This is a genomic window from Pseudomonas canadensis, assembly GCF_000503215.1.
Lineage (GTDB): Bacteria > Pseudomonadota > Gammaproteobacteria > Pseudomonadales > Pseudomonadaceae > Aquipseudomonas > Aquipseudomonas canadensis.
Genome location: NZ_AYTD01000005.1, coordinates 114,305 through 169,456 on the forward strand (window position 1 = coordinate 114,305; position 55,152 = coordinate 169,456).

55 protein-coding genes (2 of these 55 only partly in view) are annotated in these 55,152 nt (G+C 61.3%); 18 read left to right on the forward strand and 37 right to left on the reverse strand.

Annotated elements, in window-relative coordinates; genetic code table 11:
• Both U367_RS0103985 and U367_RS01000000129840 read left to right on the forward strand, forming a co-directional pair.
• Positions 1 to 540, forward strand: partial view of a CocE/NonD family hydrolase gene (locus U367_RS0103985; protein WP_028615772.1) — the 3' end only. It extends 1,470 nt beyond the left edge of the window; only the last 540 of its 2,010 coding nucleotides appear in the window; its start codon lies beyond the left edge, outside the window; its stop codon occupies positions 538 to 540.
• Positions 541 to 623: 83 nt separating this feature from the next.
• Positions 624 to 1,592 carry a LysR substrate-binding domain-containing protein gene (locus tag U367_RS01000000129840; protein ID WP_050587831.1) on the forward strand — a complete coding sequence of 323 codons (969 nt, stop codon included), beginning with the start codon at positions 624 to 626 and terminating at the stop codon, positions 1,590 to 1,592.
• Here the strand turns inward: U367_RS01000000129840 and U367_RS0103995 are convergent.
• The 8 genes from U367_RS0103995 to U367_RS0104040 all read right to left on the reverse strand — a co-directional run bounded on the left by U367_RS0103995 (position 1,552) and on the right by U367_RS0104040 (position 12,989).
• Positions 1,552 to 2,244, reverse strand: a complete 693-nt coding sequence (locus U367_RS0103995; RefSeq protein WP_028615773.1) for a response regulator — start codon at positions 2,242 to 2,244, stop codon at positions 1,552 to 1,554. The two genes, U367_RS01000000129840 and U367_RS0103995, sit on opposite strands and share 41 nt — an antisense overlap.
• The gene (locus U367_RS0104000; protein WP_028615774.1) at positions 2,241 to 4,892 is read right to left on the reverse strand and encodes a sensor histidine kinase; all 2,652 of its coding nucleotides are present in this window, start codon (positions 4,890 to 4,892) and stop codon (positions 2,241 to 2,243) included. The genes U367_RS0103995 and U367_RS0104000 overlap by 4 nt, the downstream gene beginning before the upstream one ends.
• A gap of 61 nt (positions 4,893 to 4,953) precedes the next feature.
• A complete protein-coding gene (kdpB, locus tag U367_RS0104005; protein WP_434801799.1) occupies positions 4,954 to 7,023 on the reverse strand; it encodes a potassium-transporting ATPase subunit KdpB in 2,070 nt (689 codons plus the stop codon).
• Positions 7,024 to 7,029: 6 nt separating this feature from the next.
• Complete coding sequence (gene kdpC, locus U367_RS0104010) at positions 7,030 to 7,677, reverse strand: K(+)-transporting ATPase subunit C (protein ID WP_028615776.1); 648 nt, start codon at positions 7,675 to 7,677, stop codon at positions 7,030 to 7,032.
• 10 nt (positions 7,678 to 7,687) lie between these two features.
• On the reverse strand, positions 7,688 to 9,394 hold the full coding sequence (gene kdpA / locus U367_RS0104015) for a potassium-transporting ATPase subunit KdpA (protein WP_028615777.1): 1,707 nt from the start codon (positions 9,392 to 9,394) through the stop codon (positions 7,688 to 7,690).
• A gap of 107 nt (positions 9,395 to 9,501) precedes the next feature.
• Positions 9,502 to 9,600 (reverse strand): K(+)-transporting ATPase subunit F, encoded by a 99-nt coding sequence (gene kdpF / locus U367_RS0104025; protein ID WP_028615778.1) that lies wholly within the window; start codon positions 9,598 to 9,600, stop codon positions 9,502 to 9,504.
• A gap of 417 nt (positions 9,601 to 10,017) precedes the next feature.
• Positions 10,018 to 11,184 carry a catalase family protein gene (locus U367_RS0104035; RefSeq protein ID WP_028615779.1) on the reverse strand — a complete coding sequence of 389 codons (1,167 nt, stop codon included), beginning with the start codon at positions 11,182 to 11,184 and terminating at the stop codon, positions 10,018 to 10,020.
• Complete coding sequence (locus U367_RS0104040) at positions 11,181 to 12,989, reverse strand: di-heme-cytochrome C peroxidase (RefSeq protein WP_028615780.1); 1,809 nt, start codon at positions 12,987 to 12,989, stop codon at positions 11,181 to 11,183. Before U367_RS0104040 ends, U367_RS0104035 begins: the two co-directional genes overlap by 4 nt.
• Positions 12,990 to 13,236: 247 nt before the next feature.
• On the opposite strand from U367_RS0104040, the gene U367_RS0104045 reads away from it, so the two are divergent.
• The 4 genes from U367_RS0104045 to U367_RS0104060 all read left to right on the forward strand — a co-directional run bounded on the left by U367_RS0104045 (position 13,237) and on the right by U367_RS0104060 (position 15,543).
• The gene (locus U367_RS0104045; RefSeq protein ID WP_028615781.1) at positions 13,237 to 13,968 is read left to right on the forward strand and encodes an FKBP-type peptidyl-prolyl cis-trans isomerase; all 732 of its coding nucleotides are present in this window, start codon (positions 13,237 to 13,239) and stop codon (positions 13,966 to 13,968) included.
• Between the two features lie 313 nt (positions 13,969 to 14,281).
• Positions 14,282 to 14,740 (forward strand): YkvA family protein, encoded by a 459-nt coding sequence (locus U367_RS0104050; protein WP_028615782.1) that lies wholly within the window; start codon positions 14,282 to 14,284, stop codon positions 14,738 to 14,740.
• 93 nt (positions 14,741 to 14,833) lie between these two features.
• The gene (locus U367_RS0104055; protein ID WP_028615783.1) at positions 14,834 to 15,175 is read left to right on the forward strand and encodes a helix-turn-helix domain-containing protein; all 342 of its coding nucleotides are present in this window, start codon (positions 14,834 to 14,836) and stop codon (positions 15,173 to 15,175) included.
• Positions 15,172 to 15,543, forward strand: coding sequence for a hypothetical protein (locus U367_RS0104060; RefSeq protein WP_005786715.1), 372 nt, complete (start codon positions 15,172 to 15,174; stop codon positions 15,541 to 15,543). Before U367_RS0104055 ends, U367_RS0104060 begins: the two co-directional genes overlap by 4 nt.
• On the opposite strand, the gene U367_RS0104065 is transcribed toward U367_RS0104060, so the two are convergent.
• Together U367_RS0104065 and U367_RS0104070 are read right to left on the reverse strand one after the other, a co-directional pair.
• Positions 15,540 to 17,309, reverse strand: a complete 1,770-nt coding sequence (locus U367_RS0104065) for a bifunctional diguanylate cyclase/phosphodiesterase (RefSeq protein WP_028615784.1) — start codon at positions 17,307 to 17,309, stop codon at positions 15,540 to 15,542. The two genes, U367_RS0104060 and U367_RS0104065, sit on opposite strands and share 4 nt — an antisense overlap.
• A gap of 118 nt (positions 17,310 to 17,427) precedes the next feature.
• Entirely contained in the window at positions 17,428 to 19,509 is a 2,082-nt protein-coding gene (locus U367_RS0104070) for a carboxy terminal-processing peptidase (protein WP_174890955.1), read from the reverse strand.
• Positions 19,510 to 19,647: 138 nt separating this feature from the next.
• Between U367_RS0104070 and U367_RS0104075 the strand changes: the two genes are divergently transcribed.
• A complete protein-coding gene (locus U367_RS0104075; RefSeq protein WP_028615786.1) occupies positions 19,648 to 20,610 on the forward strand; it encodes a zinc-binding dehydrogenase in 963 nt (320 codons plus the stop codon).
• Positions 20,611 to 20,669: 59 nt separating this feature from the next.
• Here the strand turns inward: U367_RS0104075 and U367_RS0104080 are convergent, their stop codons facing one another.
• The 6 genes from U367_RS0104080 to U367_RS0104105 form a co-directional block, all read right to left on the reverse strand.
• Entirely contained in the window at positions 20,670 to 21,323 is a 654-nt protein-coding gene (locus U367_RS0104080) for an HAD family hydrolase (RefSeq protein WP_028615787.1), read from the reverse strand.
• A gap of 30 nt (positions 21,324 to 21,353) precedes the next feature.
• Positions 21,354 to 22,343: an ABC transporter ATP-binding protein gene (locus U367_RS0104085; RefSeq protein ID WP_028615788.1), complete on the reverse strand. Its 990-nt coding sequence runs from the start codon at positions 22,341 to 22,343 to the stop codon at positions 21,354 to 21,356.
• Entirely contained in the window at positions 22,340 to 23,140 is an 801-nt protein-coding gene (locus U367_RS0104090) for an ABC transporter permease (protein ID WP_028615789.1), read from the reverse strand. The genes U367_RS0104085 and U367_RS0104090 overlap by 4 nt, the downstream gene beginning before the upstream one ends.
• Positions 23,127 to 23,963, reverse strand: coding sequence for an ABC transporter permease (locus U367_RS0104095; protein ID WP_028615790.1), 837 nt, complete (start codon positions 23,961 to 23,963; stop codon positions 23,127 to 23,129). The genes U367_RS0104090 and U367_RS0104095 overlap by 14 nt, the downstream gene beginning before the upstream one ends.
• On the reverse strand, positions 23,960 to 24,766 hold the full coding sequence (locus U367_RS0104100) for an alkaline phosphatase family protein (protein ID WP_028615791.1): 807 nt from the start codon (positions 24,764 to 24,766) through the stop codon (positions 23,960 to 23,962). Before U367_RS0104100 ends, U367_RS0104095 begins: the two co-directional genes overlap by 4 nt.
• A 154-nt stretch (positions 24,767 to 24,920) precedes the next feature.
• Entirely contained in the window at positions 24,921 to 25,997 is a 1,077-nt protein-coding gene (locus tag U367_RS0104105; protein ID WP_028615792.1) for an ABC transporter substrate-binding protein, read from the reverse strand.
• Positions 25,998 to 26,344: 347 nt separating this feature from the next.
• On the opposite strand from U367_RS0104105, the gene U367_RS0104110 reads away from it, so the two are divergent.
• The gene (locus U367_RS0104110) at positions 26,345 to 27,070 is read left to right on the forward strand and encodes a UTRA domain-containing protein (RefSeq protein WP_028615793.1); all 726 of its coding nucleotides are present in this window, start codon (positions 26,345 to 26,347) and stop codon (positions 27,068 to 27,070) included.
• Here U367_RS0104110 and U367_RS0104115 read toward each other — a convergent pair.
• The 8 genes from U367_RS0104115 to U367_RS0104150 are packed head-to-tail and all read right to left on the reverse strand — an operon-like array spanning position 27,051 to position 33,162.
• Positions 27,051 to 27,965: a metal ABC transporter solute-binding protein, Zn/Mn family gene (locus U367_RS0104115; protein ID WP_028615794.1), complete on the reverse strand. Its 915-nt coding sequence runs from the start codon at positions 27,963 to 27,965 to the stop codon at positions 27,051 to 27,053. The genes U367_RS0104110 and U367_RS0104115 overlap by 20 nt on opposite strands.
• On the reverse strand, positions 27,965 to 28,864 hold the full coding sequence (locus U367_RS0104120) for a metal ABC transporter permease (protein WP_028615795.1): 900 nt from the start codon (positions 28,862 to 28,864) through the stop codon (positions 27,965 to 27,967). The genes U367_RS0104115 and U367_RS0104120 overlap by 1 nt, the downstream gene beginning before the upstream one ends.
• On the reverse strand, positions 28,861 to 29,607 hold the full coding sequence (locus tag U367_RS0104125) for a metal ABC transporter ATP-binding protein (protein WP_028615796.1): 747 nt from the start codon (positions 29,605 to 29,607) through the stop codon (positions 28,861 to 28,863). The genes U367_RS0104120 and U367_RS0104125 overlap by 4 nt, the downstream gene beginning before the upstream one ends.
• On the reverse strand, positions 29,604 to 30,524 hold the full coding sequence (locus U367_RS0104130; protein WP_028615797.1) for a metal ABC transporter substrate-binding protein: 921 nt from the start codon (positions 30,522 to 30,524) through the stop codon (positions 29,604 to 29,606). The genes U367_RS0104125 and U367_RS0104130 overlap by 4 nt, the downstream gene beginning before the upstream one ends.
• A gap of 19 nt (positions 30,525 to 30,543) precedes the next feature.
• On the reverse strand, positions 30,544 to 31,104 hold the full coding sequence (locus tag U367_RS0104135) for a DUF6162 family protein (protein WP_028615798.1): 561 nt from the start codon (positions 31,102 to 31,104) through the stop codon (positions 30,544 to 30,546).
• Positions 31,101 to 31,430 (reverse strand): hypothetical protein, encoded by a 330-nt coding sequence (locus U367_RS0104140; protein WP_016980241.1) that lies wholly within the window; start codon positions 31,428 to 31,430, stop codon positions 31,101 to 31,103. The genes U367_RS0104135 and U367_RS0104140 overlap by 4 nt, the downstream gene beginning before the upstream one ends.
• Entirely contained in the window at positions 31,427 to 31,963 is a 537-nt protein-coding gene (locus tag U367_RS0104145; protein ID WP_025859107.1) for a hypothetical protein, read from the reverse strand. The genes U367_RS0104140 and U367_RS0104145 overlap by 4 nt, the downstream gene beginning before the upstream one ends.
• A complete protein-coding gene (locus U367_RS0104150) occupies positions 31,960 to 33,162 on the reverse strand; it encodes a PepSY-associated TM helix domain-containing protein (protein ID WP_016980239.1) in 1,203 nt (400 codons plus the stop codon). Before U367_RS0104150 ends, U367_RS0104145 begins: the two co-directional genes overlap by 4 nt.
• 270 nt (positions 33,163 to 33,432) lie before the next feature.
• On the opposite strand from U367_RS0104150, the gene leuC reads away from it, so the two are divergent.
• Complete coding sequence (gene leuC, locus U367_RS0104155; RefSeq protein ID WP_028615799.1) at positions 33,433 to 34,851, forward strand: 3-isopropylmalate dehydratase large subunit; 1,419 nt, start codon at positions 33,433 to 33,435, stop codon at positions 34,849 to 34,851.
• A complete protein-coding gene (gene leuD, locus U367_RS0104160; RefSeq protein WP_028615800.1) occupies positions 34,848 to 35,462 on the forward strand; it encodes a 3-isopropylmalate dehydratase small subunit in 615 nt (204 codons plus the stop codon). The genes leuC and leuD overlap by 4 nt, the downstream gene beginning before the upstream one ends.
• On the opposite strand, the gene U367_RS0104165 is transcribed toward leuD, so the two are convergent.
• The 4 genes from U367_RS0104165 to U367_RS0104180 form a co-directional block, all read right to left on the reverse strand.
• Entirely contained in the window at positions 35,459 to 36,373 is a 915-nt protein-coding gene (locus U367_RS0104165) for a LysR substrate-binding domain-containing protein (RefSeq protein ID WP_201769840.1), read from the reverse strand. The two genes, leuD and U367_RS0104165, sit on opposite strands and share 4 nt — an antisense overlap.
• Before the next feature lie 78 nt (positions 36,374 to 36,451).
• Positions 36,452 to 37,756, reverse strand: coding sequence for a dicarboxylate/amino acid:cation symporter (locus U367_RS0104170; RefSeq protein WP_028615802.1), 1,305 nt, complete (start codon positions 37,754 to 37,756; stop codon positions 36,452 to 36,454).
• 83 nt (positions 37,757 to 37,839) lie between these two features.
• Positions 37,840 to 38,715, reverse strand: coding sequence for an alpha/beta fold hydrolase (locus tag U367_RS0104175; protein ID WP_028615803.1), 876 nt, complete (start codon positions 38,713 to 38,715; stop codon positions 37,840 to 37,842).
• A gap of 198 nt (positions 38,716 to 38,913) precedes the next feature.
• A complete protein-coding gene (locus tag U367_RS0104180; RefSeq protein ID WP_016980233.1) occupies positions 38,914 to 39,375 on the reverse strand; it encodes a VOC family protein in 462 nt (153 codons plus the stop codon).
• A gap of 227 nt (positions 39,376 to 39,602) precedes the next feature.
• Between U367_RS0104180 and U367_RS0104185 the strand changes: the two genes are divergently transcribed.
• The 3 genes from U367_RS0104185 to U367_RS0104195 are packed head-to-tail and all read left to right on the forward strand — an operon-like array spanning position 39,603 to position 42,295.
• Positions 39,603 to 40,826 (forward strand): SfnB family sulfur acquisition oxidoreductase, encoded by a 1,224-nt coding sequence (locus U367_RS0104185; protein ID WP_028615804.1) that lies wholly within the window; start codon positions 39,603 to 39,605, stop codon positions 40,824 to 40,826.
• Positions 40,827 to 40,829: 3 nt separating this feature from the next.
• The gene (locus tag U367_RS0104190) at positions 40,830 to 41,495 is read left to right on the forward strand and encodes a methionine ABC transporter permease (protein ID WP_016980232.1); all 666 of its coding nucleotides are present in this window, start codon (positions 40,830 to 40,832) and stop codon (positions 41,493 to 41,495) included.
• A gap of 29 nt (positions 41,496 to 41,524) precedes the next feature.
• Complete coding sequence (locus U367_RS0104195; RefSeq protein ID WP_028615805.1) at positions 41,525 to 42,295, forward strand: MetQ/NlpA family ABC transporter substrate-binding protein; 771 nt, start codon at positions 41,525 to 41,527, stop codon at positions 42,293 to 42,295.
• Between the two features lie 123 nt (positions 42,296 to 42,418).
• Here the strand turns inward: U367_RS0104195 and soxR are convergent, their stop codons facing one another.
• Positions 42,419 to 42,868, reverse strand: a complete 450-nt coding sequence (gene soxR, locus U367_RS0104200) for a redox-sensitive transcriptional activator SoxR (protein WP_028615806.1) — start codon at positions 42,866 to 42,868, stop codon at positions 42,419 to 42,421.
• Positions 42,869 to 42,969: 101 nt separating this feature from the next.
• Here soxR and U367_RS0104205 point away from each other — a divergent pair, with 101 nt between their 5' ends.
• Positions 42,970 to 43,335, forward strand: coding sequence for an antibiotic biosynthesis monooxygenase (locus U367_RS0104205; RefSeq protein ID WP_026000062.1), 366 nt, complete (start codon positions 42,970 to 42,972; stop codon positions 43,333 to 43,335).
• Here the strand turns inward: U367_RS0104205 and U367_RS0104210 are convergent.
• The 4 genes from U367_RS0104210 to msuE all read right to left on the reverse strand — a co-directional run bounded on the left by U367_RS0104210 (position 43,324) and on the right by msuE (position 47,500).
• A complete protein-coding gene (locus U367_RS0104210; RefSeq protein ID WP_028615807.1) occupies positions 43,324 to 44,427 on the reverse strand; it encodes a sigma-54 interaction domain-containing protein in 1,104 nt (367 codons plus the stop codon). The two genes, U367_RS0104205 and U367_RS0104210, sit on opposite strands and share 12 nt — an antisense overlap.
• A gap of 11 nt (positions 44,428 to 44,438) precedes the next feature.
• A complete protein-coding gene (locus U367_RS0104215; protein WP_028615808.1) occupies positions 44,439 to 45,626 on the reverse strand; it encodes an acyl-CoA dehydrogenase family protein in 1,188 nt (395 codons plus the stop codon).
• Between the two features lie 158 nt (positions 45,627 to 45,784).
• Positions 45,785 to 46,927, reverse strand: a complete 1,143-nt coding sequence (gene ssuD / locus U367_RS0104220; RefSeq protein WP_028615809.1) for an FMNH2-dependent alkanesulfonate monooxygenase — start codon at positions 46,925 to 46,927, stop codon at positions 45,785 to 45,787.
• 9 nt (positions 46,928 to 46,936) lie between these two features.
• Positions 46,937 to 47,500, reverse strand: a complete 564-nt coding sequence (gene msuE / locus U367_RS0104225) for an FMN reductase (RefSeq protein ID WP_028615810.1) — start codon at positions 47,498 to 47,500, stop codon at positions 46,937 to 46,939.
• Positions 47,501 to 47,898: 398 nt separating this feature from the next.
• On the opposite strand from msuE, the gene U367_RS0104235 reads away from it, so the two are divergent.
• From U367_RS0104235 to U367_RS0104245, 3 genes are all read left to right on the forward strand, one after another.
• A complete protein-coding gene (locus tag U367_RS0104235; protein ID WP_028615811.1) occupies positions 47,899 to 48,168 on the forward strand; it encodes a hypothetical protein in 270 nt (89 codons plus the stop codon).
• A gap of 233 nt (positions 48,169 to 48,401) precedes the next feature.
• Positions 48,402 to 49,562: a cysteine desulfurase family protein gene (locus U367_RS0104240; RefSeq protein ID WP_028615812.1), complete on the forward strand. Its 1,161-nt coding sequence runs from the start codon at positions 48,402 to 48,404 to the stop codon at positions 49,560 to 49,562.
• 49 nt (positions 49,563 to 49,611) lie between these two features.
• Complete coding sequence (locus U367_RS0104245; RefSeq protein ID WP_028615813.1) at positions 49,612 to 51,420, forward strand: aminopeptidase P family protein; 1,809 nt, start codon at positions 49,612 to 49,614, stop codon at positions 51,418 to 51,420.
• Here U367_RS0104245 and U367_RS0104250 read toward each other — a convergent pair.
• Complete coding sequence (locus tag U367_RS0104250) at positions 51,413 to 52,321, reverse strand: LysR family transcriptional regulator (RefSeq protein ID WP_028615814.1); 909 nt, start codon at positions 52,319 to 52,321, stop codon at positions 51,413 to 51,415. The two genes, U367_RS0104245 and U367_RS0104250, sit on opposite strands and share 8 nt — an antisense overlap.
• Positions 52,322 to 52,437: 116 nt before the next feature.
• Between U367_RS0104250 and U367_RS0104255 the strand changes: the two genes are divergently transcribed.
• Positions 52,438 to 53,424, forward strand: a complete 987-nt coding sequence (locus tag U367_RS0104255) for a zinc-dependent alcohol dehydrogenase family protein (RefSeq protein ID WP_028615815.1) — start codon at positions 52,438 to 52,440, stop codon at positions 53,422 to 53,424.
• Here U367_RS0104255 and U367_RS0104260 read toward each other — a convergent pair.
• The 3 genes from U367_RS0104260 to U367_RS0104270 form a co-directional block, all read right to left on the reverse strand.
• On the reverse strand, positions 53,421 to 54,011 hold the full coding sequence (locus tag U367_RS0104260) for a 2-hydroxychromene-2-carboxylate isomerase (RefSeq protein ID WP_028615816.1): 591 nt from the start codon (positions 54,009 to 54,011) through the stop codon (positions 53,421 to 53,423). The genes U367_RS0104255 and U367_RS0104260 overlap by 4 nt on opposite strands.
• Positions 54,012 to 54,047: 36 nt before the next feature.
• On the reverse strand, positions 54,048 to 54,779 hold the full coding sequence (locus U367_RS0104265; RefSeq protein WP_028615817.1) for an SDR family oxidoreductase: 732 nt from the start codon (positions 54,777 to 54,779) through the stop codon (positions 54,048 to 54,050).
• 111 nt (positions 54,780 to 54,890) lie between these two features.
• A protein-coding gene (locus tag U367_RS0104270) for a hypothetical protein (protein ID WP_028615818.1) crosses the window boundary here: on the reverse strand, positions 54,891 to 55,152 show its 3' portion. Its footprint extends 20 nt past the window's final position; only the last 262 of its 282 coding nucleotides appear in the window; the start codon falls outside the window, past its right edge — the gene reads right to left on this strand; it ends in the stop codon at positions 54,891 to 54,893.

A 55,152-nucleotide genomic window follows, 5' to 3' on the forward strand; every position in this document is an offset into this window, starting at 1 on the left:
GGCTACCGTTTGCGTCTGGCGCTCAGCACGGCGAGTTTCCCGCTGCTGTGGCCGAGCCGTGAATTGACCACCCTGACGTTGCTACCCACCCTGCAAAGCCTGCAACTGCCGATATTCAAAGGCGAGGCGGTGGACTGCCCGTTCGAAGCACCGCAGTCGGCTACGCCGGTAGCGATGGAGGTCCTACGCGCCGCTGCGCCGAAACGCACCTTGATCGAAGACGTCGGCAGTGGTGAAGTCTGCGTGAAAATCGAAGATGACTTGGGTTCGGTGCGTTTTACCGACCATGGCCTGTCGGTGGACCAACGTTGTACCGAGCAATACCGCACCTTGCCCTGGGATCCGCTGTCGACGCAGGCTGACATTGAATGGCACTACCGAGTCGGTCGCGACCAGTGGGCCGTGGAGGTGGAAAGCCATTTGAGCGTGCACGCCGACGCCGAGTGGTTCTACATCGAAGCGGAGCAGACCGCCTGGGAAAATGGCCAGCTTGAGCACCGTAGGCAATGGAGTAAGCGCGTGGCCAGGGTCGCACTCTGAGCAGGCAACTGGCAGGATGCTCGCCAACGTGATCTCTGCGGGCCTGGGGTAACCTGGGCCCGTTATTGCCAATGGACTTGCTCATGTCGCGCCGAAACGTCGATCTTCCTCCCCTCAATTGCTTGCAGACCTTCGAAGCGGCCGCCCGCCATTTGAGCTTTACCCAGGCGGCCCACGAACTGAATCTGACCCAAAGTGCGGTCAGCCGGCAGGTCAAACGTCTCGAAGAAGACCTGGCCCGTCCACTGTTCTATCGGCTGGCCCAGGGCTTGAGCCTGACACCCGCTGGGGTGCGTTATTTCCGTACCGTCCAACGCCTGTTGCGCGAGCTTGATCGCGAGTCCGCCGAGTTGCGCAGGCGCGGTGCCGATCGCCAGTTGACCCTGGCCAGCACGCCCACCATCAGTTCCATCTGGCTGGCCGGTCTGTTGCCGCAGTTCCAGCACGACCACCCGGACTTGGATATCCGCATCCTGTGCAGCGAAAGCCCCAGCCACTTGGATGTCAGCGAATATGACCTGGGCCTGTTCTATCACCTGGATGAATTGGCCGCGCCCCACGGCCTTGAACTGTCGCCGGTGTTCGACAGCGAGCAGGTCATCACCGTGTGCAGCCCTGGTTACCTTGAGCGTCACGGCCCGATTCGCGACCTGCACCACTTGCTGCACGCTCATACCCTGCTGATCGTGGAGGACCACCACCACGACTGGTTGACCTGGGCCGACTGGTTCACTGATGCCGGAGCCGACTATTACACCCCGCGTCATGCCTTGCGGACCAACAGCTATCAACTGTTGATGCAATCGGCGGTGATGGGGCATGGCGTCGCTTTGGGCTGGAAGCGCTTGCTGGAAAGCGACTTGGAGTCCGGCCGTCTGCAAATGGCCTTGCCCCACAGCATGCACAGTCGCGGTCGCCTGCACTTGATGCAACCGCACCACCGCAACCCGCCGGCGGCGGTGCGTAGTTTTCGTCAGTGGTTAATCGCCCACGCCGGTCGCATGAATGACGTTACAAGCCCATCAGCCGGTAACCCACCTGCAACTCGGTGATGAAATGCTTCGGCTGCGCCGGGTCCGCCTCCAGTTTGCGTCGTAAGTGCGCCATATGCACACGCAAGTAGTGCGCGCGGTCCACGTAATCCAGGCCCCAGACTTCCAGCAGTAATTGCCGGTGCGTCAGCACCCGGCTCTGGCCGCGAATCATCGCGCAGAGCAAACGGTATTCGATGGGCGTCAGGTGCACCGGCTGGCGGTGGCGCCACACTTCATGGGTCGCCAAGTCGACTTCGATGTCGCCAAACGCCACCTTGCTGGTGGCCGCCACGGTGCCGGTCTGACCATGCCGTCGCAGTTGTGCGCGGATACGCGCGAGCAACTCGGGCACGCCGAAGGGTTTGGTCAGGTAGTCATCGGCACCCGCGTCCAGGGCGGCGACTTTCTCTTCTTCGCGATCACGCGCCGACAGCACCAGAATCGGCACCGACAGCCAGCCGCGCAGTTCGCTGATCAATTGTTTGCCATCGCCATCCGGCAGGCCGAGGTCGACGATCACCAGGTCAGGTTGACGGCTGGCGGCGTGGATCAAGGCGCGTTTGACGCTGTCGGCCTCGAACACCTGAAAGCCTTCATCCTGCAGGGCGATACCGACAAAACGGCGAATATTGGCCTCGTCCTCGACAATCAAAATACGTGCTGTGCTCATAGGGGTTCCAGAGAGGGCGGGCTGCCCGCCGGTAGCGTGATGATGAAATGCATGCCGCGCTGCTGGCCGGGCCTGGCTTCAATCTGCCCGCCGTGTGCTTCGACGATGCGTTTGGCCAGTGCCAGGCCCAGGCCGATGCCGGTGATGGACGACTCCTGCTGGCCGCGTGCGAAGGGTTCAAACAGAGGCGCCGGCGCGCCGCCAGGGCCGGTGTCGCTGACCTCCAGTACGATGCTGTCCCCGATTTTGTCTGCACTGACGGTAATGGTCGTACCGGGCGGGGTGTACTTGGCGGCGTTGTCCAGGAGGTTGACCAGCACCCGTTCGAGCATCAGCGCGTCAACCTCCACCAACGGCAACTGTGCGGTCAGCAGGGTATTTACGACGTGCTGCGCCAACGGCTCACGCAACTGGCGCAGGGCACTGCCGACGATTTCTTCCAGGGAATGCCACTGTCGGTTCAAGCGCACGCCGCGCTCCTGCATACGCGCCATGTCCAGCAGGTTTTCGATCAAGCGTTGCATCGATGTGGCTTGTTCGTGAATGCCCTGTAGCAGTTCGGGCAGTGGGCCGGGTGGGGCGTGGGGCAGGGCGGTGTCGGCGGCGCCGATCAGGGTGGTCAACGGCGTGCGCAGATCGTGGGAAATGGCGGCCAGCAAGGTGTTGCGCATTTTTTCACCCTCAATCTGCACCAGGGTGCTTTGGGCCACTTCGACGAAGTGCACCCGCTCCAAGGCAATTGCCAACTGGCTCATGCAGGCTTCCAGCAGGCGACGTTCCTGCGGATCGTTCAGGCGCTCGCTTTGCGCCAGTTCCAGCACCAGCACGCCGCGCACACGCATCGGCGCCTTGAGTGGCAAGTAGCAACCCTTGGCTGCGGACAATGTGTCAGTACCGTGGCCGGCCGCCTGGCTATGGTCGTAGGCCCATTGGGCGATGCTGTCGTCAATCGGCAGGCCGCCAGCGCCAGCGCTGTGCACACCGTCGGCGGCGTCCGGCAACGCCAGGCCGACCCGCGCTTCAAAGACGCCGCTGAAGGTGCGCAGGGCCACCTCGCTGATTTGCTCCACGGTCAGTGCGGCCGACAAGTCACGGGCGAGACGCGCCAATGAGGTCGCGCGCCGTTCTCGAGCTGCGGCCGTACGGGCCTCGTGGCGCAGGCGTGCAGTGAGTTGCCCGGTGATCAGGGCGATACCGAGCATCAGCGCAAAGGTAAAGAAATATTGCGTGTCGGTGACCGTGAACGAGTAACGCGGCTGCACGAAGAAAAAGTCGAAGCACAGCACCGCGAGCATCGCTGCCCACACGCCCGGGCCGCGTCCATAACGCAGCGCCACCAGTACGACGGTGAGTAAAAACAGCATGACCACGTTGGCCAGGTCGAACACCTGAAGCAGCAAGGCAGCGATGGCGCTCGCGGCAAAGCAGGCCAGACTGGCCCAGAGGTAGGCCAGCCGCGTGCCAGGTTGTGGTGCGACTTTTTCGAATGCAGGCGGTTTGCCTGGGAGTAACCCGTGAGCGATCACAATCTGGTCGATGTGCGGATGATGACGACTGATCCGATCACTGACCGATTGATGCCACAACCGCCACGGCTGACGTGGATGATGGCCCAATACCAGGCGGTTGGCATTGTGTTCGCGCGCGCAGGCCGCCAGGGCTTCGGCTACGTCCATCCCCGGTAGCGTAGCGGTGTCGGCGCCGAATTCGCTGGCCAGGGTCAGGGTTTTCATGGCGGTCAGGTAACGCTTGGCGCCGCGCCCTTGGTGCGTGGCCACATGCACCACGATCCAGTCGGCTTCGAGTTTTTGCGCCAGGCGCGCAGCTTCGCGCACCAGTCGCTCGTCGCCGCTGTCGCCTGCGATACCGACGAGCAACCGCTCGCGGGCCGGCCACAATGTATTGATCGAGCGTTCGCGACGGTAGGTGCGCATTTGCTGGTCGACGCGGTCTGCCGTGCGCCGCAAGGCCAGTTCGCGCAAGGCCAGCAGGTTGCCCTTGCGGAAGAAATGCCGCGACGCGCGCGCCGCCGCAGGGCCCAGGTATACCTTGCCCTCCTTGAGGCGTTGCAGCAGATCATCGGGTGGCAGGTCGATCACTACCACTTCGTGGGCGTTGTCGAACACATGATCCGGTATGGTTTCACGCACCCGAATACCGATGATCCCACTGACCAGGTCATTCAGGCTTTCCAGATGCTGGACGTTGAGCGTGGTCCACACATCGATGCCCGCACTCAGCAGCTCTTCGACGTCTTGCCAACGTTTTGGATGGCGTGAACCGGGGGCGTTGCTATGGGCCAGTTCATCCACCAGTACCACGGCGGGATGCTTGAGCAGGGCGGCGTCGAGGTCGAACTCGCTGTGGGCGAACTCACGGTGCAGGAGGGTGGCGCGGGGCAGTTGTTCCAGGCCATGGAGCAGATCGGCCGTCTCCACGCGGCCATGGGTTTCCACCAGCCCTGCGAGCACGTCACGGCCCAGCGCCGCTTCACGTTTCGCCGCCGTGAGCATGGCGCAGGTTTTGCCCACCCCGGCGTTGGAGCCGAAGTAGATACGCAGTTTGCCGCGCAAGGCGGCCTGTTCTTCCTGCTGTATCCGGGCGAGCAGGGCGTCGGGGTCGGGGCGTTCCTGATTTAATGCAGGCATGTCATTCCTGATGAAGACAGGCGCCGGCAAGCCGACGCCCACGGTTGAGGGCAGGTATGGCTTACACGAGTCCGAGCCCGGTCAGCAGCATGTCGATCAGCTTGATCCCGGCAAACGGCACCAGCACCCCACCCACGCCATACACCAGCAGGTTGCGGTTGAGCAGCGCCGCCGCGCCGATCGCTCGGTAGGTCACGCCGCGCAAGGCCAGCGGGATCAGCGCGATGATGATCAACGCGTTGAAAATCACCGCGCTGAGGATCGCCGAGTTGGGGCTGCTCAGGTGCATCACGTTCAAGGCGCCCAGCTGTGGATAGGTCGCGACAAAGGCCGCCGGGATGATCGCAAAGTACTTCGCCACGTCATTGGCCACGCTGAAGGTGGTCAGGGCGCCACGAGTCATCAGCATCTGCTTGCCCACCTCGACCACTTCGATCAGCTTGGTCGGGTTGCTGTCGAGGTCGACCATGTTCCCGGCCTCTTTCGCCGCCTGGGTGCCGCTGTTCATCGCCACCGCCACGTCTGCCTGTGCCAGCGCCGGCGCGTCGTTGGTGCCATCACCGGTCATGGCCACGAGCTTGCCCTGGGCCTGGTAGTCGCGGATCAGTTGCAGCTTGTCTTCCGGGCGGGCCTCGGCGAGGAAGTCATCCACACCCGCCTCCACGGCGATGGCGGCGGCGGTCAGGCGGTTGTCGCCGGTGATCATCACGGTTTTGATGCCCATGCGCCGCAGCTCGGCGAAGCGCTCCTTGATCCCGCCCTTGACCACGTCCTTGAGTTCCACCACGCCCAGCGCTTTGGCCCCGTCGCTCACCACCAGCGGTGTGCTGCCGCGCCGCGAGACTTCATCGACCTTGGCCTGCAACGCCGCAGGAAAACTGCCGCCCAATGCCTCGACATGGCTGCGAATCGCGTCCGCCGCGCCTTTGCGAATCGCCCGGCCTTCGGGCAGGTCGACGCCGCTCATGCGGGTTTGCGCGGTGAAGTGCACAAAGCTGGCGCCGAGGGCGTTGATGTCCCGCGCGCGAATGTCGAACTTCTGCTTGGCCAACACCACGATACTGCGGCCTTCCGGGGTTTCGTCGGCCAGGGAGGCGAGTTGCGCGGCGTCCGCCAGGTCCGCTTCCTTCACACCCGGTGCCGGCAAAAAGTGGCTGGCCTGGCGGTTACCCAGGGTGATGGTGCCGGTCTTGTCCAGCAACAGCACGTCCACATCCCCCGCCGCCTCGACCGCACGGCCCGACGTGGCGATCACGTTGGCCGACATCATGCGGCTCATGCCCGCCACGCCGATGGCGGAGAGCAAACCGCCGATAGTGGTGGGGATCAGGCACACCAACAAGGCCACCAGTACAGTGGCGCTGATCACGCTGCCGCTGCCGCTCATGGCCACGGCGAAGATCGAGTAGGGGCTCAGGGTGGCAATCACCAGCAGGAACAGCAGGGTCAGGCCCACCAACAAAATCGTCAGCGCGACTTCGTTCGGGGTCTTCTGCCGCTTGGCCGATTCGACCATCGAGATCATGCGGTCGAGGAAGGATTCGCCGGGGTTGACGCTGATACGCACTACCAGCCAGTCCGACAGCACGCGGGTGCCGCCGGTGACCGAGGAAAAGTCACCGCCGGCCTCGCGGATCACCGGCGCGGATTCACCGGTGATTGCGCTTTCATCCACCGACGCGACGCCTTCGATCACCACGCCATCCAGCGGCACCAGGTCGCCGGCTTCGATCAATACCACGTTGTCCTTGCGCAGTTGGCTGGCTTCCAGCGGCAACCAGGCGCTGCCGTGACGCGGTTGTTGCAGCAGTTTGGCCAGGGTCTGGCGCTTCATGCCACGCAGGCTGGCGGCCTGTGCACGGCTGCGGCCTTCGGCGAGGGCCTCGGCGAAGTTGGCGAACAGCACGGTAAACCACAGCCACAACGTGATACTGAGAATAAAACCGCTGGGCGCTTCACCCTGGCCGCCCAGGGACTGTAGCCACAGCAGCGTGGTGAGGATGCTGCCCAGGTACACCACGAACATCACCGGGTTTTTCAATTGGGCCTGGGGCAGCAGTTTCTTCAGTGCATCAACAGCGGCAGTGAGCAGGATGCTTCGGTCAAACAGGGGCAAACGGGCATTCTTCATCATCTCTTACTCACTGACCGCGATGGAGGGCTGACGAGCATCCAGCGCCAGGTTGAGTTGCAGTACGTTGACCCGTGGCTCGCCGAGCAAGCCCAGGACGCGGGCGCTGGTGTGTTGGCTGAGCAGATGCAGCAGCTCGGGTTCGGGGATGTGCCGCAGGCGGGCGACCCGTGCCAGTTGCAGGCGCGCGTTGGCCACCGAGATATGCGGGTCGAGGCCCGAGGCGGAAGCGGTCACGGCGTCGACCGGCACTTGGGCGTCGGCGGCGAGGGCGTTGTCCAGGCGATAGGCCTGGACCCGCGCGGCCACCTGGTCCACCAGCTTCTGGCTGGTCGGGCCGAGGTTGCTAGCGCCGCTGGAGCCGGCGTTATAGGGCTGCGAAATGCTTTTGCTGGGGTCTTGCGGGTCGGCGCCGAGGGTCATGCTCGGGCGCCCATGGAAGTACTGGGGCTGGGTGAAGTGTTGGCCGATCAGGCTGGAGCCGATCACCAGGCCATCGCGTTCAATCAACGAGCCTTGTGCCTGGAACGGAAACAACAATTGCGCCGCCACGGTGGTGAACGCCGGGTACGCGAGCCCCGTCAGCAGCATGAAAAACACCGCCGACACCAGCACCGGGCGCAGCAGGCCTTTGAAGAGTGATTGAGTGGTCATCTACGTGTCCTCAGTTGTACGTCTGGCCGGAGAGCAGCTGCAGTTGCTCCACCAGCGGGCCGAGCGCAAGCGCCGGCAGGAAGGTCAGGCCACCGACCACCAGCACCACGAACACCACCAGCAACATGAACAGCGGGGTGGCGGTGGGGATGGTGCCAGCGCCGGCAGGTACGGTTTTCTTCATCGCCAGCGAGCCGGCTACGGCCAACATTGGAAGCATGGTGAAGAAGCGTCCGATCAACATCGCCAGGCCGATGGTGGTGTTGAAAAACGGCGTGTTGGCGTTCAACCCGGCAAAGGCCGAACCGTTATTGGCGGTGCCGGAGGTGTAGGCGTAGAGCACTTCGCTGAAGCCGTGCGGGCCGAGGTTGTTGAGGCTGGCCATGGTGTCCGGCCATAAGGCTGCGAGGGTGGTGAAGCCGAGGATGCTGATGGGATGCGCAAGCACCGACAGCATCACCAGTTTGATCTCTCGGGCCTCGATTTTCTTGCCGAGGAATTCCGGGCTACGGCCGATCATCATGCCCACCAGGAACACCGTCAGCAGGGCGTACTGGATCAGGTTGATAAAGCCCACGCCGTCGCCACCGAACACGCAGTTGAGCATCATCTGCGCCAGGGGCACGAAGCCGCCCATGGGCGTCAACGAGTCATGCATGGCGTTGACCGAGCCCGTGGTCGCGGCGGTGGTGGTGGCGATGAACAAGCTGCTGTCGGCGATGCCGAAGCGCAGTTCCTTGCCTTCCATGTTGCCGCCGCTCTGTTCGATGGACAGCGCCTGGTTGGCACCGGCCTCGGTCAACAGCGGGTTACCCTGTTGTTCGGCGCCGTACACCAGCGCAATAAAGCCAATGAACATGACCAGGAAAGTGCCGAAAAAAACCCAACCCTGACGGCGTTGCAACAGCATGCTGCCAAAGGTGTAGGTCAGCGCCGAAGGGATCAGCAACATGCTCAGGATGTGCAGGGCGTTGGTCAGCGGCGTGGGGTTTTCGAACGGGTGCGCCGCGTTCATGCTGAAGAACCCGCCGCCGTTGGTGCCGATATGCTTGATCGATTCAAAGCTGGCAACCGCGCCGACAATCAACTGTTGCTGCGCGCCCTCCAGCGTAGTGGCCAGGGCTTGGGACGCAAAGGTCTGCGGCATGCCCTGCCACACGTAGACCAACGCCATGCCCACGCACAAAGGCAGCATCACCCGGTAGAGCGTGCGTGTGAAATCGACCCAGAAGTTGCCGATATCGGCCGAACTGGAACGGCTCAATCCACGGATGAAACCGGCCGCTGCGACGACGCCAGAAGTAGCCCCGACAAACATCAGAAAAGTGATGACCGCCATCTGGCTGAAGTTCGACAGGCTGGTTTCACCCGAGTACGCCTGCCAGTTGGTGTTGGTGATAAACGACGCGGCGGTGTTGAACGCCAGGTCCGGCGTTTGTGCGGCGAGCCCCAGCGGGTTGATCGGCATCACCGCTTGCAGGCGCAGCACCAGATAACCCAGCAGCATCATCGCCGCGTTCGACAACAACAGCGCCGACCCGTAGCGGGCCCAGCCCATGGTTTCCTGCGGGTCGATGCCCAGCAGGCGATAGGTACCGCGTTCCGGCAGGGCGTGGCGGTTCCCGGTGAAGACCCGGGTCAGCCACTTGCCCATCAGTACGGCGAGCCCGGTCATCAACCCCAGGATCAGCGCAAATTCCAGCACAGTGCTTAACATGTCGTAGCTCCGTTCAAATCTTGCCCATGGCGACAATGGCCATGGCAGTCGTTGCGAAAAACACCAGGCAAAGGCCAATGAACATCAAGTCGTACATGGCGAGCTCCCTAGAATTTTTCAGCACGAATGAGGGCGTAGCCCAAGTAAGCGAACAGACCGACGGCACATAAGCCGCTGGCGATGTAAATGAAGGTCAGTGTGAACACGGTGAAACTCCCCTTGGTGAATAAGCCGGGGGAGGTTAAGGGCCCGGGTATCAAGCTCGGGCACTCATTGGGGGGCGCGACATTAAGACGGTGTATAGATGAGTGTTTGGCAGACGAACGAAAACAAGGGATATCCCGGTGCCGGGGTATCCCTTGAAAGTCTGGGGTTCTGCGGATTTCGGTGACCCGCCTATTTGGCTTTCTTTTTCTTCTCGTCGCGGCTGGCGAGGTGTTCGAAACAGAAAGCGGCAGTGCCGAACAGCGCGATCATTGTCAGGACGATCATGCCTAAAGTTGAACTTTCCACGATGACTTCCTACGGGTGTTGGGGTAGGTGCTCAAGGTAGAGGCGAGGTGAAAACGGCTCAATAGACCCGACGCAATCCTTACGCCGTCGGATCCATTGTTACGCATTCTTTACGGGGCGTTGCGGCTGTGGCGGTAATCGCTGACCGCCTCATACACAGCCTTGCGCAAGCGGTTGATACCGCCGATGGGACGGTGCTCCGCTACACCAAACCAAGGGTTGAACGACTGGTTGTCGCACGCCAGGTTCTGCTCGGGGGTGTCGAAATCCTGCGCCGGGATACGTACCTTGGCCACGGTTTCATAGGGCGCATCACTCTCTTTCCATTCGATGCTGGTGTCTTCGATCGGCATGAATTTTTGTGGGTTCTGCCGCTGGATCTGCAGCACGAAACACGCAGGCGTGCGGTCGGTGGACAGCTGCTGGCTCAGGGCGCTGCGCAGGAAGTTTGGCAGGTCCTGGTTTTGCTTGGGCAACACATACTCCGGGCAACTTTGCGGGTCGGGCGCGACACGGAACTTGGCGTTGGCCGCACCGAACTTGTAGGGCGACACTGAAAAGTACGTGGTTTGCGTCGGGCTGGCCGGTGCCGGCGCCAGGGTCGCCAGGGCGATAAACAGATGTCGCACCTGCCAGGTCCTTGGGTCGACCTTGGGGAAGAACGCCAGGACTTTCTTGCCGTCCGCTTGCGCGCCGATGTTCTGCGCGTACTCCGCCACATCGCTGACAAAGAAGTTCGGATGGCTGAACATCACGAAGTCCTGTTCCGTGCGCGCCTGTTGGTCGGCCAGCAGTTGCTTGCCCGGCACATCCAGCAGCTTGAGCGCCATGCCCCGCGCATCACGGATACTGTCGAACTGCGGGTAGGCGTTGCCGTTGGACAGTCGCATCATCGCCTGCCAGGTCTTGCCTGGCTCGGTGAATACGCCCTGGCGCAGCGCTGGGTCGAGGTCGGCCAACACGCTGACTTCGGCCTTCACGCACCCATGGGCCTTGGCATGGGCATCGCGCAGGTAGCGCGTGCCTTCACGGTGCTGGTCAACGATGCGCACCGCCGTCTGGATGATGCCTTGGGTCATCGCCGCCTCACCGGACGGAATTTGCTCGTTCGGTGACACCGGGCCGCTGTGCTGCCAGGCGTACCAGGCACTGGCGCCCAGCCAACCGAGCAGGCCGAGGCCCACCAGCCACAGCAGGGTCTTGCCGAGGAACGCGCCGATGCGCAGCCACAGGCGGGCGAGCAGGGAAGGTCGGTCGTAGGGTGATCGAATCATCATGGCAGTTGTTGCTCCAGCGGGCCGCCCAGCACTTTGAGGTATTCCAGCAGCGCCCAGCGTTCCTGCGGCAGCAGGCCACGGCCGATTACGCCGTTGCCACGCTGGCCAGCGCGGAATTCGTGACCGCTGTTGTGGTTGCCGGTGATTTTGGTATCGAACACAAAGGCATTCTTGAACGCACCGGTCTCGAAGCCGAGGTGGCGCGGGTCGTAGTTGAACGTGCCTTTATAGAAGGTGGTGCTGCGCTCGTCCTGAGGCGAGAGCAACTGGTAGATCGTCGGCACCGAACCGTTATGCAGGAACGGCGGTGTCGCCCAAACGCCTGCCAATGGCCGCGCCTTGTAAGCACGCAACTCGCGCACACCGATGGGCAGGCCGTAACCGTCGAGGCGCGGGCGCTCGGCCAGGGTCACACCAGCGGCGCGGTAGGCATGTTCTTCGACGAAGGCGGTGACGTAGGCGAGGCCCTTGGCCACGGACATCTTTTTCAGGTCCAGTGGCTCGGTCGGCGTCGGGTGCAGCTCTACGTTGAGCTTGGCCAGTTCCGCCAGGTCCCATTGCAACGCGCTGAGGTCATAGCGCTGATCGGCGATGTTGCTGGCGGTGCCGGGGTCGGTGCCGATGTAGTCCACTGGCAGCATTTTCAGCTGTTGCACCGGGCGTCCGCCTTCCTGGATGACGCTGGGCACGTGGCAGCCGGCGCAGTTTTCGGCGAACAGTGCACGGCCTTGGGCGGCGAGCGGCTTGTCGATGCTGCCGAACAGGTCCTCGGGCCAGGTCGGTGGCTTGAGGCGTTGCAGGGTTTCTTCGATCAGGTTGAGGTCGCGCACCCTTACGCTGGACGGGTAACGCGCATCGCCCTGAAGCGGCTGGCCGGCGGCGTCGAAAAAAGTAAGCGTCGCACCGACACCCAGGGCTTCACCGATATTGCGTGCCATGGGTTGCTGGGCCGAACCGTTCCACTGCACCCAATCGAACGTCCAGATATCCCACAGCTGCGGGTAGTCCACCGGTGCGTTGGCGACGCGATAGTTGTCCGCAGAAATGGCATCGCCAAAGCTGGCATTGGCGATACGGCCAAAGGCGTCCGTGCGGCCGGGGCCTTCTTCTGTGGGGTAGAGGCCGCGGTGGGTATCGTTCCAGGCCACCTTGAGGAACTTGTTCAGCGACTGCTTGAAGTCCTGGCGCAATTGCTTGTGCTCGGCGTCGTAGCGATCCCCCAGCACCTGCCGGGCGAAACGCTCGAACTTCCACGGGTTGTAATAGGTGGCGGCGAGGCTGGCGACCAGGGCCTGGCCAAAACTGCCGCCGCGCAAGGTTGGCACGCTGGACGGCAATACGTGCTGGGCGGAACCGCCATCGATACGCAGGGCCTGGTTTTTGTAACGCAGTTCGCCGGTGTGGCAGGCGGCGCAGGTGATATCCAGGTATTCGGCGTTGCTGTCGGCGTTTTTATGCCGGGCGAAACCCACCGGCAGGTTGCCGGGGTTTTGTGCGGTGGGCACTTGCTTGGGATCGACCAGGAAACCGAAGCGCGCCAGATACGCCGGCGTAGCAAAACGCTGCTCGGAAAACGGCAATTCCAGGGCGGTGAACCAGTCGTAGTGCAGGCCTTTTACCTGGGTGCCCTGGGGCGTGAAGTAATAGGTCTGGCGGTCGGCGGCACTCCATTGGTCCTGGTAGTGCACCTGCTCCACGGGCACGTAGTCCGGCAGCTTGGGGTTGACGGTGTAATAGAGCACCACGGCCAGTACTAGGACCAAAATGGCGAATATCAGGAGTAAAACACGGGAAAAAATGCGCAAGATAACTATCCTTGTCGAGTTGTAGCGCTGTTATGCCACTACGGCACAAGTGCGGCAAGTGGCCATGAGCCCGGTAGTGGGCTGCCCCGCGATCCGTCGCGGGCCTCCATCATGAATGAAAATGCTTTTAAACACGTGAACTTATCAGAAGTTTCCCGCTCACATGCCGGTAGCCATTGGTCGTGGCCGCCTGATAAGCTCGCGACTTTATTCGAATGCCCTTTTGGCGCATGAACAAGGAAATAGCATGAAACAGCATCGGTTGGCGGCGGCGGTGGCCCTGGTTAGCCTGGTACTTGCGGGTTGTGATTCGCAGACCAGCGTAGAGCTGAAAACCCCGGCGCAGAAAGCTTCCTACGGCATCGGCCTGAACATGGGCAAGAGCCTTGCCCAAGAAGGCATGGATGACCTGGACTCCAAAGCAGTCGCCCAAGGCATCGAAGATGCCGTCGGCAAGAAAGAGCAGAAGCTCAAAGACGACGAGCTGGTTGAAGCGTTTGCCGCACTGCAGAAGCGTGCTGAAGAACGCATGACCAAAATGAGCGAAGAGTCGGCAGCCGCCGGCAAGAAATTCCTCGAAGACAACGCCAAGAAAGACGGCGTCGTCACCACCGCTTCCGGTCTGCAGTACAAGATCGTCAAGAAAGCCGACGGCGCCCAGCCTAAGCCGACTGACGTGGTGACTGTGCACTACACCGGCAAACTCACCAACGGTACTACCTTTGACAGCTCCGTGGATCGCGGTAGCCCGATTGACCTGCCGGTCAGCGGCGTGATCCCAGGTTGGGTCGAAGGCCTGCAACTGATGCACGTCGGCGAGAAGGTCGAGCTGTACATTCCTTCCGACCTGGCCTACGGCGCACAAAGCCCAAGCCCAGCGATCCCAGCCAACTCCGTGCTGGTGTTCGACCTGGAACTGCTGGCCATCAAGGACCCAGCCAAGGCTGACGCTCCTGCTGCACCGGCTGCCAAGAAGTAATAAGCGCCTGAACACACAACGCCCCGTCTCGACGGGGCGTTGTTGTTTCTGGGGGTTGCGAAATCCGAGCCCGCGAACATCCGATCGAACGCCTGCAACCTGCAACAGTCTGATATAAGACTCGAGTACGGGTAGCCGCACATCAATGCCAAGTCAATGAAATCTTGGGTTTTTTTTCAGTGCGCAAAAAACGCCCGATCTGACTGCAAGCCTTGTAGTACGTGGCTTTCAGCGCAGAAAATAGGCTCTGTTCACAAGGTTATCCACAATTTGTGTGGATAACCTTTTATGTCGCCTGGAACTGGAGTGACCGATGAAACCACCCTTCAATTTCACCCGATTCCTGCCCATGGCTGCACGTCTCCTGGGCCGTGGCCGCTTGCCGACGCTGCTGTTCGCCGTCGCTGCCAAGGGCTCCAGCCAGGGTAATCGACTGGGCAAGCTCAAGGATGACCTCAAATTGCTCCAGGCCTTGTGCCTGGCTTACTGGCGCGGCGAGTACCGGGCGATCAGTCCCAAGGCACTGATCTCGGTGGTGGCAGGCTTGATGTACTTCCTTAGCCCGATTGATGCGATCCCGGACTTTATCCCCATGTTTGGCATGCTGGACGACATTGCCGTGCTGGCATGGGTCATGAAGACCCTGGACGGCGAACTGAGCGCTTTTCGCGCCTGGCGCGACGCCCAGCGTCCGGAAAAGCTTGCCGTGGTTGAGCGCCTGCCTGCGACGCCCGTGCTGCTGTCCAAGGAAAACCCGCAAAAAAACGGATGATGTGACTATCCCCCTGCGACCTTTGTGGCTGTTAGGATTACACTCCTAAGGAAAGAGCTTACTCAGTAAGTGTTGTTATCCTACGGGGCGGTCATGGATATTCAGATAATTTCACGCAATGGCGAACCCGAATACGCGGTGTTGCCATGGGACCAATACCAGGCGCTGCTAAAAGCTGCCGGTCAGCAACAGCCAACGCTACCTCCTCTCTCATCGACTGCCCAAGCTGCCCCTGATCAGGACCTGCGCCCGCTCGCAGCCCTGCGCGGCTTGCGCGAAGCCAAAGGCCTGGCTATCGAGACCCTGGCCCGCACCGTGGGTATCAGCCCCTCGTATCTTGGATTGATTGAAAGTGGTGAACGCCAGCCGGATGCAGCGATCCGCCGCAGCCTGGCCTGGGAATTGGGCGTTGCAGGTTGGAGGGATGAATCTTGAGCCTACGTATCAGCCGTCAACACTGGGATGGGTTACTCAACGAACTGGACCAGGCGCGCCGCCAGCGCCATCTGCTGACCTACCGCGCGCTGCTGGAGCGCCTGCAATTCCCTACACCGGCCATGCAAACCCTGGCCGCCGCCCTGGAACACCTGGCGGCGCTGGACGCCAAGGCCGAGCAGCCGCTGCGCAGCTCGCTGGTGATCAGCCAGGGCGCCAGTCGCCTGCCGCGTACCGGTTTCTTTGAATGTGTCGAGCGCTTGGGCCGCTTCAGCGGGCCGTCCGACGGTGTGGCCGCGGCCTCCTGGCACGCCTCCGAAGTGGTGCGGGTGTTTGAATACGAATACCCGGAATCCGCAGAGGCCTAAAGCGCTTGGGGCAGCGCGTCCATGCTGTCGATCACATGGATGCTATAGCCGGCCATGTCCTTGGCATGGTGCTTGGCCTGCGAGGCCAGCTCCGCCAACTGGCTGGCATCGAGTTGTCCACAGGCCTGTGGATACAAATGCACCACGCCGATGGACAGTGACAGCAGCGCAAACTCCTGGCGCACGCCCTGGCGGTTGAGCGCCACGAAACAGCCTGCTTCAAGGTGTTCGGCACGGTAGAAGCGCCGGCATTGGGTGTGGAAGTCATCCAGCAGCTGATTAAGGCGTTTGCGCCAATCCTGCGGGCCCAGCACCAGCAAAAAATCATCACCGCCAATATGCCCGACAAAGTCGCGGCTAGGGTCGACACGGTCGTTCAAGCACTGCGCCAGGCACAACAACACCTCATCCCCACGCCCATAGCCGTAGATATCGTTGAACGGCTTGAAACTGTCGATATCCACGTAGCAGATCACCGATTCACGCTGTTGCTGCAACAGGCGCGTCAGGCACTGCTGGATCGGCACATTGCCCGGTAGCAGGGTCAGCGGGTTGGCGTAGCGCGCTTGTTGGATCTTCAATTCGGTGATCAGCTTGAGCACATCGATCACCCGGCCCAGGCCCAGATAATCGCCATTGAGCGTGATGATGAAGTCTTCTTCGATGCGTTGCCGCGCGCGGCTGGTGAGCAAACGGCTGACTTGTTGCAGGGACTGGCTCAGCTCCACTGCCAGAAAGTCGGTGCTCATCAAGCGACTGATGGGCTTGCGCGCAAACAGGTCGGTGGCGAAAGGTTTCAGCAGCGCATCCGACAGTGAATGCCGGTGAACGATACCGATAGGGTGCCCACGCCCATCCAGCACCGCCAGGGAATTGAGGTTGGCCTGGCGCCGGAATGCTTCCAGCACCTGGGCGGTGGCGGTGTCCTGATCCACCGCAGGCTGTTCGCTGAGTAAGGCGCTCAGGTCGCTGCCTTCGTCGTTCAGCGCCACGTTGGCGCTGTCGGGCTTGGGCAGCATCAGGCGCGCTTCCTGCGGCGGCTGCTCCTGCGGGCGGCAGAGCAGGTAACCTTGGACCAGGTCCACGCCCATCTCCGTCAGTACGGCCAACTCTTCAGGCAACTCGATTCCTTCGGCAATCACTTGGGCACGCGACGCCTTGGCGATTTGCAGGATGGAGCCGACAAATTCCCGTTTGAGCGCGTCCTGATGAATGCCGTCGATGAAATGTCGGTCGATCTTCACGTAATCCGGGCGCAACTCCGACCATAGGCGCAGGCTGGAATAACCGGCGCCCAAGTCATCCAGGGCAATTGAGAACCCCATGTTGCGGTAGTGGTGCAGGGCGGTTTGCAGCAGGTCGATATCGTTGGTGGGGGTTTGCTCGGTGAGTTCGATCACCACTTGGCTGGGTGGGATGCCGAAGTCACGCAGCAATTGCAGGGTACGTCCCGGTTGATGCGCGGTTTCCATCAGGGATTGTGGCGAGACGTTGAGGAACAGCTTGCCCGGCAGCTTCTGTTCACTGAAACGTCGGCACGCGCTTTCGCGGCAGGCGATCTCCAGCTCACTGAGTCGCCCGGCCTGGCTGGCCACCGAGAAGAGGGCGATGGGGGAGTGCAACGGGCTGTTGGAAGGACCACGACTGAGGGCTTCATAGCCGAGAATGCGCCGTTCAGACAGGCTGATGATCGGTTGGAACAGGCTGTGCAAACTGCCTTGAGCCAGGATAACGCCCAATGCATTCAGCTGTTCGGTCATGGTCATGGCGATCTCGATCGAAAAAAAAGGACCGCAGGCTGGAAACCTGCGGTCCTTCATTTCACGACAGAATGATGTCTATATGATGACACTCTGCTGAGCGATCACATTAAATCGCCATCATTTACTGCTTGGCCACCTGCTTAGTGATCTTCAAGTAGTCCAGCAGGATCCGGCCCGTCTCGGCCAGGTAGGCGTCGTCTTCCGGCTTGGTTTTATCCGCTTCGGTCGGCAACGCATCTTCGTCTTCTTTCTTCAGCTCCTTGAGTGGATCTTCACCCTTGGCCTTGCGGCGGATGTTTTCCAGTGCAAGTTGCTTGTTCTCAATGTCGGTGTGCTGCGCGCGGCGGTCCACTTCGTTGAGGCTGACGGTTTTTTCTTCCATCAGCTTCTTGGCCAGGGCCAGCTTGTCGCGGATGAACACGAACTCGGCATCCTTGGCGGAGCGGGTGTCGTGGTCAGCCTTCAACTGCGCCAGGAATGGCTTGAACGGATCCGAAGCGGGCTTGATCGCCGGGCGGATGGTGTCCCACGGCATGGCTTCCGGCAGGGCGCTTTCGCCGATTTCCTTGGTGTCGATGATCGACGGGAAATCGATGTCCGGCAGTACGCCCTGGTGCTGGGTGCTCTGCCCGGAAACCCGGTAGAACTTGGCCAGCGTCAGTTTCAGTTCGCCATGGTTCAGCGGCTGGATGGTCTGCACGGTGCCTTTGCCGAAGGTCTGTCCGCCGATGATCAGGGCGCGGTGGTAGTCCTGCATGGCGCCGGCGAAAATCTCCGAAGCCGAGGCCGAGAGGCGGTTGACCAGCAGCGCCATCGGGCCTTTGTAGAAGGCGCCCGGGTTCTCGTCTTCCAGCACATCCACACGGCCGTCAGCGTTGCGCACCAACACGGTCGGGCCCTTGTCGATGAACAGGCTGGTCAGCTCCGTGGCTTCCTGCAGGGAACCGCCGCCGTTGTTGCGCAGGTCGATGACCACGCCGTCGACTTTTTCCTTCTGCAGTTCTGTCAGGATTTTCTTAACGTCGCGGGTGGTGGACTTGTAGTCCGGATCGCCCGCGCGGAACGCCTTGAAGTCCAGGTAGAAGGCCGGGATTTCAATCACGCCCAGCTTGTAGTCCTTGCCATCCTGCTTGAGGTTGAGGACTTTCTTCTGCACGGCCTGGTCTTCGAGCTTCACCGCTTCACGGGTGATGGACACGATCTTGCTGGTCTGGTCGTTCGGTGCATTGGTGTGCGGAATCACTTCCAGGCGCACCACGCTGCCTTTCGGCCCACGGATCAGCTTGACCACTTCGTCCAGGCGCCAGCCGACCACGTCGACCATTTCTTTGTCGGCCTGGGCAACACCGATGATCTTGTCGGCCGGAGCCACTTGCTTGGTCTTGTCTGCCGGACCTGCCGGCACCAGGCGCACGATCTTGACCTGGTCATTGTCGCTTTGCAGGACGGCACCGATGCCCTCCAGCGACAGACTCATGTTGATATCAAAGTTTTCCGCGTTATCTGGCGACAGATAATTGGTGTGCGGATCGTAGGACATCGCGAAGGTGTTGATGTAGGCCTGGAAGATATCTTCGGCACGGGTCTGGTCCAGACGTGCCAGCTGATTCTTGTAGCGTTTGGTCAACAGCTCCTGAATGGCCTTAGGCTCTTTGCCGGCGATCTTCAGGCGCAGCACCTCGTCCTTGACGCGTTTGCGCCACAGGTCATCGAGGGCGGCGGTGCTGGTCAGCCAAGGCGCGTCCTTACGGTCGACCAGCAGGCTTTCCTTCTGGGTGAAGTCGAGCTTGTCGACGCCTTTGCCCAGCTCACCCAGGGCGAAGTCCAGACGCGCTTTGACGCGGTCCAGGTAACGCTTGTAGATGGTGAAGCCGGGTTGCAGGTCGCCGCTCTTGAGAAAGTCGTCGAACTGCGTCTTCCACTTGTCGAACTCGGCGATATCACTGGCCAGGAAGTAGCTGCGCGACGGATCCAGCAGCTTGAGGTAGCTGTCATAGATGATCACCGAGCGCGCGTCGTCCAGCGGCGGCTTGCTGTAGTGATGGCGCTTGAGCAGTTCGACGACGTTAAGGCTGGCAATCACCTCATCGCGATCCGGCTGAAGGTTGTCCCAGCTGTTGGCTGCGAACGTATTGGTCGATGTCGACGCGAAGCCGAGACCAATGAAAAGAGCGAGGGCGGTGCTGGGGAACAAATGCTTCATGCTGATTCGACGCGGGGGCAATTGATAACGCATATTAGGCCGTCTTTGAGGGAGCCGGTTCCATATGGTCCGGTCGCATAATGCAAAAAGCCCGGCGATACAGCTACGGGCTCAGTCCAGACTCACTATGGAGGCACTGTGAAAGCATTGCAAGGCGTTGACGGTCATGTGGAGTGGTTGGAAGAACCCAGTCCTACCTGCGATGTAGGGCAAGTTCGCATTCGCGTGGCGGCAGCGGGCCTGAATCGCGCCGATTTATTACAGCGCGCCGGGCTTTATCCGCCGCCGCCGGGCGCGAGCCAGGTGTTGGGCCTGGAGTGTTCCGGGGTGATCAGCGAAGTGGGGTCGGGCTCATCCTGGCAGGTTGGCGACCGTGTCTGCGCGCTGTTGGCCGGCGGTGGCATGGCTGAAGAAGTGGTGGTGGATGCGCGTCATGTATTGCCTGTGCCAGAAGGTTTGTCGCTGATCGAAGCGGCGGCATTGCCTGAGGTATACAGCACTGCGTGGCTCAACCTGTTCCAACTGGCCGGTCTCAGGCCTGGCGAAAAGGTGTTGCTGCATGCCGGCGCCAGTGGTGTGGGCTCGGCGGCGATCCAGCTGTGCAAGGCGTTCGGCAGCCCGTGCTGGGTCAGCGTCGGCTCGGCGGAGCGCCTGGCCTATTGCGAAGAACTCGGCGCCCAGGGCGGCGTGGTGCGCACCGATGGCCTCGAAGGGTTGCGGGATTTTGGGCCGTTTGATGTGATCCTCGACCCGGTCGGTGGCAACTATGCCGCGCTGGACCTGAAGCTGCTGGCCCTGGATGGGCGCTGGGTATTGGTCGGCTTGATGGGCGGCCGTGAGGCTCAGTTGGACTTGGCGCAGGTACTGGGCAAGCGTATCCAGTTGTTGGGCTCGACCCTGAGAAGCCGCAGTGATCAGTTCAAGGCCGACCTGTTCAGTGACTTGAGCCAGCATGTATGGCCGTTGTTTGTTGAAGGGCGGCTGAGCCCGCAACTGGCCAAGACCTTCCCGATCAAGGATGCCGAGGCGGCGTTTGCCGAGCTGGCGACCAACCAGATTTCCGGGAAGTTGGTGTTGGTGATCGACGAATCTTTGGCCTGAATTGCAACGCGATCAAAACGGTAGGAGCCGGCTTGCCGGCTCCTACAGGGAGTGGTGTGTCAGGTCCAATCGTGGATTGGCCAGCCAGCTTTTTCGGCGTGCTCGCGCAATACCGGGTCCGGGTTCACCACCTGTGGATGATCCACCTTCAACAGCAACGGCAAATCATTGCGCGAATCCGAATAGAAATACGCGCCTTCCAGCGTTTCACCTTCCTTTTCCAACCATTCCAGCAACCGGGTGATCTTGCCCTCGCGATAGGTCAGCACACCCACGGTGCGCCCGCTGTACACGCCGTGGCTGACATCCAATTCAATCCCCAGTACTTCATCAATCCCGATCCGCGCCGCAATCGGCGTGACCAGGTGCGTGCCCGACGCCGAGATCACCAGAATCCGATCGCCATTCGCGCGATGGCGGGCGATGGTCTTGGTGGCGTCGCTGTAGATCAGCGGTTCGATCACGTCCTCGACCCACGGCTCCACCAGATGTTCGATCTCCTCCGGCGTGCGGCCGATCATCGGCTCCAGGCTGAAGTCCATGAAGTCTTCCATCTTCAGCTTGCCCTGGCTGTAGGCATCCATCAGTTCGTGGTTCTTGCGCATGAACGATTTAGGGTCGACCCAGCCCAGGCGGCCCATCTGCTCGCTCCACAGGGTGGCGCAGTCGCCGTGGATGAGGGTGTCGTCCAGATCAAAAATTACCAATGCCATCCGTCATGCTCTCTCAAATGAAACGTTGCATCAGGCTACTTCACACAGGGCGCTTGGGTCGATGGAAAGTGCCAGGCGTTGTCCGTCCGGGTGCAGGTCGTCGGCCGAGCGGTTGAGCACATCCACCACCAGCTCCACGCCGCGCGCCTCGATGCGATAGCGAATCACGTTGCCCAGCAGGCTGTGGCTGCGCACCAGGGCGTCCAGTTCGCCGTCGCGGCTCAGCTCGATGGCCTCCGGGCGAATGGCGATGCGGCTGCTGATCGGGCGTTGCAGCAACTGGGTGGCCTTGTCGGCGTCCAGCAGGTTGTAGTTGCCGATGAAACCGGCGGCGAACACATCGACAGGCGCGGTATAGAGGGTTTCGGCATCGCCGCTCTGCACGATCTTGCCCTGGTTCATCAGGAAGATCCGGTCGGACATGGTCAGGGCTTCTTCCTGGTCATGGGTCACGAAGATGGTGGTCAGCCCCAATTCGCGCTGGATCTGACGGATCTGTTCGCGCAGGTGCTTGCGAATGCGTGCGTCCAAGGCCGACAGCGGCTCATCCAGCAACAACAGGCGCGGGCGGGTGACCAGGGAGCGGGCGAGGGCCACGCGCTGGCACTGGCCGCCGGACATCTGGTGCGGGTAACGACCGGCCAGGTCCTTGAGTTCCACCAATTGCAGCACTTCCTGCACGCGCTTGTGGCTGTCGTCGGCATTGACCTTCTGCATGCGCAGGCCGAAGGCGACGTTCTGCTCCACGGTCATGTTGGGGAACAGTGCATAGCTCTGGAACACCATGCCGATGTGACGTTTCTGCGGGCTCAACGGGACGATGTCCTGCCCATCCATCAGGATTTTCCCACTGTCCACCGAGGTCAGGCCGGCGATGCAGCGCAGCAGCGTGGATTTGCCGCAACCGGACGGACCGAGCAGGGTGACGAACTCACCCTTGGCGATCTCGCAGTTGATGTCACTGAACACCGGAGTGCCGGCGTAGCCTTTTTGCAGGTGTTGGACGCTGACGAAGCTCATTGGCTTTTGTCCTTGTTCAAGATATTGGCGGCCCAGGTCAGCACCAGCACAAAGAAGAAATAGGAAATCACGACGGCACTGGTGAAGTGGCCGCTGCTGTTGCGCATGTTGTTCAGATACACCTGTAATGTTTCGTAGCGGGTGCCCACCAGGATATTGGCGAACACGAACTCACCGAACAGGAACGAGAACGACAGCAGCAACGCCACCATCAAGCCTTTGCGCAGGTTCGGCAGCACCACCAGGATCGCCGCTTGCCAGGTGCTGGCGCCGAGCAGTTGTGACGCGTCCATCAGGTCGCGCAGGTTGATCGCCTGCAGGTTGTTGGTGATCGCCCGGTACATGAACGGCAGCGCCACGGTGAAGTAGCAACCGATCAGAATCCACGGCGTGCCGACCATCGCCATCGGCCCGGAGCCATACAGTTGCAGCAGGCCCACTGACGACACCACCGGTGGTACCGCGAAGGGCAGCAGGATCAGGATGTTCATCAGCGCATCGAGCTTGGGGAAGTGGTAATGCACCACAAACAGCAGCGGCAAAATCAGCACCACCGACAGGATCAGCGCGCCGACACACACCAGCAACGATTGCCCGAAGGCCATCAGGAAGCGCGGGTCGCTCCACAGTTGCACGTACCATTTCACTGTGAAGCCGGCGGGCAGGATGGTCGCCGACCAACTGCTGGCAATGGAGTAGACGAAGGTGCCTATCAACGGCAGTACCAGGATTGCAAACAGCAGCCACACCACCACCCGATGGTAGAGGGAGGCCGGGCCGGCTTCAGCGCGAGACATGGTAGCTCCTCTTGAGCAGCAGTTGATGGACCACGGTGACCACGGTCATCAGCGCCACCAGCACCACGGCCAGGGAGCTGGCCATGTTCGGGTCGAGGGACACATCACCGGAGACCAGCCCGGCGATACGGATCGGCAGCACGTTGAAGTTACCGGTGGTCAAGGCGTACACCGTGGCATAGGCGCCCAAGGCGTTGGCCAACAGAATCACGAACGTACCGAGCAGGGCCGGGGTGAGCACGGGCAGGCCGATATGCCGCCAGAACTGCCAGCCATTCGCGCCGAGCAGTGCAGCCGACTCACGCCAGTCTTCGCGCAACGCATCGAAGGCCGGGTACAGCAGCAACACGCCCAGGGGAATCTGGAAGTAGGTATAGAGGATGATCAAGCCGGTCTTCGAATACAGATTGAAGTCCTGAATGATCCCCGCCTGCTTGAGCATGATCGTGATGCTGCCGTTGAAGCCCAGCAAAATGATGAACGCGAAGGCCAAGGGCACACCGGCAAAGTTGCTGGTCATGTTGGCGAAGGCGGTGACGAAATTGCGCAGCGGCGAATCCACCCGGCGCAACGAGTAGCTGCCCAGCGTGGCGATGATGATGCCGAAGATGCTGGAGTAGAAGCTGATCTCCAAACTGAACTGGATGGCTTGCAGGTAGAATTTCGAGCCGAAGATGCGCACGAAGTTTTCCACGCCCCAACCGGCCTCTTCCGTTTGCAGGCTGTTGATCAGCACCCACACCAGCGGGGCAATTTCAAACACGATAAAGAACAGCGCGAAGGGCACCAGGCACAGCAGCGCCAACCATTTGCCACGGATCATTTCAACAGCTCCCGGCAGACAGGTTTGTCGTGGGGCACGCCCAGCAACTCGCAGATGGTGCCGCAGAGGTCGGTCTGTTTCGGTGTAGCGTTGGGGTCGAGGCTGAAGGCATTGCCGAGAACGAACAGCGGCACTTCGCGCTCTTCCGGCAACAGGCCGTTGTGGGAGCGGTCGTTGTTCATGCCGTGGTCGGCGGTCACCAGCACTTGGTAACCGGCATCGAGCCAGACTTGCAGGTAGTCGGCCAGGATAATGTCGGCCGAGCGTGCGCTGTTGCGGTATTGCGGGGTGTCGAGGCCGTGCTTGTGGCCGGCGTCGTCGATGTTCATCGGGTGCACCACCAGGATGTTCGGCGCGTGTTTGAGGCGCAGGCTCTCGGCGTCGGCAAACAGGTGGGAGTCCGGGTAATGGTCATTCCAGTAGAAATGCCCGTGCTGGATCGCCAGTGACTTGTCGTCGGTATGACGGTCGCGGGCGGCGAGGAAGGGCGTACGGTTGTACAACTCGCTGACCCAATGGTAAGCCGCCGCTGCCGTGGTCAGCCCGGCGTCGGTGGCGTAATGGAAAATGCTGCGTTGGTTGGACAGGCGCGAGACGTTGTTGTGCACGATGCCGCTCTGGATTGGAGGCACGCCGGTGAGGATGCATTCATACAGCGGGCGGGAAAGGGCGGGCAGTTCACATTCCAGTTTGTAGAGGGCTGCGCGTCCTGCGCCGACGTAGGCCTGCAAGTGCCCCATGGCGTGTCGGGCAACCTCGAAGTTCAGGCCGTCGAGCACGACAAGGATGACAGTGTGCTTCATGGGGGCTGGCGCTCCGCAACAGATGGGCTTGGATCAGGTGGTATCAGATCGGTAGGAGCCGGCTTGCCGGCGATGATGGTGCATCAGTCAACATACAGGTTGAATGTTCGACCGCGATCGTCGGCAAGCCGGCTCCTACAGAGGTTTGCTTCGATTACTTCATCTCTACGATGACCTGCTCGTTCCACAACTGAGGCAGCTTCTTGGACGTGGCTTCCCAGGCATCCGCATCCTTGATCGGCTGCGGGTTGGCCTTGGTGTACTGCTCGCCCGGGATCAGGTTCTTGGCGATGTCGGCCGGCAGTTTCAGGTCGGTTTCAGCGCGAATCGGGCGCGCATTGCCTTTCGCCAGGTTGAGCTGGCCGGCGTCGCTGAAGATGTATTCGCGGGTCAGCTTGGCGGCGTTAGGGTGCTTGGCGTATTTGTTGATGATGGTGGTGTAGCCGGATTTCACCGAGCCGTCCGATGGGATCAACACCACGTAGTCATCTGGGTTGGCCATCTTGGCCTTGTAGCTCAGGCCGTTGAAGTCCCAGACCACGCCCACTTCGACTTCGCCTTTTTCCATGGTGGCGATGGTCGGGTTGGACAGCGAAAGACGGCCTTGCTGGGCGATCTTGGTGAAGAACAGCAGGCCGGGAGCGATGTTCTTTTCGTCGCCTTTATTGGCAATGGCCGCTGCCAGTACACCGTTGGCTGCTTGTGCCGCGGTGCTCACGTCACCGATGGAGACCTTGTACTTGCCGTTCTGCAGGTCCGCCCAACTGGTTGGCACTTCAGAACCGTGCAGCAGCTTCTTGTTGACGATAAACGCGATGGTGCCGGTGTAGGCCAAGGCCCAATGACCATCTTTGTCTTTAGCCCAATCCGGAACCTGGGCCCAGGTGGACGGTTTGTATGGTTGGGTGACTTCCTGCTTCACCGCGATCGGACCGAACGCTGCGCCCACGTCGCCGATGTCGGCGCTGGCGTTGTCTTTCTCAGCCTTGAACTTGGCGATTTCCTGGGCCGAGCTCATGTCGGTGTCGATGTGCTTGAGGCCGTAGGTCTTGGCCAGGTCTTCCCAGGTGCCTTTCCAGTTGGCCCAGTCATCGGGCATGCCGACGCTGTTTACAGCGCCTTCTGCCTTTGCGGCAGCTTCCAGGGTTTTTAGATCGGTATCAGCGGCCATGGCGGCGGTGCACATGGCAATGGTCGAGCCTAACAGTGATGCCAGGAAAAGCTGTTTCATCCGAAGCTCCTTTGGGCGTTTTCAACGCGGCGGTTTTTTCTGCTGTGTTGTTGGTCTAGGTCAGAGCAATACCTGAGCCAATCTAGACGCGATGGATGACAGTTTCATGTCGATGTCGTTTTCAAAGCTTAGATGTCGCTAAGTTCAGGATGAGCGTAGACCATGTCCAAGTGCCCGCATTGATTGGACTTGGCCGATGTATTGCAGGGTGTTCTGCGGGGGATCGACGCGGACTGTCATCTGTCGGTCATCTGCAATGCCTAGGCTGGCGTGCAACCGCAACAGCCCAAATGCAGCGCGGTTTATGCACCCGAACGGTGCTGGTCTAGTCCAGATAGGTAACGTTGATGCGTGATGAGGCAATCAAGGCGGTGACATCCATTGGCCTGGCGCTGCAAGAGCAGATCGACCACGGTTTGTTGCCGCCTGCCAGCAAACTGCCCGCCGAGCGCAAGCTCAGCGAGTTGTTTGGTACCACCCGGATTACGGTGCGGGAAGCCTTGTTACAACTGGAAGCCCAAGGCCAGATCTATCGCGAGGAGCGGCGCGGCTGGTTTGTCTCGTCGCCACGGCTGGCCTACAACCTGATGCAACGCAGCCACTTTCACGCCATGGTCAGCGACCAGGGGCGCGTGGCGTCCACCGAAGTGATTTCGGCGCGGTTGCAGCCGGCATCGGCGGCGGTGTGTGCGTGGTTGCAGTTGCCGGCGCTGTCCAGTGTGATCCAGATCTGCCGGGGCCGGCGGATCGATGGGCGCTTGGTGCTGTATGTGGAGCACTACCTGAACCCGCAGTATTTTCCCGGGATCCTGGCGTGTGATTTGAATCAGTCGATGACAGAGCTGTATGCGCGCAAATACGACCTGCACTACGGGCGCGTGCGCTTTGAAATCGTGCCGACCTCACTGCCAGTGGAAGCCGCCGCCGCGTTGCGCGTGTCGGTGGGCAGCCCGGGCTTGCGGATCGCCCGGGTCAATTATGACCAGCACCAGCGGTTGATCGATTGCGACCTGGAGTTCTGGCGGCATGATGCCATTCATGTCGGTGTGGATGTTACGGGGTCAGCGCCTTGATCACCTGATCCACATTGGTTTGCAGCTCTGTCACCGGCTCGGCACCGTCCACATTCAACACCAACAGCTTCGAATCACCGGCAGTAATAGCCGCCTTCACCGCCTCACTCGGCTGCCGATGATGCAGCACCACCGCGACCTCATTGTCCTTCAAATCGGCACTCAGTTTCTGCAACGCCTCAGGCGTCCAATCCGCGTCGGGCCGTGCATCGGTGCTGAGCACTTCCAGGTTCAAACTGCTGACCAAGTACGCGAAGTGATCACTCAAGCTGACCACGCTCAGGTTATCCGCCTTGGCCAGTCGTGCTTCGCTGTCGGCGGTGAGCTTGAGCAGGCGCTGTTTGAGGGCGGCGAGGTTGGCGTCGATCTTCGGCTTGGCGGTGGGGGCGAGGCGGCTCAGGTCGGCGGCCAGCACATCGGCCATGCGTCCCATGTTGTTGCTCGACTGCCACGGCTGGCTGTTCAAACCATCGGTGACGCCCGGCTGCACCGCGATGCCAGGCAGACCGCCGTCCACCGGGCGTGCAGCATCGACTTCGACGATGCGGATATTGCTGCGCCGCGCCACCGGGTACAGCGGGTCGTCGGCCCACAGCGAACGCAGGCCGATGGCGGCGTCGGCATCCAGCGCCAACTTATTCAGGGCGGGGGCGCCACGGCCGGTGAAGTAGGACACTTGTCGCGAACCGGGCAGATTGGCCGGCGCGGCGCGTTCAAGCTGCACGTCGGTGCCTTTGAGCAGCACTTCAGCCAGGCCGTAGGTGATCGGCAACGAGGCCAGCACTTTGACCGGCTTTGCCGCGTGGGCAGCCGGTTTGGCCGCTTCAGCCGCCACCAACGGCGTGGTGAACAAACAAGCGATGGCCAGGGCCAGGGGAGAAAGAACGGAGCGCATTATCCAAGATTCCCTTTAAGGCTGGGCACCGTGCCGCGCGCGATGGCGGCCAGGGCGAAGGCGATACCGGCGACCAGGATGATCGCGGCGCCGGACGGCACGGGCAGGTCGAAGATGATCGGCAGCAGGATCCCGCACAGGGTGCTGATGGTGGCAATTGCGACGGAGATCCAGAAGAAGCCCTTGAGCGACTGGCTCAACAGGCGCGCCGCAGCGGCGGGAATCACCAGCAGCGCACCCACCAGGATCGCGCCGATGACCTTGACCGCCGCGACGGTGATCAGCGTCACCAGAATCACGAACAGGTAGTCCAGGGTCTTCACCGCTACACCGCGTACCGCCGCCAATTGCGGGTTGAAGCTGGCCAACATGATGCGGTTGTACAACGGCAGTGCCAGGGCCATCACCAACGAGCCGACCACTGCCAGCACCAGCAGGTCGTTGCCGTTGACCGTCAATACCGAGCCGAACAGTACGTTCTCGAGGATATGCACGTTGATCTTGCCGGCCAGGATCAGCAACAGGCTCGCACCCAGCGCCAGGGACACCGACAGGAACACGCCGATCAAGGTATCCGGCGCCAGGCCGGTGCGGTTGCGCAGGTAGTTGAGCAGGATGCCGAACAGCAGGCAGTAGCCGAACAGCGCGCCATACGGGCCGGTGTAGGGTTCACCAAGCAGGATGCCCACCGCCACGCCGGTCAGCGCCGCGTGGCCGACCGCTTCGGAGAAAAACGCGAAGCGCTTGACCACCACCAGCGTGCCCAGGCCGCCCAGTACCGGGCCGATCAGCAGACCGGCGAGCAGGGCGTTGACCACAAAACCGTAGGCCAGCGCCTCCGGCAGATAACCGGCAGAGGCCCAGCCCTGGACCATCAAGCGAAAGGCTTCATAACTCATTGCGCCGGGCTCCGAGGGTGGGTAGAGAACAGGGTCAGCAGGCGATCCGGGGTCAACGCCTCTTTGGGCGTGGCGTCGAACAGCACGCGGCGGTTCAGGCCGGTGACGTGGTCGGCCAGGCGGCCCACAGCTTCCAGGTCATGTTCGATCCATAGCACGGTGATTCCCGCCAGGCGCCAGTCATTCAGCAGGCGCTCAAACACCTGGATACCGGCTTCATCAAGCGCCGACATCGGTTCATCCAGCACCAGCAGCTGCGGCGCCGGGATCAGTCCCTGGGCCAGCAACACGCGCTGGCGCTCACCGCCGGACAGCGCGCCCATGCGCCGCTTGCGTTTGTCTTGCATGCCGACGCGCTCCAGCGCATCGCCAATCGCGCCGGCGTAATGCTTGGACAGGCCCAGAAACGCCGGACGCCGTTGGCACATGGCCGCCATGAAATCATCCACGGTCATCGGCAAGCCCCGGTCGAACTCCAGGGCCTGGGGCACATAGCCAATGGTGCCGGGCGTGGCCGGCCAGTGCAGGCTCAACCTTCCCTGATGAGGTGTCTGGCCCAGCAGTGTCTTGATCAGTGAGCTTTTGCCGCCGCCGTTGGGGCCGACCAGCGCATGAATGCTGCCCGGCTGTACCTGGAAGCTCACGTCATCAAGGATCACGGTGCGACCGAGCGTCAGCGCAATCTCGTCGAACTCAAGTGTCGGGCCGACGCTGACTGCACTCAGTTGTTCCGCCGCCGTCATGACCCGGACTCCTGAATGGCTCGCACCACCGTGTTGAGGTTGCCGGTCATCTCGACTTCGTACTTCTCGGCGCTGTATTCGCCGTAGGAAATATGCGACAGCGGGTACAGCTTGACCCCGGACTCACGTTGGATGGTGTCGACGTAGGTGGACGGGAAATCCATCTCCGAGAAGATCACCTTCACGTCCAGGGCGCGCAGTTCATCGATGGTCTTCTTCAACTGACTCGGGCTTGGCTCGATGCCGTGGGCCGGTTCGACCACAGCGGTGACTTCCAGGCCGAACTCGCGCAGCAGGTAGTCATAGGCCGCGTGCACGGTGGCCACGCGCAGGTCCGGGTTGGGCGCGCTGGTCAACTTGGCGAGGGCATCAGCGCGCATCTGGCGCAGGCGCTTGCCGTAGGCGCGGGCGTTCTGGGTGTAGGCCTTGGCGTTGTCCGGGTCGAGCTTGCCCAATTCGCGGGCGATGTTGTTGACCTGGGCAATCGACGCACTGATCGACAGGAAGGTATGCGGGTTGACCACCTTGCCCGCGCCGCGCGCGGCGTTACCGGTGGCCGCCAGCAGCGGTACGTTGGCGTTGGCCTCGATCACCGGGATGTCCGGGCGTTCGCTGGTGGCGATCATGCGGTCGGCAAAATCATCATGGCCGACGCCGTTGAGCACAATCACGTCCAGGGTGCCGATGCGCTTGATGTCTTCGGCGCGTGGCTCGTAGGCATGCGGGTTGAAACCGGCCGGAATCAGCGGCACCACTTCGGCCTTGTCGCCGACGATATTCGCCACGTAGCTGTAATAAGGGTGCAGGGTGATACCGATACGCAGGCGCTTGGCAGCCTCGGCGTTAGCCAATGGAGCGAGCATCAGGCTGAGCAGGCCAACCAGCAACAGGCGCAACAGGGGAGATGAAATAGACATGGGCAATCGGTCTTCTCGTTCAGTGACGGTGCTGGCGGGTGACGCCGGCATCGAATTGCGCAACCACTTGCTGCCAGCCGGCCGCAATCAGCGCCTGGTCAGTGAGGTCGGAAGGGGCGGCGAGGTTGGCCTGGCGATTGAGCCAGATATCCGGTTCGGTACCGTGCACGCGCATCAGCAGCGAGCCGGCGGTGGCCGGTGCCTGGCTCAAGCCCAGGTAGGCCGAGGGCTCAAGCAATCGCCAGCGATGATCGCCACGGCTGACCGAACTGGCATCCTGGGCAAAGGGCGCGAAGCCTTCTTCGGCCAGTTGCGCCGGGCTGGGCAGCGCGCTTTGCTCCTGCTGCAACAGCTGGATCTCATCCAGGGTCACCCGCAGGTCGGCGTAGATGCCTTGCTCGGCGGCGCTCAGGTCGCGGCGCGCATCCAATTGGTGGCTGGGCACGGCCGCCACTTCCTGGGATTCACCGTGCAGCGCGATCACCGAGCCTGCCACCGCGAGGATGATCAGGCACAACAGCAGCACGTAGAGGGTTTCATGACCGGCGCCGGCGGGGCGTACAACCTGTGTGGTCGTCATTGCGGCTGGATATCCGCTTGGTCGATTTCCACCACGTGGCCGGGGCCTGCATCAAACAGCACGTAGAACTCGGCGGACGGTTTCTTGAAGGTCAGGGTCGAGTCCTCACCCAGCTTGCCGGGCACCAGGATGGTTTCGTCATAGCCGATCACATCGAGGGTCACGCCGGGTGCGCCGCTGCCGTCGGAGAAGCCGCCTTTGCACTGGATCTGCTCGCCGGGGATTTCCTTGCACTCACACATCGGGTTGTGGGCCAGGGCGACGGTACTGAAACCGGCGCACATCAGCAGGACGCCACAGGCGCGGGTCATGCGCATCAAAGTCATGGTTTAACTCCTTGCTTGTTCAGCCAGGCAATAGTGGCAGGCGAGGCCTGGCTCAACGGGATGGAACCCTGGTGCATCGTGCCGTCCCAGCCTTCCATGGTGACCCACAGTTCGGCGTCGGCGGGTGTGCGTTCCGGGATCGGCAGGCCAGCGCCCATGCGGTACGGCGTGCCAAAGAAGATCACCCCGGCGGCGCGCAGGCTGCGCGGCTTGCCGATGCGCAGGTAGGTGGCCTTGACCTGTTCGGCACAGGTGTCGCACAGGGCGGCATTGAAGAACTTCATCGGCCCGGCTGGGTCGGGGCGCGGGCCTTCATTGCGGAACTCCGCGAGGGTCAGGCTCCAGGGCCCGACCTGCACCTCACCGGCCACTCGCTCGCCGATGCCGGTGTCGCCACGAAACAGCGCCGCGTCAGCGAAGTACTTGGGCATGAAGCCCAGGGGGATCAGCAACAGCAGCACATTGATGTGGAAGCGCCATTTCAGCCAGAAGGCCCGCAGCGCCGAAGGTTTAGCAGCAGCGACCTTGCTCATGGGGTGACCTCCGAAGTTTCAGCCTGCCTGGCGGGGGCGGCCGCCGGCTTGTGTTGGGTCTTGGCTTCACGCTTGAGGGCATTGAGGGTGGCCAGGGCGGTGCGCTTGGTCCAGATCAGCAGGCCGCTCAACACCATCATGCTCATGATCAGGCCAAAGAATGCCCAGATCAGCTTGATCCAGATCCCACCAAAGTCGCCGGTGTGCAGCGGGCGCATGGATTCGGTGACGAACTCCAGCTTCGAGCGGTCGGACAGCAAGTGCGCCGCCGCGACTTCGCCGTCATAGGGGTTGATCTGCGCGGTCTGGAACATCAGCGGATACCAGCCGCGCCCGCCGATCTGCAGGTGGCTATAGGCATTGAGCGGCAGGCTGATGAAGCTCGCCTCCAGGCCAGGAATGCGCTGTGTGGCGATCTTGATCGCCTCGTCCACAGGAATCATGGGAGCCGGCACGCCGGGTGCCGACATCGGCACTTTTTCCCGTGCAATCACCGGGATGACCGGCTCGGTGGAAATCGAGATCTGGTTATCCCCCAGGATCGCCCGGATCAGGAACCAGATGCCGGTGACGGAGATCACCGCGATGAACCAGATCGACCAGATACCGCTCAAGCGGTGGAAGTCGCCCCAGAAGATCCGCGCACCATGGCGAATACGCAGGGTAGGGCGCAGGAATCCTTTCCAGAAACGCTTGTACACCACCAGCCCGGTGACCAGCGATGCCAGCAGCGGAATACCCAGTGCCGAGACCAGATACCAGCCCCAGCTGTAGCCATTGGTGAACGGCACCAGCCACCAGCCGTGCAGGGCGCGGGTAAAGGCCTGGAAGTTGAACGACGGGCTGATGCCCTGGATCGCACCGGTGTAGGGGTTGACGTAGACCTCGACGGAGCGCCCGTCGGGGTAGCTGAGGTCGACGCTGAGGGCGAAATGGGATTCGTCGGGGCGGCTGATCGACTGGACGAACACCTGGGGTTCTTCGCGCTTGATCGCGGCGATCACCTGGTCATAGCTCAGCGGTTCGGCGTCGTCCGTCGGCTTGCTCGCGCGGATATCCGGGTTGGCCAGCCAGACGATCTCCTGGCTGACCACCGCCAGGGTGCCGGTGACGCAGACGATCAGTACAAAGAACCAGATGGGCAAGGCCAACCAGCTATGCACGAGAAACCAGAGTTTGGAGCGTGACTTCTTCGACATGTGAATGAGGGTCTTGATCGGAGGGGGCAGTGAAGGCCCGGAAAAGGCCAGTCGTAGCTTTTGCTGACGCGACAGGCTGTATCTAAGTTAAGACGGATGAGAATGAGAAATCCCTAACCCGGATATGAAAGAAAATGTTTCAGGTTCACATTCAGGCCGCTTAAACGCCTTGATCGAACACGAAACATGTTCCAAGCCATCACCCAAGCGGCATTGATGGGGCCGAGGCGCTGCGTAGGATGGGCTCATACCGTTGAGTGAGCCCAAGAAATGACTGCCAGAACCCTCTACGACAAACACATCGACTCCCACACGGTGTGCCCCCTGGATGACCAGGGCCATGTCCTGCTCTATATAGACCGCCAGGTGATCAACGAATACACCAGTCCCCAGGCCTTCAGCGGCTTGCGCGAGGCTGGGCGCACGGTGTGGCGTCCGGGCACGGCGTTGGCCGTGGTCGACCATGTGAACCCCACCACGCCCCAGCGCATCGCGGCGATGCCGGATGCAGGCGGCGCGCGGCAAGTGTCGTACCTGGCGGAGAACTGCCGGGACTTCGGCATCGAGCTGCTGGACATCCTCGACAAGCGCCAGGGCATTGAACACGTGATCGCCCCGGAACAGGGTTTTATCCTGCCCGGCATGGTGATTGCCGCCGGAGACAGCCACACCACCACCTACGGCGCCCTCGGGGCCTTTGGTTTTGGCATCGGCACCTCGGAAATCGAACACCTGCTGGCTTCCCAGACCCTGGTCTACAAACGTCTGAAAACTATGCGCGTGACCGTAGACGGTGACCTGGCGCCGGGTTTGACCTCAAAAGATGTGATCATGGCGCTGATCGGCAAGATCGGCGCGTCCGGCGCAACGGGCTACGCCATTGAATTTCGCGGCTCCACCATCGACGCGCTGAGCGTCGAGGCGCGCATGACCATCTGTAACATGGCGGTGGAAGCGGGCGCTCGTGGCGCCTTCATGGCGCCGGATGAGAAAGTCTTCGCCTACCTCAAGGGCAAACCTCGCGCACCTCAAGGCGAGCTGTGGGAAAAAGCACTGTTGGAGTGGCGAAAACTCCACACCGATGACGACGCGGTGTTCGACCGGGAGGTGCAACTCGACGCCACCACCCTGGAACCCATGGTCACTTGGGGCACCAGCCCCGACCAGGCCGCGCCCATCGGCGCCCGCGTGCCCGACCCGCAGGACGTCAGCGACCTGATCCTGCGCCAGGACATGCGCCGTGCCCTCAACTATATGGGCCTGGAAGCCGGCATGCCACTGAGCGAGATTGTCATCAGCCACGCCTTCATCGGCTCTTGCACCAACGCCCGTATCGAAGACCTGCGCGACGCCGCGAGCGTGGTGCGCGGTAAACACGTGGCCGGCCACGTCCGCGCGATGATCGTGCCCGGCTCCACCGAAGTCCGTGACCAGGCCGAGGCCGAAGGGCTGGCGGCGATTTTCATCGACGCTGGCTTTGAATGGCGCCAGTCGGGCTGCTCGATGTGCCTGGCCATGAACGACGACGTGCTGGCCCCCGGCGACCGCTGCGCCTCCAGCACCAACCGCAACTTCGAAGGTCGCCAGGGTGCGGGCGCACGCACCCACCTGATGAGCCCGGCGATGGTCGCCGCCGCTGCCATTCGCGGCCACCTGACTGATATCCGCCACTTTGGAGCGCGCCCATGAGCCTGCAACCGTTCACCCTGGTCACCGGCAAGGCCGCGCCGATGCTGGCGGCCAACATCGACACCGACGTGATCATGCCCAAGCAATTCCTCAAAGGCATCGACCGCAGCGGCCTGGACCGTGGGCTGTTCTTCGACTTGCGCTTCTTGCCGTCCGGCGAGCTCAACCCCGACTTCGTGCTGAACCAACCGGCCTGGCAGGGCGCGAGTTTCATGGTGGTGGGGCCGAATTTCGGCTGCGGTTCCAGCCGTGAACATGCGGTATGGGGCTTGAAGCAAATGGGCATCCGCGCGTTGATCGGTAGCAGCTTTGCGGGGATTTTCTATGACAACTGCCAGCGCAACGGTGTGTTGTTGATCACTTTGGACGAGTCGGTGTTGCAGAGACTGGGCAAGGCTGTGAGCCAGGCAGATCAGGCTCAGATCAGCGTGGACCTTGAAGCCCAGGAAATTCGCTTGGCGGATGGCCAGGTGATCCCTTTCCAGATCGATAACCTGCGCAAAACCGCGCTGTTGCTGGGCCTGGATGCCATCGGCAGTACCTTGCAACGCAGTGAACAGATCAAGGCTTTCGAGCACCGGCACCTGGCAGCCAATCCCTGGCTGAGCTAAATCGAGAGCCCTTTGAAATGCTCCTGCAAAAACTCCACGCAGGCGCGCAGCTTTCCGGAATACGCCAACCGTGTCGGGTACACCGCCCACACGTTGGCGCTCTGGGTATAACCGTGCAGCACTTGCACCAGCTTGCCTTGTTCCAGTAACGGCTTCACATCCCACATCGAGCGCAGCAACACCCCGCGCCCATCCAACGCCCACTGCAACACAATCTCGCCATTGTTCGACGACAACGGCCCGCGCACGCGCACGCTTTCCTGGGCGCCGTTGTGTTCCAGGTTCCAGATGCCAAACGCGTTATCGCGCTCCTTGAGCACCAGGCAGTCGTGCTGCTCCAGGTCACTCAACTGTTGCGGTGTTCCGCGCCGCTGCAGATAAGCCGGCGCTGCGCACAGTACGCGGCGGTTGCTCACCAGTCGGCGGCCGATGTGCTGGCCAGGAATGTCGTCGCCCACGCGGATCTCCAAATCGAAGCCCTCGCTGACGATGTCTACCACGCGGTCGAACAGGTCCAGGCGGATTTCCAGGTCCGGATACTGTTCCGCCAGCAGCGACAGGGCCGGCGCCACATGGTTGCGGCCGAAACCAAAGCTGCTGCACAGGTGCAGACGGCCACGGGGGCTGTCGTGCGCGTCGGAGAGTTCATCGGAAAGTTGCTGGAAGTCTTCCAGGATACGCACAGCCCAGCGCTGCACCCGCTCGCCGTCTTCAGTCAGGGCAATGCGCCGGCTGGTGCGGTGCAACAGGCGGGTGGTCAGGGTGGTTTCGAGGATCTGGATGCGCTTGCTGACATAGGCCGGCGACAAGCCCAGTTCATCGGCGGCCGCTGCGAAGCCGGCCTTGCGGATAACGGTCAGGAACACCCGCAGGTCTTCGGGTAGGGGCACGGTATCTTTCTTATTTGTCATCAGAAACAGGGCTGGCGGCATGAGCCGCCAGAATAGCACCGGATCGGTATGCCTTCCGGCACACCCGGCCCTCTTGGGTTACTCGGCAGCGATCTTCGCTTGGGTGGCCGCGCGGGCATGTCGGCCGTGCTTGAGCGCGATAGGCGCCATTTTTTCGCGGTCCAGTTCACCTTCCCAGGCTGCCACCACCAGCGCGGCCACGGCATTGCCGATGATATTGGTCAGCGAGCGGCATTCAGCCATGAAGCGATCAACGCCGAGAATCAACACCATCGCTGCCACCGGCACGGTCGGCACCACCGCCAAACTTGCCGCCAATGCGACGAAGCCCGCACCGACCACCGCCCCGGCGCCCTTGGACGTCAGCATGGCCACCGCCAGCAGCGTCAACTGCTGTTCCAGCGGCAAGTGGATATTGGTGGCCTGGGCCAGGAACAACACCGCCAGGGTCATATAGATGTTGGTGCCGTCCAGATTGAAGGTGTAGCCGGTCGGCACCACGATGCCCACCACGCCCTTGGAGGCGCCCAGGCTTTCGAGTTTCTGGATCAGCTGCGGCAATGCCGACTCCGACGAGCTGGTACCGAGCACGATCAACAGCTCCGACTTGATGTAGCCCATCAACTTGAAAATGCTGAACCCGGCATAGCGGGCGATGCTGCCCAGCACCACGGCAATAAAGAAAAACGCCGTGACATAGAAGGTGCCCACCAGTTTCAACAGCGGCAGCAACGAACCGACGCCGTATTTGCCGATGGTGAACGCAATCGCGCCAAAGGCCCCGATCGGCGCGACCCTGCTGATGATGCCGACGATGCGGAAAAACACTTCGCTGGCCTGGTTGATTACACCCACCAGCGGCCGGCCCTTTTCTCCGACCATCACCAGGCCGACGCCAAACAGCACGGAAACGAACAGCACCGGCAGGATTTCACCCTTGGAGAACGCATCGAAAAACGTTGTGGGGATCACATGCAACAGGAACCCGACGATGCCTTCTCCATGTTCGGCCTGGCCGACAAAACCGGCGATGGCCGAGCTGTCGAGGGTCTTCACGTCAATATTGAAGCCGACGCCCGGATGCAGCAGGTGCGCGGCGAGAATGCCGATCAACAGGGCAATGGTCGAGACGACTTCGAAGTACAGCAGCGCCTTGCCGCCGACGCGGCCGACCTGTTTTACGTCGTGCATGCTGGTGATGCCGGACACCACCGTGCAGAAGATGATCGGGCCGATGATCATCTTGATCAGCTTGATGAAACCGTCGCCCAAGGGCTTGAGGTCGATGCCGATCTGCGGCCATTGATGGCCGATCAACACGCCTAGCGCGATCGCGATGAGCACCTGGATATACAGGGTTCCCAGCAGTTTTCTGATTGTCATTGTTATTATCTCGCAGTCTTTTTTGGGCAAGCAGACCCCGTCGCAGGCGTTGGCGCGCCTGCGTGGGGGAGTGAATCAGGGGGTCAGCGAAGGAAGGTCAGGACTTCGCCCAGCAACAATTCGGGAGCCTCTTCGGCAATGTAATGGCCGGCCGGCAGGGCCTTGCCGCGCACGTCGGTGGCGACTTTCTGCCATTCCTTGAGCGGCTCGAAACAGCGGCCGACGGTGCCTTCGGCGCCCCACATCACCAGCAACGGCAAGTTCAGGTGTTTGCCGGCGTCGATATCCGCCTGGTCATGCTCAAGGTCGATGCCGGCGGCAGCCCGGTAGTCTTCGCAGATGCCGGTGGCGGCGCCCGGCAGTTTCAGGCAGCGCAGGTATTCAGCAAAGGCCTCGTCGGTGAATGGCTTGAGCCCGGCACTGCGACTGCCCATCACGCTGCGCAGGTACAGCTGCGGGTTGCCCTCGATCAAGGCTTCCGGCAACGGTGCCGGGCGGATCAGGAAGAACCAGTGCCAGTAGGCACGGGCGAAGGCTTCGTCGGTTTGCGCATACATTGCCAGGGTAGGGGCGATGTCCAGCAGCACCATGCGTTGCACGGCGGTCGGGTGGTCCAGGGCCAGGCGATGGGCCACGCGGGCACCACGGTCATGGGCCAGCACCGAGAACTGCTCAAAGCCCAGGGCTTTCATGAGTTCAACGCCGTCCCGGGCCATTTCGCGTTTTGAGTAGTTGGTGTGGTGGTCATTGGCCGGCGGCTTGCTGCTGTCGCCATAACCGCGCAGGTCGGCCGCGACCACGGTGAAGTGCTCGGCCAGTTGCTCGGCGATTTTGTGCCAGATGACGTGGGTTTGCGGGTGCCCGTGCAGCAGGAGCAGACCGGGACCTGTACCGCCTTTGCGGTAGCTGATGCTGACGCCGTTGACGTGGCAGCTGTCTTTTTGGAATCCGGCGAACATGGAATGACTCCTTGTGATGAGTGCCTGCATCCTGGAATCACGCGGCGTTCGGGGCAAGGGCGAAAACGTGGAGGGGTTGTTCATGAAGTGTGATGTAGGAGCGAGCTTGCTCGCGAAGAAGGTCAACGATAACGCCGGCCTCCTGAATGCAGGCATTGTCATGGCGTTTTTCGCGAGCAAGCTCGCTCCTACAAAGGCTCAGGCTTGCTTGAACATCTCCATCGCGCGCTGGCGAATCTGCGCTTCAGTCAGGTCTTCCTTGTGGGTGGCCAGGAACCACACATGGCCGAATGGATCCTTCAGCGTGCCGGAGCGATCGCCGTAGAACTGGTCCTTGGGTTCGGAGATCGGTGTGCCACCGGCTGCGATGGCTTGTTTGTATTGCGCGTCGACGTCATTGACATACACATGCAAACCGACGCTGGTGTGGCCATCACGCGGGCTGCCAAACGCACTTTCATCGCAGGGAGAACCCAGCATGATCGGCGAGTCACCGATGCGCAGCTCGGCGTGGCCGACTCTACCGTCGGGCATGTCCAGGCGCATGGCTTCGATGGCGCCAAAGGCTTTCTTGTAGAACTCGATGGCTTCGGCAGCTTTTTCGACGCCCAGGTAGGGCGTGACGCTGTGGAAACCCTCGGGAATGGGTTTAACGCTCATTTCGTTCTCCTTGGGTTGTTGTGGTTGTGGAGGCACGGTCTTTTCACTATAGGCCACGTATGGCGGGGCCTGCAGGCAACCGACGAGGTGTCTGCCAGGCAACAGCGAGCAGGCAGTTTGCTGCGCCATAAGCGGACCCGGGCGGGTTTTTAAGGCCAAACCCGCGGTTTTGGACCCGGCACAGAAGCTGCAATACCTCTGGCAAACCATTCGCCCGAGAGCGTTGTATGTCTGTACTGCCTGTGTCTGCCGATTACCCGATCCACACGCCCCATGCCGCATTGATCCGCGATGCAGCCGAGGCGATTGCCGTCGCCCACCGCGTCGCCGCCGTCCTCCTGGAACAGGACGCCGAGCGCGACCGCACTCGCCAGGTGCCCGCCGAGGTGGTGGACCTGTATTCCAACAGCGGCCTGTGGGGCATCAGTGTGCCGCGCGCGTTCGGCGGGGCGCAGGTGTCTTACGCGGTGCTGGCCCAGGTGATCGCGATTATTTCGGCAGCCGACCCGTCATTGGGGCAGATCCCGCAGAACCACTACTGCCTGCTGGAAGATATCCGCCTGCAAGGTACGCCCGAGCAACAGGCACACTTCTTTGGCCTGGCGTTGCAAGGTCACCGGTTTGCCAATGCGCTGTCGGAAACCGGCGGCAAGCACGTGCAGGACATCCAGGCCACTATTCGCCGCGAAGGCGACGGCTATGTGATCAACGGGCGCAAGGGCTATTGCACCGGTTCGCTGTACGCCCATTGGCTGGCGGTGCTGGCGCTGGATGAACAGCAAAATGCCCAGTTGGCCTTTGTGCCGCGTGGCACCGAAGGGCTGGTGGTGGTTGACGATTGGGACAGCATGGGCCAACGCACCACTTCCAGCGGGACGGTGCTGGCACAGGATCTGCGGGTGCCGGCGTTCAATCTGTTTCCCACGCATAAATCCTACGATTCCCCAACGTTGGCCGGGCCTTTCGCACAATTGACCACTGCCGCCATCGACGCTGGCATTGCCCGCGCCGCGCTGCGTGACACGGTGCAGTTCGTGCAGCAATTCGCCCGGCCATGGATCGACGCCGCGGTGGAAAAAGCCAGTGAGGATCCACTCACCATCATTCAGGTCGGTGCCCTGGATATTCGCCTGGAAGCCGCCGAAGCCTTGCTCGACCGCGCCGGCTTTGCCCTGGACGCCGCGCGCCCTGCTCCAGATGAAGACAACGTCGCCCACGCGTCTCTGGCCGTCGCCCGCGCCAAAGTGCTGACCACTGAAGTCGCGATTGAAGCCAGCAACAAACTGTTCGAACTGGGTGGCACTCGTTCCACCTTGAAGAAGCACAACTTCGACCGCCACTGGCGCAACGCGCGGGTCCACACCTTGCACGACCCGGTGCGCTGGAAGTACCACGTGGTGGGCAATTGGTTGCTCAACGGTGCCAGGCCGCCGCGCCATGACTGGTCGTGATCCATGGCCGAACTGTTCAAGAACATCTACTGGGCCGACATCGGCCAGGCCTGCCTGGAAACCCTGAGCATGCTTGCCGCTGCGCTGGGTTTTACCGTGCTGCTGGGGTTGCCCCTGGGCGTGCTGCTGTTTCTCACCGGCAAGCGCCAGTTGCACGAGGCGCTGGTGGTGTATCGGTTGTTGTCGGTGGTGGTCAATGTGCTGCGTTCGCTGCCGTTCATCATCCTGCTGATCGTGTTGATCCCGCTGACTACCTTGCTGGTGGGCACCTCCCTCGGCGTGCCGGGCACCATCCCGCCGCTGGTGGTGGGCTGTACGCCGTTCTTTGCGCGGCTGGTGGAAACCGCGCTGCGCGAGGTGGATCGCGGCGTGGTCGAGGCCACCCAGTCCATGGGCGCCAGCACCTGGCAGGTAATCCGCCACACCCTGCTGCCGGAGGCCCGAGGCGGGCTGCTGGCGGCAGTGACCGTGACCGCGATTGTGCTGGTGGACTACACCGCCATGGCCGGCGTGATCGGTGGCGGTGGTTTGGGTGATTTGGCGATTCGCTATGGCTACCAGCGTTTTCAGACCGACGTAATGGTGGTCACCGTGGTGCTGCTGTTGGTGCTGGTGCAGGCGCTGCAGATGACCGGTGACCGTTTGGTGGCGCGTTACAGCCGCCGTTGATTCCTATAACAACTGCCTTCGGAGCATGTATGAAAAAGTCCCTGGCCATTTTGGCCGCTGTCCTGTCGTTGAATGCCGTTGCCAATGAAAAGCTGGTGGTCGGTGCGACCCCAGTGCCCCATGCGGAAATCCTCGAGTTCGTCAAACCGGTGCTGGCCAAGGAGGGCGTGGACTTACAGATCAAAGTCTTCACCGACTTCATCCAGCCCAATCAACAACTGTCGTTGAAGAACATCGACGCCAACTATTACCAATACCGCCCGTTCCTCGATGATTACAACAAAACCCGTCACACCGACCTGGTGCCGGTGGTGGGTGTGCATATCGAACCCTTTGGCGCGTATTCGACCAAGATCAAAAACATCGCGGAGCTGAAGGACGGTGCCACGGTGTCGATCCCCAACGACCCGGTCAACACTGGCCGCGCCCTGGTGCTGCTGGATGAGGCGGGCCTGATCAAGCTCAAAGACCCGAGCAACACCCTGAGCACGCCGCGCGATATTGCGGATAACCCCAAGCACTTGAAGATTCGCGAACTGGAAGGCGCCTTGCTGGCCCGTTCGGTGAGCCAGGTGGATTTGGCGTTTGTGTTTGCCAACTACGCCCTGGAAGCGGGGATCGATACCAACAGCGCGTTGATCGTGGAGAAGGGCAAGTCGCTGTACGTCGAGTACCTGGTGGCGCGGCCGGATAACATCAACGACCCGCGCATCCAGAAACTGGCCAAGGTGTTGAATTCCGATGAGGTGCGCCAGTTCATCCTGACCCGTTACAAAGGCCAGATTGCCCCTGGGTTCTGAGTCCAACACCGATCAACTGTGGGAGCTGGCTTGCCTGCGAAAGCGGTGGGTCAGCTTGCACATCTGCTACTGATACACCGCTTTCGCAGGCAAGCCAGCTCCCACCTTGATTGGATTGTCACTTCAGGATTTGGGGGTGGGCTCCAACAACTGTGCACCTGGCCCGCACTCGCCGAGCTTGTCATCCTGATTACGCAACGGGCACGCCTCCATCGACAGGCACCCGCACCCAATACAGCCATTGAGCTTGTCCCGCAGCAGCATCAGTTTATTGATGCGCTCATCCAGGTCTTCCCGCCACAGTGCGGACAAACGATCCCAATCCTGCGCCGTGGGCGTACGCCCATCCGGCAAGGCCTGCAACGCCTCGCCGATCGTTGCCAGTGGTATGCCCAAACGCTGGGCAATCTTGATCACCACCACGCGCCGCAGCACATCCCGCGGATAGCGCCGCTGGTTGCCGGCATTGCGATTGCTCTTGATCAGCCCCTTGGTTTCATAGAAATGCAGGGCTGTGACCGCCACGCCGCTGCGGGCGGCCAGTTGGCCGACGGTAAGTTCTTTGTTGAGCATGAAAAAACTCCCAGACAACGCTTGACCTTGACTTAACTAGAGGTTTTACCCTGCGTGGCATCGAATCGCAAGATTCTGCCTACAGAGGAAGGGGAGTGTTCATGCAGGTATCAGAGAAAAATCGCAGCTTCACTCAATTGATTGAATTTCAGATCGAGCCCCAGCAGCAAGTCGCCCTGGTGGCGGCCTTGACCACCCAAAGCGAACGCCTGGCCCAGGGCCACGGCGGCTTTATCAATGCAAGTGTGCAGGTCAGTGATGACGGACGGCGGGTGCTCAACTACCTGCAATGGCGCTCGCGTGAAGACGGCGAGGCGGCTTTCCAGTGCTTTGAGCATGGCGAGGAAGATTTCTGGACGCTGATCCGCGCCCATCAGGCCACGGCGGTCACCTTCGGTTCGTTCCAGGTGCTGCGCAGTTTCGAGCGCAGCCATGACAACGCGCTGCACTGCCGCCTAAATGGATAAATGCAGCATGCGCTCGCCTTGCACGTTTTCACCGGGTCGGCGCTTGTTCACCGCCAGCTCGCCGATCTTGATCAGGCGCGTGCGTGTGACGTTGCGGCTCAAGCCCAACAGGTTGGCGGTGTGTACCTGGTTGTAATGGCTGAAGCGATAGGCGGCACGTAGCAGGGCGTCCTCGACCTTTTCGTGCAGGGCGCCGGCCTGTTCCTCGAACAGCTTCTGGAAGGCGCGCGCGAGCAAGGCTTCGGCGCTATTGTCGGTGCTGTGCTGGCTGTCGTCCTGGCGTTCGATGCGCATGTTCGACAGGCGCAGGTCGTCCCGTTCGATCACGCCGTTACGGCAGATCAACAAGGTATGGTGAATCACGTTCTCCAGCTCGCGGATGTTGCCGGGCCAGCTGTAGCTCTTGAGTTTGTGCTCGGCCTCACGACTGATCGTGATCGGGCCGTAGCCCAGGCGCTGGCTGTAGGCTTCGATGAAGTGCCGGGTCAGCGGCAGGATATCGCCGGGGCGCTCGCGCAACGGGCTGAGTTCCAGGCTGACCACGTCGAGGCGATAATAGAGGTCTTCACGGAAATGCCCGGCGTTGATGGCCTTTTCCAGTTGCACGTTGGTCGCGGCCAATACGCGCACATCAATCGGAATGCTCTTACGCGAACCCAGGCGTACGACTTCACGCTCTTGTAGCACGCGCAGCAGCTTCACTTGGATTGCCATCGGCAAATCGCCGATCTCATCCAGGAACAGGGTGCCGCCGTCTGCCTCTTCAAACCAACCCGCCTTGGCACTGAGGGCGCCGGTGAAGGCGCCTTTTTCATGGCCGAACAGCTCGGCTTCCACCAGGGATTCGGAGAATGCCCCGCAGTTCACCGCCACAAACGGTCGGTTGCGCCGCGCGCTGAGGTTATGGATGTGGCGCGCCACCAGCTCTTTACCGGTGCCGGTCTCGCCGATGATCAGCACGCTGGCTTCGCTCGGCGCCACTTGCTGGATATGGTCGAGCAATGCCTGGGATTTCGGATCTTCGAAGACCTGGGCCGTGGCGCGGATCGACGTCGCGAGTGCGGGCGAGGGCGGTAGGGTCAACAGCTGCATGGGCACCTCTCTTAGGAATAGAACGTAGGAATTGGCAGGGATTGGTTCAACGCCCAATCCCCCAGTTCGTGAAGTTTGTAGTCCACCGGATCGTGCAGGGTCTGCGTACGCAGGTTGCGCCAGTGGCGGTCCAGCCGTAGCGAGGCGTGGGTGGAGCGCGCGCCAGTGACTTCGAACAACCGACTGCACAAGTCCAGACCCTGACGGGTGGCGGCGACTTTGGCGGTGGCGATGGCAATGGCTAGCTGGCCGCGCTCGGTTTCGCTGAGGTTCGGGCCCTTGGCCCAGGCTTGGTCGAGCAACTCTGCGGCGTGCTCCACCAGCAGGCGGATACCTTCCAGGGCGACCCAGAACTCACCGTAGTGATGCAGCACGTAAGGGTCTTGGCGCACGTCTTCAGCCGAAGACTTATGCCAGGCGCGGGTTTCGGTCAGGGTGTAGTTGCGCGCTTCTTCGAAGGCACCTTCGGCAATGCCGAGAAACATATGCGTGAAGGTCAACTGGGCGATTAGCGGGCGCAGGCAGGCAAAGGGCGTACTCAGTGGGCCGGGATCGAGCAGCAATTCGGATTCTTCGACACGCACCCGTTCGAAGCTGGCGCTGCCGCTGTCGGTCTGGCGCTGGCCGATATTGTTCCAGTCGTTGTGCAAGGTGATGCCGCTGCGCCCGCTCGGGATTGCGGCGATCAGCAGCTTGCCGCCGGCGGTTTCGTCCACCGCCGAGGCGATCAGCATTTCCGAGTCGCTGGCGCCGGAGCAGAAGCTCTTTTTGCCGGAGAACTCGCGCCAGCCGCCGAAATCCTTGACCACCGTGCGGGTGTCCAGCGGGTTGAGGGCGTTGCCCCAGAACCAGTTTTTGCGCGCGGTCTGTTCGAACCAGGGTTGCCATTGGTCCGGGCGCGCAAACAGGCGCACGGTGGCAAGCATCAGGTGGTGGAAGCCGAAGACATGGGCGATGGAGCTGTCGACCTTGGCGAATTCGCGCACGATGCCCAGGGTTTCGCTCCAGCGTGCGCCGAGGCCGCCGTATTGGGTGGGGATGCTCAGGGCCAGCAGGCCGCTGTGGCGCAGGGCGTCACGTTGGGCTTTGGGCGTGCCGCCGCGCTCGTCGCGCTCGACGGCGGTGAGGGCGAATTCGGCGGCCAGCAGTTTGGCGGTCTGCAAGGGGGAGGGCAGGACGCTGTGGGGTTTGGCTGTCACGGGGTTTCCTCTATTTTCCTTGTAGGAGCTGGCTTGCTGTGGTGAGCAGGCTTGCCCTGCGCTGGGCTGCGAAGCAGCCCCCTTGCATCGGCGGCGAACCCGTCGGGGGACAAGCCCTACTCACCACAACAAGCCGGCTCCTACAGAAGAGCAGCGGTTCAGGCCTTTGTCGTTGGCAGTACATCGTTGGCAATCATTTCGCCAAACGGGCCAGTGAGGTTGGTGACGCCACGTCCGGCCAGGCTGGCGTAGGGTTCCGGCAGCAGCGGGAACACCAGTTCGGCGAAGCGATACGCCTCTTCCAGGTGCGGATAGCCGGAGAAGATGAAACTCTCGATCCCCAAGTCCGCGTATTCCTTGATGCGCTCGGCGACTTGGTGCGGATTGCCCACCAACGCCGTGCCGGCACCGCCGCGCACCAGGCCGACGCCGGCCCACAGGTTGGGGGCGATTTCCAGGTTGTCGCGGCGCCCGTCGTGCAGGGCGGCCATGCGCCGCTGACCTTCGGAGTCAAAACGCGAGAAGGATTTTTGCGCGGCGGCAATGGTTTCGTCGCTGATGTGCTCGATGAGTTTGTCGGCGGCTTTCCAGGCGTCTTCTTCGGTTTCGCGCACGATCACATGCAGGCGAATGCCGAATTTCACCGTGCGCCCGTGGCGTGCGGCGCGTTCACGCACGTCCGCGAGTTTTTCTGCGACGGCGGCAGGCGGTTCGCCCCAGGTCAGGTAGACGTCGACCTGCTCGGCGGCAAGGTCGTGGGCGGCGTCGGAGGATCCGCCAAAATACAGCGGTGGATAAGGCTTCTGCACCGGTGGGTAAAGCGCCTTGGCGTTCTGCACGCGCAGGTGTTTGCCTTCGAAATCTACCGATTCGCCTTGCAACACACGACGCCAGATCTGTAGGAATTCATCGGAGACTTCGTAACGTTCACTGTGGTCGAGGAAACTGCCGTCGCCACGGTTTTCATCCGGGTCGCCGCCGGTCACCACGTTGATCAGCAAGCGACCGTTGGACAGGCGATCCAAGGTTGCCGCCATGCGGGCAGAAACAGTCGGCGAGATGATGCCCGGACGAATCGCTACCAGGTAACGCAGGCGTTCGGTCAGCGGCACCAGCGCCGAGGCGATGACCCAGGAGTCTTCGCACGAACGCCCGGTGGGAATCAGCACGCCGTGGTAGCCGAGATTGTCAGCGGCCTGAGCTACTTGTTTCAGGTAATTAAGGGTGACCGGCCGCGCACCTTGGGTGGTGCCCAGGTAATGCCCGTCGCCATGTGTGGGTAGAAACCAGAAAACATCCATGACCAATCCTTAAGCGATTTTCAACAGAGAGAGGGAGTGCGCTGCAAACAAAGGCGCTGCACGTTCTGCCGCCAGTTGAATACGGGCTTTTAAGAGTTCACTGGTTATTTGGTAGTCGGTGAAGTCGGCTTCGGTGGCATACACACCGATCGGCAAGGTCAATGCCTGGAAAAAGCTGAACAGCGGGCGCAGTTGATGATCGAGCACCAGCGCGTGGCGTTCGCTGCCGCCGGTGGCGGCAAGCAGTACCGGCGTGTTGATCAGGGCATTGAGGCCGATCAAGTCGAACAGATGCTTGAGCAGGCCGGGGTAGGAGCCGCGATACACCGGCGCAGCGACGATCAGCAGGTCGGCCTGTTCGATGGCCAACAGTTGGGATTCGACGTCTGCCGGCAGTTCGTCGCGGGACAGCGCACCTCCCAGAGGTCGGGCAATGTCGCCCAGTTCGATCAGGGTGGTCTGGATCGGCAGCAACGTGGCCAGTTCGGCGAGCACCGCTTGGGTCAGCACCAGGGTGCGTGACGGGCGCCAGGTTCCACCGGAGAGGGCAACGACATTCAGGGGACGGGTCATGAACAGTTCCTTTTTCAACAGAGGTGCAGAACGGTAGGTGCAACCTGTTGAGCAAGAGCTATACCAACGGGCGCGAGCCTTGATTGGCGTGGGTTGCAGGCTTGCTGCCGAAAAGTGTCGCTGTTGTCTGGCTGGTGATTTGTTGATTGGCTGTTGCGCTGGCAACAGTTGCGTGGGCAACAGTGCCGATGCGGCGTAGCACCCGTTATAGAGGGTTGGATTTATTCCGTAAATGAACGTATTTCCATATTTATAGATCATAAAGAAATATGGAGGTCTTGCTATTGGAGGTGTCTTGGCGGTTGATAGCGACTATCAAGGCAGGTGATTTTTCACCGTGCGGGGCCGGGAGTAGCCTGTGTTCATTGACTCGAAACCTCCTTTGCAGGGCCGCCGCCATGAACCGATTCCTCGCTGTTTCCTTATTGATTGTCAGCTCAGTCCTCGCCGGATGTGCGACCCATCCTTCGCCAGAATTGCGCCCCTACACGGCGGAAGAAACCAAGCAGTTGGCCCTGGAAGCATTGAGTCGTCGTGGTTTGTCGTTTGATGAATACCAACAACAGCGCGCCGCGCTGACCGGACAGCCACAGAAGCCTTTCGGCTTTGATCGCCAGGGCGAAATGAATGCCGAACGGAGCGTGACCCTGCATGGTCGTCCCAGTTGATCCCGCGCCTGACGGCACAAAGCCCGAGGATTCCCCTAAGGAACCTCGGGCTTTTTGTTTGCCATGGTGCGACTTCAGCCTGTTAAGCTGAATTTCAGGAGCGTTCCTACGCACATTTACATAAAGTGGTCCTTCTTTAATGGTATTCGATCGGTTAAACCTGACGACCTCAGTTCCGGTCCGTGCCCCTGAGACGCTGCTCTCGGGAACCTGCTCTGCGAGTTTTTAACGTCATGAATAAACGTCCGCTGTATTTCGACTACGCCGCCACCACCCCGGTGGATGAGCGGGTCATCCAGGTAATGGTCGAGTGTCTGGGCTTCAATGCCAATTTCGGTAACCCCGCGTCCAGTTCCCATGCGTTCGGCCAGGCGGCGCGGCATACGGTCGAGCACGCGCGTCGCCAGGTGGCCGAATTGGTCGGTGCCAACCCCGAGCAAATCGTCTGGACCTCCGGCGCCACCGAATCCAACAACCTTGCAATCAAGGGCGTGGCCCAGGCACGGGGCGTGGCGGGTGGGCATATCATCACCAGCCAGATCGAACACAAGGCCACGTTGGATACCGCCCGGCAACTGCAGGAAGCCGGCGTGGCCGTCACGTACCTGGTGCCGGATGCCGATGGGCTGATCAGTGCCGATGCCGTCAGCGAAGCCTTGCGTGAAGACACGTTCCTGGTTTCGCTGATGCTGGTGAACAACGAACTGGGCACCCTCAACGACATCCCCGCCATCGGCGCGCGAGTGCGTGAACACGGCGCGTTGTTGCATGTGGATGCGGCGCAGGGCGCGGGCAAGGTGGCAATCGATCTGGCGCAATGGCCAGTGGACCTTATGTCGTTTTCGGCCCACAAGTTGTATGGCCCCAAAGGGATCGGCGCGTTGTACGTCGGCCCACGGGCGCAGCAGAAGGTGTTGGCGCAGATTCACGGCGGCGGTCACGAAGGCGGTTTGCGCTCCGGCACTCTGGCGACCCATCAGATTGCCGGCATGGGCACCGCGTTTGCCCTGGCGGCGGCGTCTTTTACTGAAGAAAAGGCGGTAATCGTCGCCTTGCGTCAGCGCTTGCTGGATCAGTTGGAAGCGGTGGCCGGCGTGCGCCTCAATGGCAGCGCGACGCAGCGTATTCCACATACCCTGAGCCTCACGTTTGGCGAAGGTGAATTCAATGCCGCTGCGTTGAGTGCGGGGATCGCGTTTTCCGCGACCTCGGCCTGTAATTCGGCGAGCAATGCGCCGTCCCACGTGCTCCTGGCGTTGGGCCATGATGCACGCAGCGCCGGCCGCACCATTCGCTTGAGCCTCGGCCGGTTTACCACCGAGCAGGATATCGACCAGGCGGTGCAATTGATCAAGGCGGCCCTGGCCAGTGCACCGGCGTTCTGGGCGGTCTGATTCATTTATCGCAACACATAATAATTATTCGTGGTTAGCAGGAGACACAATGAGTACGCAGCCTTTGACCCATGGAACGGTTCCCCAGCGCCTGGCGCACACCCGTGAACTGATGAACCGCGAGGGCATTCACGCCCTGCTGGTGCCGTCGGCCGACCCGCACTTGTCCGAGTACCTGCCGGGCTATTGGCAGGGGCGGCAATGGTTGTCGGGGTTTCATGGTTCGGTGGGGACGCTGATTGTCACTGCGGATTTCGCCGGCGTGTGGGCCGATAGCCGTTACTGGGAACAAGCGACCAAGGAACTCAAGGGCAGCGGCATCGAATTGGTGAAACTGCAGCCGGGCCAACCCGGACCGCTGGAGTGGCTGGCCGAGCAGACGCCGGAAGGTGGCGTCGTCGCGGTGGACGGTGCAGTGATGGCCGTGGCCTCGGCGCGTACCTTGGGCGGCAAATTGGCAGAGCGCGGTGCACAACTGCGTACTGATATCGACCTGTTGGATGAAGTCTGGAAAGACCGTCCGACACTGCCGAACCAGCCGATCTATCAACACCTGCCGCCTCAGGCCACCGTCAGCCGTGGTGCGAAACTCGCCTCGCTGCGTGCGGCCTTGAAAGAGAAGGGCGCCGACTGGCACTTCATCGCGACCCTGGACGACATCGCCTGGCTGTTCAACCTGCGTGGAGGGGATGTTTCGTTCAACCCAGTGTTTGTGTCCTTTGCATTGATCAATCAACAGCAGGCCACGTTGTTCGTGGCGCTGAGCAAAGTCGATGCCGAGCTGCGGGCGGTGCTGGAACAGGATGGCGTGACGCTGCGCGACTACAGCGAAGTGGCGGATGCCTTGCGTACGGTGCCGGCGGGCGCCAGTTTGCAGGTCGATCCGGCTCGCGTTACCGCTGGCTTGCTGGAAAATCTCGATGCCGGCGTCAAGCTGATCGAAGGCCTCAACCCGACGACACTTGCCAAGTCGCGCAAGAGCCTGGCCGACGCGGAGCACATCCGCCAAGCCATGGAGCAGGATGGCGCGGCGCTGTGCGAATTCTTCGCCTGGCTGGACAGTGCGCTGGGTCGCGAACGTATCACCGAACTGACCATCGACGAACACCTGACCGCTGCGCGCACCCGTCGCCCGGGTTATGTGTCGCTGAGTTTCAACACCATCGCCGCCTACAACGCCAACGGTGCGATGCCGCATTACCACGCCACTGAAGAAGAGCACGCTGTGATCGAAGGCGATGGCCTGCTGCTGATCGATTCGGGCGGCCAGTACCTCGGCGGCACCACGGATATCACGCGGATGGTGCCAATCGGTACGCCGAGTGAGGAACAGAAGCGCGACTGCACCCGCGTGCTCAAGGGCGTGATTGCTTTGTCCCGTGCGCATTTCCCGAAAGGCATCCTGTCACCGCTGCTGGACGCCATTGCTCGCGCGCCGATCTGGGCCGAAGGCGTGGACTACGGCCACGGTACCGGGCACGGCGTAGGCTATTTCCTCAATGTGCATGAAGGTCCGCAAGTGATTGCCTATCAGGCGGCCACTGCGCCGCAAACGGCGATGCAGCCGGGGATGATCACCTCCATCGAACCGGGCACTTACCGTCCGGGACGCTGGGGCGTGCGTATCGAGAACCTGGTGCTGAACCGCGAAGCCGGCAAGACCGAGTTCGGCGAGTTCCTCAAGTTTGAAACCCTGACCCTGTGTCCGATCGACACGCGCTGCCTGGAACCGTCGCTGCTGACGGTAGACGAGCGTGAGTGGTTCAACGCTTACCATGCCGAGGTACGTGAGCGTTTGAGTCCATTGCTCGACGGTGCCGCGCTTGAATGGTTGCAGGTGCGCACTGCGGCTATTTGACCGCCTGCAGTTCGGGGGCCTGGGCCAAAGCGTCGGCCATATAGTCGACGAATGCCTTGACCCGGGCCGATTGCCGGCGATTGGGTGCTGACACCGCATGGATCGGCAGTGGTTGCGGGGTGTAGTCCTGCAATACCGCAATCACGCGGCCGGCTTTCAAATCGTCATGGAACAACCACAGGGGCGACAGCGCAATGCCAAGCCCCGTCAACACCATCTCCCGCACCGCTTCGGAGTTGTTGCTCTGGGCGTTGCCGGTGATGCGCACGCTGTGTCGCGCGCCATTCTTTTCATAAACCCACTGGTTCTGGCTGCTGAGCAGGTTGAACAGCAGGCAGTTGTGCTGGCTGAGATCCTGCGGGGTTTTCGGCGTGGGATGTTTGGCCAGGTAGGCCGGGCTGGCCAGGGTGACGCGGTGGGTGGTGCCGATTTGCCTGGCGATCAAGCCGCTGTCGCGCAGTTCACCGATTCGCAGGGTTACGTCCAAGCCTTCGCTGACCATGTCTTGCAGGTGATCGTTGAGTTGCAGGTCTACTTGTACGTCAGGGTATTTCTGCAGGAAATCGCTCAAGCGTGCAGCAATCTGCAGGCGGCCGAAACTTACCGACGAACCCACGCGTAATGGGCCGGCGATCGCCTCTTTGCCGGTCTGGAAACTGTGTTCGGCGGCGTCCACGGCGGCGAGGATTTCACGACAATGGCTGTAGTACCGCTGACCTTCGTCGGTCAGGGACAGTTGACGTGTACTGCGGGCAATCAGCTTGCCACCCAGTTCGGTTTCCAAGGCGCGCAGGACTTTGCTGATGGTGGGTTGGGTAGTTTGCATTTCCCGGGCGACGGCGGAAAAGCTGCCGCGTTCGATCACTCGAACGAAAATCGCCATTGCGTTGAGTTTATCCATTGGGGGTTCCAACTCATGCCTATTAAGCATAGGAACTATAGTCTTTTGGTGTCTTATCAGCATGAATTGGCTGGCGGATCATTGATTTCATTCTTCGATGACGCGAGATCGCCAACATGACTGATATGCACGCTTTGATTGTGGATGCCGTGGACGCGCCATTCTGGCTGACGACAATTCCCAAACCGGTAGCAGGCGTTGGCCAAGTCCTGGTCCGAATCAGCGCCAGTGGCCTTAACCCTTTGGACGGGAAAATCCGCGCAGGCCAGGCTGCCCACGCCCGGCAGCCATTACCGGCAGTGCTCGGTATGGATGTGGCAGGTACCGTGGAAGCGGTAGGTCCTGACGTCGGTGATTGGCATGTGGGCGATGATGTCTATGGGTTGGCGACCGGCATTGGTGGCGCACAGGGCTCATTGGCCGAGTACGCGGCCGTCGATGTCCGCTTGCTGGCGAAGAAACCTGAGGTGTTGAGCATGCGTGAAGCGGCGGTATTGCCGCTGGTGCTGATCACTGCGTGGGAGGGCTTGGTGGACCGGGCGCATGTAGGCTCCGGGCACAAAGTACTGATCCAAGGCGGCGCGGGCGGTGTAGGGCATGTTGCAGTGCAGTTGGCGATTGCTCGCGGAGCGCAGGTGTATGCCACGGGATCCGCCAAGCATCGCTCAGTAATCGAGGGGCTGGGTGCGACGTTTATCGACTATCAGCAGCAGACGGTCGAAGAGTACGTCGCGCAGCACACCGCGGGCGAAGGCTTCGACATTGTGTATGACACTGTCGGCGGCGAAACGCTGGATGCATCCTTTCGAGCCGCCAAGACCTATCACGGTCATGTCGTGAGTTGCCTGGGATGGGGGCAACACAGCCTGGCCCCATTGTCGTTTCGTGGGGCGACCTACTCGGGTGTGTTCACCTTGCTGCCGTTGCTGACCGGTAAGGGGCGTGAGCATCACGGGCAGATTCTTGCCGAGGCCGCGCGCTTGATCGATGCCGGTAAGCTCAAGCCGATCCTGGATGGGCGTGCATTCAATTTGCACAGTGCGAACGCCGCCTACGATGTGCTCGCAAGCGGCGCGCAAGGGCGCTTGGCGATTGAGATTTAAGTCAGTGCTTCACGCACAAAATCCAGACGGTCCTGACCGAAGAACAGCTGGTTGCCTACAAATAGGCTGGGCGCACCGAACACACCGCGTTTCACGGCGTGTTCGGTGTTGTCCTTGAGGGCGGCCTTTACCGCTTCGTCATTGGCCAAGGCCAGGACCTCCTCCGGATCGAAACCATGCTCGGTTAGCACGGCAGCCACAACGACGGGATCTCCCAAGTGGCGACCGTCTTCCCAGAGCGCGCGGAACAGGCAATCCACAAAGGCGTCAAAGTGCTCGGGTTGACGCAGCTGGATGCCGGTCACTGCACGCATCAACACCAGGGTGTTGATGGGAAAGTGCGGATTGAACTTGAGCGGTACGTTGTAGCGGCGGGCATAGCGCGCCAGGTCATCAAACATGTAGCGACCTTTGGCGGGAACGGTGATGGGAGAGGCGTTGCCCGTGGCCTTGAACACGCCGCCCAATAACATGGGCTTATAAATCAGCTGCGTACCGGTTGAAGCGCACAGTGCGGGTAACTGGGTGTAAGCCAGGTAGGTGGCGGGGCTGCCGAGGTCAAAGAAGAATTCCAGGGTTTTACGCATGGTCGATGCTCGCTGCTTATTATTGTGGGGTCGTGCTTACCAGGGTTCATTCCAGGGACGCAGGTCCAGTTCAAATGTCCAGGCGTCGCGTGGCTGGCTGTGCAGGTACCAATAGTTCTCGGCGATGTGCTCGGGGTTGAGGATACCGTCCTGGTCCTTGAGCGCGTATTTCTGCGGGAAATTGTCACGTATGAAGTCGGTGTCGATGGCGCCATCGACCACCACATGGGCGACGTGGATGTTCCTGGGCCCCAGTTCCCGCGCCATGCTTTGCGCGAGTGCCCGGATACCGTGCTTGGCGCCAGCGAAGGCGGCAAACCCTGCCGCGCCGCGCAATCCTGCGGTGGCACCTGTGAACAGAATGGTGCCTCGATTACGCGTGACCATACGCTTGGCCACCTCGCGTGCATTCAGGAACCCGGAGAAGCAAGCCATCTCCCATATCTTGAAATACTTGCGTGCGGTTTCTTCCAAGATGCTGCACGGCACGTTGGCGCCGATGTTGAACACGAAGGCTTCAATCGGACCCAGGTCGGTTTCGATCTGGTCGATCAGCGCAATGACGTCTTCTTCTTTACGGGCATCGCAGGCAAAGCCATGGGCTTCACCGCCTGTCGCGTGGATGCTGTCTACCAGCGGCTGCAATTTATCGGCGCTGCGGCGGGTGACACACGCCACGTAGCCTTCGCGGGCAAAACGTTTGGCAATGGCGCCACCCGTTGCGTCTCCGGCGCCCACTACCAATACGATTTTCTTGTTGTGCGTCATGGGAACTCTCTTGGCTCGATAGTCGAGCAGGAGTTTAGACGCAACGGCAAGAAGGGCTGGGTTTGTAGCTGGAATTTAATGAGAGCAGTCAGGGGGTGACTGCTCAAGCGACTACTTGCAGATGACGATCATGCTGCGGCTGGTGTAGCCAGCAGGGTTGAGGCCGAAGGGGTAGTCCCCTGGTTCCTCGGAATTGTCGCCGGACTTTGCGATAACCCGGTAGCCCTTGGCGCCGCAAGAGTTGGTTGCACTGGTGTAGCACTGGTCCCAGGAAGAAGACAGGCCGGAACAGTTGATATGCAGCCCTTTTTTGCCACGTTTCACTTCTGTCTTGGTGGTCGCGGCACAACCGGTAATCGCCATGACCATTAAC

What these genes read in the sequence shown, in the direction of transcription:
- U367_RS0104095 (WP_028615790.1), bottom strand. Translation starts at nt 23,963, where the DNA reads ATGATCCGTGGCAAATGGTTGGCGCTGCTGTGCCTGGTGCCCTTCGCG.
- U367_RS0104150 (WP_016980239.1), bottom strand. Translation starts at nt 33,162, where the DNA reads ATGTCGAAGAAGTCACGCTCCAAACTCTGGTTTCTCGTGCATAGCTGG.
- U367_RS0104255 (WP_028615815.1), top strand. Translation starts at nt 52,438, where the DNA reads ATGACTGATATGCACGCTTTGATTGTGGATGCCGTGGACGCGCCATTC.
- kdpA (WP_028615777.1), bottom strand. Translation starts at nt 9,394, where the DNA reads ATGTTAAGCACTGTGCTGGAATTTGCGCTGATCCTGGGGTTGATGACC.
- U367_RS0104260 (WP_028615816.1), bottom strand. Translation starts at nt 54,011, where the DNA reads ATGCGTAAAACCCTGGAATTCTTCTTTGACCTCGGCAGCCCCGCCACC.
- U367_RS0104190 (WP_016980232.1), top strand. Translation starts at nt 40,830, where the DNA reads ATGGCCGAACTGTTCAAGAACATCTACTGGGCCGACATCGGCCAGGCC.
- U367_RS0104105 (WP_028615792.1), bottom strand. Translation starts at nt 25,997, where the DNA reads ATGAAACAGCTTTTCCTGGCATCACTGTTAGGCTCGACCATTGCCATG.
- U367_RS0104045 (WP_028615781.1), top strand. Translation starts at nt 13,237, where the DNA reads ATGAAACAGCATCGGTTGGCGGCGGCGGTGGCCCTGGTTAGCCTGGTA.
- U367_RS0104140 (WP_016980241.1), bottom strand. Translation starts at nt 31,430, where the DNA reads ATGACTTTGATGCGCATGACCCGCGCCTGTGGCGTCCTGCTGATGTGC.
- U367_RS0104100 (WP_028615791.1), bottom strand. Translation starts at nt 24,766, where the DNA reads ATGAAGCACACTGTCATCCTTGTCGTGCTCGACGGCCTGAACTTCGAG.
- leuD (WP_028615800.1), top strand. Translation starts at nt 34,848, where the DNA reads ATGAGCCTGCAACCGTTCACCCTGGTCACCGGCAAGGCCGCGCCGATG.
- leuC (WP_028615799.1), top strand. Translation starts at nt 33,433, where the DNA reads ATGACTGCCAGAACCCTCTACGACAAACACATCGACTCCCACACGGTG.
- U367_RS0104235 (WP_028615811.1), top strand. Translation starts at nt 47,899, where the DNA reads ATGAACCGATTCCTCGCTGTTTCCTTATTGATTGTCAGCTCAGTCCTC.
- U367_RS0104065 (WP_028615784.1), bottom strand. Translation starts at nt 17,309, where the DNA reads ATGACCATGACCGAACAGCTGAATGCATTGGGCGTTATCCTGGCTCAA.
- U367_RS0103995 (WP_028615773.1), bottom strand. Translation starts at nt 2,244, where the DNA reads ATGAGCACAGCACGTATTTTGATTGTCGAGGACGAGGCCAATATTCGC.
- U367_RS01000000129840 (WP_050587831.1), top strand. Translation starts at nt 624, where the DNA reads ATGTCGCGCCGAAACGTCGATCTTCCTCCCCTCAATTGCTTGCAGACC.
- U367_RS0104090 (WP_028615789.1), bottom strand. Translation starts at nt 23,140, where the DNA reads ATGTCTCGCGCTGAAGCCGGCCCGGCCTCCCTCTACCATCGGGTGGTG.
- U367_RS0104240 (WP_028615812.1), top strand. Translation starts at nt 48,402, where the DNA reads ATGAATAAACGTCCGCTGTATTTCGACTACGCCGCCACCACCCCGGTG.
- ssuD (WP_028615809.1), bottom strand. Translation starts at nt 46,927, where the DNA reads ATGGATGTTTTCTGGTTTCTACCCACACATGGCGACGGGCATTACCTG.
- U367_RS0104165 (WP_201769840.1), bottom strand. Translation starts at nt 36,373, where the DNA reads ATGACAAATAAGAAAGATACCGTGCCCCTACCCGAAGACCTGCGGGTG.
- U367_RS0104265 (WP_028615817.1), bottom strand. Translation starts at nt 54,779, where the DNA reads ATGACGCACAACAAGAAAATCGTATTGGTAGTGGGCGCCGGAGACGCA.
- U367_RS0104185 (WP_028615804.1), top strand. Translation starts at nt 39,603, where the DNA reads ATGTCTGTACTGCCTGTGTCTGCCGATTACCCGATCCACACGCCCCAT.
- U367_RS0104180 (WP_016980233.1), bottom strand. Translation starts at nt 39,375, where the DNA reads ATGAGCGTTAAACCCATTCCCGAGGGTTTCCACAGCGTCACGCCCTAC.
- U367_RS0104080 (WP_028615787.1), bottom strand. Translation starts at nt 21,323, where the DNA reads ATGGCATTGGTAATTTTTGATCTGGACGACACCCTCATCCACGGCGAC.
- U367_RS0104050 (WP_028615782.1), top strand. Translation starts at nt 14,282, where the DNA reads ATGAAACCACCCTTCAATTTCACCCGATTCCTGCCCATGGCTGCACGT.
- U367_RS0104245 (WP_028615813.1), top strand. Translation starts at nt 49,612, where the DNA reads ATGAGTACGCAGCCTTTGACCCATGGAACGGTTCCCCAGCGCCTGGCG.
- U367_RS0104120 (WP_028615795.1), bottom strand. Translation starts at nt 28,864, where the DNA reads ATGAGTTATGAAGCCTTTCGCTTGATGGTCCAGGGCTGGGCCTCTGCC.
- U367_RS0104000 (WP_028615774.1), bottom strand. Translation starts at nt 4,892, where the DNA reads ATGCCTGCATTAAATCAGGAACGCCCCGACCCCGACGCCCTGCTCGCC.
- U367_RS0104035 (WP_028615779.1), bottom strand. Translation starts at nt 11,184, where the DNA reads ATGATGATTCGATCACCCTACGACCGACCTTCCCTGCTCGCCCGCCTG.
- U367_RS0104170 (WP_028615802.1), bottom strand. Translation starts at nt 37,756, where the DNA reads ATGACAATCAGAAAACTGCTGGGAACCCTGTATATCCAGGTGCTCATC.
- U367_RS0104250 (WP_028615814.1), bottom strand. Translation starts at nt 52,321, where the DNA reads ATGGATAAACTCAACGCAATGGCGATTTTCGTTCGAGTGATCGAACGC.
- U367_RS0104205 (WP_026000062.1), top strand. Translation starts at nt 42,970, where the DNA reads ATGCAGGTATCAGAGAAAAATCGCAGCTTCACTCAATTGATTGAATTT.
- U367_RS0104175 (WP_028615803.1), bottom strand. Translation starts at nt 38,715, where the DNA reads ATGTTCGCCGGATTCCAAAAAGACAGCTGCCACGTCAACGGCGTCAGC.
- U367_RS0104125 (WP_028615796.1), bottom strand. Translation starts at nt 29,607, where the DNA reads ATGACGGCGGCGGAACAACTGAGTGCAGTCAGCGTCGGCCCGACACTT.
- U367_RS0104135 (WP_028615798.1), bottom strand. Translation starts at nt 31,104, where the DNA reads ATGACGACCACACAGGTTGTACGCCCCGCCGGCGCCGGTCATGAAACC.
- U367_RS0104055 (WP_028615783.1), top strand. Translation starts at nt 14,834, where the DNA reads ATGGATATTCAGATAATTTCACGCAATGGCGAACCCGAATACGCGGTG.
- U367_RS0104070 (WP_174890955.1), bottom strand. Translation starts at nt 19,509, where the DNA reads ATGAAGCATTTGTTCCCCAGCACCGCCCTCGCTCTTTTCATTGGTCTC.
- U367_RS0104130 (WP_028615797.1), bottom strand. Translation starts at nt 30,524, where the DNA reads ATGTCTATTTCATCTCCCCTGTTGCGCCTGTTGCTGGTTGGCCTGCTC.
- soxR (WP_028615806.1), bottom strand. Translation starts at nt 42,868, where the DNA reads ATGCTCAACAAAGAACTTACCGTCGGCCAACTGGCCGCCCGCAGCGGC.
- kdpB (WP_434801799.1), bottom strand. Translation starts at nt 7,023, where the DNA reads ATGAAGAATGCCCGTTTGCCCCTGTTTGACCGAAGCATCCTGCTCACT.
- msuE (WP_028615810.1), bottom strand. Translation starts at nt 47,500, where the DNA reads ATGACCCGTCCCCTGAATGTCGTTGCCCTCTCCGGTGGAACCTGGCGC.
- U367_RS0104145 (WP_025859107.1), bottom strand. Translation starts at nt 31,963, where the DNA reads ATGAGCAAGGTCGCTGCTGCTAAACCTTCGGCGCTGCGGGCCTTCTGG.
- U367_RS0104085 (WP_028615788.1), bottom strand. Translation starts at nt 22,343, where the DNA reads ATGAGCTTCGTCAGCGTCCAACACCTGCAAAAAGGCTACGCCGGCACT.
- kdpC (WP_028615776.1), bottom strand. Translation starts at nt 7,677, where the DNA reads ATGACCACTCAATCACTCTTCAAAGGCCTGCTGCGCCCGGTGCTGGTG.
- U367_RS0104115 (WP_028615794.1), bottom strand. Translation starts at nt 27,965, where the DNA reads ATGCGCTCCGTTCTTTCTCCCCTGGCCCTGGCCATCGCTTGTTTGTTC.
- U367_RS0104110 (WP_028615793.1), top strand. Translation starts at nt 26,345, where the DNA reads ATGCGTGATGAGGCAATCAAGGCGGTGACATCCATTGGCCTGGCGCTG.
- U367_RS0104195 (WP_028615805.1), top strand. Translation starts at nt 41,525, where the DNA reads ATGAAAAAGTCCCTGGCCATTTTGGCCGCTGTCCTGTCGTTGAATGCC.
- U367_RS0104210 (WP_028615807.1), bottom strand. Translation starts at nt 44,427, where the DNA reads ATGCAGCTGTTGACCCTACCGCCCTCGCCCGCACTCGCGACGTCGATC.